Below are 52,411 nucleotides of genomic sequence, written 5' to 3'. Positions count from 1 at the left end.
GCCGAAGGCTGCGATCTTTTGATCTTGCTTTTTAAAAGATCAAAAGATCGCAGCCTTCGGCAGCTCCTACAGGGAAATGGTTTACGCGGCTTTACGGAATACAAACACCAGTCCGACGATAATCAGCACCATGCCGAGGATGCTCAACATCGCCAGTCGATTGCCGAAAATCAGGTAATCCATCACGGCCGTCACGGCGGGTACCAGATAGAACAGGCTGGTGACATTCACCAGATTGCCCCGGGCGATCAAGCGGTACAGCAACAAGGTCGCCAGCACCGACACCACCAGGCCCATCCACAACACGGGCACGATGAAACCGCTACCGTGTTCGAAATGAAAGGGCTGGAACGGCACGAAAATCCCGCAAAGCAACAGCCCCGCCAGGTACTGCACCGGCAGCGTGCCGAGCGGATTGTCGGTGATGCGTTTCTGCATGATCGAACCGAAGGTCATGCTCACCAGCGCCAGCAAGCCAAAGAGCATCCCGGCCAGCGACATGCCGGCCAGGCCGATGCCCTGATAGACCACCATGATCAAGCCGGTCAAGCCCAGCGACAGGCCGAACATTCGGCTGGCTGAGCGCTGACGCTCCATGAGCACCACCGTGAGAATCGGTTGCACGCCCATGATGGTCGCCATCACTCCGGGCGTGACCTTGAGGTCGAGCGCCAGCAGATAAAAAATCTGGTACGCCCCCAGCAACACCAAACCGGTGGCCATCGCATACCGCATCGCCTTGCCGCCCTTGGGCAACTTCAATTTGAGCAACGGCATCAACAACACCAGGCCGCACAAGGCGATGACGAAGCGAATCAACAGAAAGGCAAAGGGTGACGCATGGGCCAACCCCCACTTGGAGAAGATCGCCCCGCTGCTCCACAGCAGAACGAACAGGCTCGTGGAAGCCGCCGCGAGCGCGGACTTTTTTGAAAGGACAAACATGAAATACCACCTGTAGTCAGGCAAGAAGCCAACTCAGCCGAAGCTGAAATCCAGTAGTTTTTTTACGGGCGTATTTGCAGGCGGGCAGGGAAACAGCAGAAAACGCTGATCAGCCCGAAATGCCAACACCCGGCGGCGCTACGACTGCGCACACCGACGTGCTACTGACAGGTGGAGGGTAATGACTGATCTGCACAGGCTGCTGGTTCCCGCACGGCACGACGCCAGCGTTGACCGCTGAATCGACTACCGCGTTGATGAGGGATGCAGGCATTGGGCTGATCTTTTTCGAGGGATTAAGAAAGCAGGTCATGAGGACCTGCTTGTGTTGACTATACCCAGAGCTCGACACCCTTGGCAATGCATTGGAAGGCGTGACAGGCATCAACCCGCTTGCAAAAGACGGTTGAGGTACTGGCCGTAACCATTTTTCGCCAAGGGGGCCGCCAGTCTTTGCAACTGATCGGCATCGATCCATTTCTGCCGGAAAGCAATTTCTTCAGGGCACGCGACTTTCAGGCCCTGGCGACGTTCGAGCGTGGCAATGAACAGACTGGCATCGAGCAGTGAGTCGTGAGTCCCGGTATCCAGCCAGGCATAACCGCGCCCCATGATTTCTACCGACAGGTTGCCCTGGTCCAGGTAAAGACTGTTGATATCGGTGATTTCCAGCTCGCCACGCGCCGATGGCTTGATGCTCTTTGCCATCTCGACCACGTCCTGGTCATAGAAATACAAGCCGGTGACCGCAAAGTTCGACTTGGGCTTGAGTGGCTTTTCTTCCAGGCTGATCGCCTTGCCCTGGCCGTCGAACTCGACCACGCCGTAACGCTCCGGGTCATTGACGTGATAGGCAAAGACACTCGCCCCGGACTGGCGCGCCATGGCACTTTGCAGGATGTTGATGAAGTCGTGGCCGTGATAGATGTTGTCACCCAGGACCAGGGCGCTGGGGTCGTTGCCGATAAAGTCTTCGCCGATGATGAATGCCTGCGCCAGGCCATCGGGCGAAGGCTGCACGGCATAGGTAATGTTCAGGCCCCAACGGGCGCCATCCCCCAGCAGCTGCTCGAAACGCGGAGTGTCCTGGGGTGTGGAAATGATCAGGATATCGCGGATACCCGCCAGCATCAGGGTGCTCAGTGGGTAGTAGATCATCGGCTTGTCGTAAACCGGCAGCAGCTGCTTGGAGATGGACAGTGTCGCCGGATGCAGACGTGTACCGGAGCCGCCGGCAAGGATGATGCCTTTACGATTGAGCATATTCATTTCTCCAGTATTTCTGCGAGCATCCGTGTCACGCCGACTTTCCAGTCAGGCAAGCTCAGCGCAAAGGCCTTTTGCAATTTTCGCGTATCGAGTCGGGAGTTGCCTGGGCGTCGTGCCGGCGTCGGGTACGCCTCGGTGCCGATCGCCTCGACCATTGCCGGGGTTACCTTGAGATTCATGCCTGCGCGCTCGGCTTGTTCTAGTACAAATCGAGCATAGCGACACCAGGTGGTTTCGCCAGTGGCGGCAAGGTGATAGATCCCGCCCAATTGCGGGTCGGCCAGTACGCTGCGGATGACATGGGCGGTCACATCCGCCAGCAATTCGGCACCGGTTGGTGCGCCGAACTGGTCATCGATCACGGCCAGGCTTTCACGTTCACGGGCCAGGCGCAGCATGGTCGTGGCAAAGTTGTTGCCCCGCGCGGAATACACCCAGCTGGTTCGCAAGATCAGATGCGCACAGCCGCTGGCGGCAATCGCCTGTTCGCCGGCCAGCTTGCTGGCGCCATAGACACTCAATGGCGCTACCGGATCAGTTTCCTGCCAGGGTTGGTCGCCAAGCCCTGCGAACACATAATCGGTGGAGTAATGCACCAGCAGAGCCTTGAGCCGTAGCGCCTCTTGCGCCAGCACTGCCGGCGCATCGGCATTGATCCGATAGGCCAGCTGCGATTCGCTTTCGGCCTTGTCGACCGCAGTGTAGGCCGCGGCGTTAACGATAACGTCTGGCGCGAAGCGTTGCACGGTAGTGGCCAGCCCCGGCAAATCATTCAGGTCACCGCAGTACGCCTGGCTTGAGGAGTCCAGAGCCAACACTTCTCCAAGGGGCGCAAGGCTGCGTTGCAGCTCCCACCCCACCTGGCCGTTCTTGCCGAGCAAGAGCAGCTTCATGCGCGGCGCCCGGCATAATTTTTCTCGACCCATTCGCGGTAGGCACCGGACTGGATATTGCGCACCCAATCCTGGTTGTCCAGGTACCACTGGACGGTTTTGCGAATGCCGGTCTCAAAGGTTTCTGCCGGCTTCCAGCCCAGTTCACGTTCGAGTTTGCGGGCATCGATGGCATAACGACGGTCGTGCCCTGGCCGATCGGTCACGTAGCTGATTTGTGCATGGTAGGGTTGCCCGTCCGCGCGCGGACGTAGCTCATCAAGCAGCGCGCAGACGGTGTGCACGATTTCCAGGTTGGTTTTTTCGTTCCAGCCACCGACGTTGTAGACCTCACCCACGCTGCCGGCCTCCAACACGCGGCGGATGGCGCTGCAGTGGTCCTTGACGTACAACCAGTCGCGGATTTGCTGGCCATCGCCATAGACCGGCAATGCCTCACCGGCCAGCGCGTTGACGATCATCAACGGAATCAACTTTTCCGGGAAATGATATGGCCCATAGTTGTTCGAGCAGTTGGTGGTCAGTACGGGCAGGCCATAGGTGTGATGATAGGCGCGCACCAGGTGATCGCTGGCGGCTTTGCTCGCCGAGTAGGGACTGTTGGGTTCATACGCGTGACGTTCGGTGAACGCCGCCTCGTCCTTGGCCAGCGAACCATAGACTTCGTCGGTAGACACATGCAGGAAGCGAAAGGCCTGCAACGAATCGCTCGCCAGCCCTTTTACGTAGGCGCGTACGGCTTCCAGCAAACGAAATGTGCCAACGATGTTGGTGTCGATGAATGCCTGTGGCCCGTGGATGGAGCGGTCGACATGCGACTCGGCGGCAAAATTGAGAATGGCACGGGGCCGGTGCTCTTCGAGCAAGCCTTCGACCAAGGCGCTGTCGCCGATATCGCCTTGCACGAATACATGCTGCGTATTGCCCGTCAGGCTGCTGAGGTTATCCAGGTTGCCGGCATAGGTCAGCTTGTCCAGATTGACTACGGTTTCGTCGGAGTGAGCCAGCCAGTCCAATACGAAGTTTGCCCCAATGAAGCCTGCACCGCCAGTTACCAGGATGGTCATTGATTCAGACCTTTTTCAGTAAGGTTGCGAGGATCGGGCCCAGGTTCTCAAAGACGCATTGCCCCTTCAAAACCGGCAGGCTTGAAAACCGTGCAGCCCGGTTAAAACCCAATGGCGTTACGGCCAAGGCAATTCTGCTGTCGCAAGGGTTGAATTAGGTTTTGAACATTCAGCGCACGCCAGTTCTGCGACCGGCTCCATATACTCTCTGGGCGCCCTGACGGCATTTACGGGCGACATTTGTAATATAGCAAAGCTTCCAAAAATAAAAAAAGATCGCCTGGTGGCGATCTTTTTTCCTGTCGTTGTGGCCAGCAGTTGTTCAGCCCAGCAGCCAATGAGCCAGCAAAGCCAGCACGCCGATCGCCAATACCGGCCGCATTACCCGGTACGCCTTGGGATAACGACGTTTCCACTGCTTGATCGCCCCACTGAACCTGTCGCTGAATCGCTTGCTCCAGGCATAGGCCTGGTTAATCCCGCCTACGCGTTCGTCCGCAAGGTTCTGCGGCGCGGTGGCGCGCCCCAGCAGGCCACTGATCCAGCGGTTGATTCCTGTGATCAAACGATTGCTGAGCGGGCGCTCGATGTCGCAGAACAGGATGACTCGGGGCTTGTCGGTTTCGTTCTTGACCCAGTGTACATAGGTTTCGTCGAACATCACGTCTTCACCGTCACGCCAGGCGTAGGCCTGACCGTCGACGTAGATGCGGCAAGCGTCGCTATTGGGCGTCGCCAACCCCAGGTGATAGCGCAGGGAGCCGGCGAATGGATCGCGGTGCGGATTAAGATGACTGCCCCCCGGCAGCAGGGCGAACATGGCCCCCTTGACGTTGGGAATCGCACTGACCAGCGCCACGGTCTTCGGGCACAGCAGTTCGGCCGAAGGCAAGGGTTTGTCGTACCACTTCAGGTAAAAACGCTTCCAGCCCTTCTTGAAAAACGAACCGAACCCGGCGTCGTTGTTTTTTTCCGCGGCGCGAATGTAACCCTCATCAAACAGGTGCATCGCTTCGTCGCGGATAATTTCCCAGTTGTACTTAAGCACATCCAGCTCGGGAAACTTGCTGCGGTCCAGGTAGGGTTTTGAAGGCACGCCGGAGAACAGGTACATCATGGCGTTGTAGGGGGCAAACAGGGCCGAGTGGTTGACAAATTGACGCAAGACCGGCAACCGCGCCTTGCCGCGCACATGCACATAGTAGGTACTGCCCAGAAACAGCAGCAACAACGACGCTTTTGCGGCAATCGAAACGCTCATCAACAACTCCTTGATCGATAGACATCTGCGCAACGCCATTCCTCGACGCGGCCATAGGCATGATAACCACTACCAATCACGGGGAAAACCCGCGGAACCCGAGATACAGTGTCAAGCAATGCGTAACAAATCACTTCTTAACACAGCGTGCCTGAACGCTTGCTGATCGACGTCATTCACACTCGATGAAGAAGGGATGCCCCCTCTCCACCGTTTGAAGCTTCGCTGCCCGTTACTGCTGATTTTCCTGCTCGGTGAACAGATCGCTGAACAGCATGCTCGACAAGTAACGTTCACCGGAATCCGGAAGGATCACGACAATGGTCTTGCCCTGCATTTCCGGGGTCTCCGCCAGGCGCACCGCCACTGCCATCGCGGCGCCGCAGGAAATGCCGCACAGAATGCCTTCTTCCTGCATCAAGCGCAGGGCCATGGCCTTGGACTCCTCGTCGGTGACCAGTTCCACCCGGTCGACGATCGACAGGTCGAGGTTTTTCGGCACAAAACCGGCACCGATGCCCTGGATCTTGTGCGGGCTGGGTTTGATTTCTTCACCGGCCAACGCTTGTGAAATCACCGGTGATACAGCGGGCTCCACCGCCACCGAGACGATAGGTTTGCCCTGGGTATTCTTGATATACCGCGAAACGCCGGTAATGGTTCCGCCTGTTCCGACACCCGCCACCAATACATCCACCGCACCGTCGGTATCGTTCCAGATCTCGGGCCCGGTGGTCTTTTCGTGGATGGCGGGGTTGGCCGGGTTGTCGAACTGCGCCGGCATGAAGTATTGGGCCGGATCACTGGCGACTATTTCCCCGGCCTTTTCGATCGCACCTTTCATGCCCTTGGCCGGCTCGGTCAGCACCAGTTCCGCCCCCAGCGCCTTGAGTACCTTACGGCGCTCGATGCTCATGGAGGCCGGCATGGTCAGCATCAATTTATAGCCTCGCGCGGCGGCCACGAAGGCCAGGCCGATGCCGGTGTTGCCGGAAGTCGGCTCGACAATGGTCATGCCCGGCTTGAGCCTGCCTGTGCTTTCGGCATCCCAGATCATGTTGGCACCGATCCGGCACTTGACCGAGTAACCGGGGTTGCGTCCCTCTATCTTGGCCAGGATGGTGACGCCGCGCGGCGCGATACGGTTGATCTGCACCAACGGCGTATTACCGATGGAATGGGCATTGTCAGCGTAGATACGGCTCATGGCTGGGTCCTTAACGACAGCATTGAAATAGGGCACCAAGGTAAGCCTCTTGCCCGTAGGCGTCCAGTCAGGTCGAACGTCCGGAGGTGACTGTAGTCAATGCTTTAGAACGCCAGAGAATTACCACCATGAAACGTCGATACCGCTGGCCCTTGTGGAGCTTCACCGGCCTCGTTGTGCTGCTGGTTGCCCTGCACTTCGCCCTGCCCTACCTGGTGCGCGACTACCTCAATGACAGGTTGGCGAACATGGGCGCCTACCGCGGCGAGATCGCCGACGTGGACCTGGCCCTGTGGCGCGGAGCCTACAAGATCAACGGTTTGAAAATCGTCAAGGTCGAGGGCAAGGTGCCGGTGCCCTTCGTCAACGCGCCATTGATCGACCTTTCGGTCAGCTGGCATTCGCTGTGGTATGACCACGCGGTGGTCGCCGAAGTGAAGTTCGTCAAGCCTGAGGTCAACTTCGTCGATGGCGGGGCCAACAAGAAAAACTCGCAAACGGGTGAAGGCACCGACTGGCGCGCCCAACTGGGTAAATTGCTGCCAATAACCCTCAACGAAGTAAAAATCGACGATGGCAAGATCACCTTTCGCAACTTCAACTCCAAACCACCGGTGAACCTGAATGCCACCAAGGTCGACCTGAACATCTACAACCTCACCAACGTGGTCGACTCCAAAGGCAAGCGCGATGCCCGATTCGATGGCAAGGCGCTGCTGCTGGGGCATGCCCCCCTGGAAACCACCGCCACTTTCGATCCACTGAGTAACTTCGAAGACTTCGAGTTTCGCATGCGAGCCCGGGACATTCAGCTCAAACGCATGAACGACTTCGCTTCAGCCTATGGCAAGTTCGATTTCAATGCCGGCCATGGCGACGTCGTGATCGAAGCCCAAGCCAAAAAAGCCAAATTGACGGGCTATATCAAGCCGCTGCTCAGGGATGTCGACGTGTTCAACTGGCAACAGGACGTGGAAAACAAGGACAAGGGGATTTTTCGTTCCATCTGGGAGGCGCTCGTCGGCGGCACCGAAACCGTACTGAAAAACCAGGGCAAGAACCAGTTTGCGACCCGTGTCGAGCTAAGCGGAAACGTCCATCAAAAAGATATCAGCGCGTTCCAGGCGTTTTTGCAGATTTTACGCAATGGTTTCATCCAGGCATTCAATGCTCGCTATGAACAACCCAAGCCGGACGCCGGTTAACGTTGCCGCCAATACTGAGTCAAGATGTGACGCTCCATTCAGAGACTGAATAGGCCGTCTGCGTTCACAGTCGACCGGGCGTCGCGTTATAGTCGAGGCTGACCATTTATATTCCCGCCCTGCCTCGCTCAGGCCGGCGTTACCGTTCGAGGATTAGCAGATGAAGTTCGAAGGCACCCAGGCCTACGTCGCCACCGATGACCTTAAGCTGGCGGTCAACGCCGCCATCACCCTGGAGCGGCCACTGCTGGTCAAGGGTGAACCAGGCACCGGCAAGACCATGCTCGCCGAGCAACTGGCCGACTCCTTTGGCGCCAAGCTGATCACCTGGCACATCAAATCGACCACCAAGGCGCACCAGGGCCTGTACGAGTACGACGCGGTCAGCCGCCTGCGCGACTCGCAGCTGGGCACGGAAAAGGTCCACGACGTTCGCAACTACCTGAAGAAAGGCAAGCTCTGGGAAGCTTTCGAGTCCGAAGAGCGCGTGATCCTGCTGATCGACGAAATCGACAAGGCCGACATCGAGTTCCCCAACGACCTGTTGCAAGAACTCGACAAGATGGAGTTCTACGTCTACGAGATCGACGAGACCATCAAGGCCAAGAAGCGCCCGATCATCATCATCACCTCCAACAACGAGAAAGAGCTGCCGGACGCCTTCCTGCGCCGCTGCTTCTTCCACTACATCGCGTTCCCTGATCGCACCACGATGCAGCGGATCGTCGACGTGCACTACCCGGACATCAAGAAAGACCTGGTCAGCGAAGCACTGGACGTGTTCTTCGACGTGCGCAAGGTGCCGGGCCTGAAGAAGAAGCCTTCGACCTCCGAGCTGGTGGATTGGCTGAAGCTGCTGATGGCCGACAACATCGGCGAAGCGGTGCTGCGCGAACGCGATCCAACCAAGGCCATCCCGCCGCTGGCAGGTGCCCTGGTGAAGAACGAACAGGACGTGCAATTGCTTGAGCGCCTGGCGTTCATGAGTCGTCGCGGTAGTCGTTGATCATCTGGGGCAAATGCCATGCTGCTCAATCTGTTCAATGAAATGCGCGCAGCCAAGGTACCGGTCTCGGTGCGCGAGCTGCTGGACCTGATCAACGCGCTGAAGCAGCGCGTTACCTTCGCTGACATGGACGAGTTCTATTACCTGTCCCGGGCGATCCTGGTGAAGGACGAAAAGCATTTCGACAAGTTCGACCGGGCCTTCGGGGCCTACTTCAATGGTCTGGAAAAGCTCGATGATCATCTTCAGGCGTTGATCCCGGAAGACTGGCTACGCAAGGAATTCGAACGCTCCCTGACCGACGAGGAACGGGCGGCGATCCAGTCCCTCGGTGGCCTCGACAAGCTGATCGAAGAATTCAAGAAACGCCTGGAAGAACAGAAGGAACGCCATGCCGGTGGCAACAAGTGGATCGGCACCGGTGGTACCAGCCCGTTCGGTTCCGGCGGTTTCAACCCGGAAGGCATTCGGGTCGGCGATGCCGGCAAGCGCCAGGGCAAGGCCGTGAAAGTCTGGGATCAGCGCGAGTACAAGAACCTCGACGATTCAGTCGAGCTGGGCACGCGCAACATCAAGGTCGCCCTGCGTCGCTTGCGCAAGTTTGCCCGCCAGGGTGCAGCCGAAGAACTCGATATCGATGGCACCATCGACCACACCGCGAAAGATGCCGGGTTGCTGAACATCCAGATGCGTCCGGAACGGCGCAACACCGTCAAGCTCTTGCTGCTGTTCGATATCGGCGGTTCGATGGACGCCCACGTGAAGATCTGCGAAGAGCTGTTCTCGGCGTGCAAGACCGAGTTCAAGCACCTGGAGTACTTCTACTTCCACAACTTCATTTATGAATCGGTGTGGAAGAACAACATGCGTCGCACCTCCGAACGCACCTCCACCATGGACTTGCTGCATAAATACGGCGCCGATTACAAAGTGATCTTCATCGGTGACGCCGCCATGGCGCCCTACGAAATCACCCAGGCCGGTGGCAGCGTCGAGCACTGGAACGAAGAAGCCGGCTACGTGTGGATGCAGCGGTTCAAGGAGAAGTACAAGAAGCTCATCTGGATCAACCCTTACCCGAAAGATACCTGGGGCTATACCTCGTCGACCAATATCGTCAGGGACTTGATTGAGGACCAGATGTATCCGTTGACGTTGCGGGGGCTTGAGGAAGGGATGCGGTTTCTTTCCAAATAATCTCGGGTGTCTGGTTGGACGCCTTCGCGAGCAGGCTCGCTCCCACAGTTGATCTTTGTAGTACATGAGATCCCTGTGGGAGCGAGCTTGCTCCGGGCGGCGTTCCGACGAAGCTTTTTAATGGTTCAAAAACAGACGCAAATACTCGACCTGCTCATGGTGCGCCACCTCCTGCACCACCGGCCGCAACCGCACCTGCGCCCCCGGCAAACACTGCGCCAATCGCGCCAGCGCCAACGGCGTCAATGCCCCCAACCGCGGATAACCGCCAATGGTCTGCCGATCATTGAGCAGCACGATCGGCTGGCCGTCCGGCGGCACTTGCACAGCCCCCAATGGAATGCCCTCGGAAATCATCGGTTTGCCTTGGTATTGCAACGCCGGTCCCAACAGCCGAATACCCATCCGGTCGGCACGGCTGTCGACGTTCCACACGCTGTTGAATGCATCGAACAGGCTCTGCCCGCTGAACTCACCTATCTGCGCACCGAGCACCAGATCCAACGGCGTATCAAGCTTCAGGTCCGGCCGCTGATCGGCGGTCAATTCGCGCAGCAACATCACCGAATTGCCCGAATAGCTCAAGCTCGCGCCCTTGCTCAGCGCATGGCCCATGCCATCCAGTCCGCCAAGCTCCTCACGCACCACCGTCGAGCTGCTGCCCAACACCTTCGGCGCATCAAAACCACCTGGCGCGGCCAGATAGGCCCGGGCGCCGAGCAAGGGCTGGCTGAACTGCAAACGCTGACCTTTGTTCAGCCGGAAACTGCGCCAGGGTGCCAGCGGCTCGTCGTCCACCCGCGCGCCAAGATCCGCCCCGGCCAGCGCGAGCACGCAATCGTCCTCGGCTACTACGGTGAACCCGCCCAGGGTGATTTCGATCACCGGTGCATCCAGCCCGTTACCCAGCAACCAATTGGCCCACGACATCGAACGCCAATCAGCCGCGCCGCCCTGGGTCACGCCCAGATGGCGCACGCCGAAACGGCCTGCGTCCTGCAACAGGCACAGCGGTGTACTCGCTTCAATCGTCAGACGGCTCATGCCTGGGCCTCCAGTGGCGTGTCGTCACCGCCCAGGTTGATGAATTCGGCATGGTCGACCGCTTCGAAACGCACGGTGTCACCCGGCTGCATCAAGCTGTAGCCGTCACGGTTGCGATCGAACAATTTGGCCGGCGTGCGGCCGATCAGGTTCCAGCCGCCGGGCGATACCACTGGATAGGCGGCCGTCTGCCTTTCGGCGATACCAACACTGCCGGCGGCAACCTTCTTGCGTGGCGTGCTCAGGCGCGGTGCGGCGAGTGCCTCGTCCACCAGGCCCATGAACGCGAACCCCGGTGCGAATCCCAGCGCGAACACCTGATACTCACGTTCGCTATGACGACGGATCACCTCCTCCATCGCCAACCCACTGCGTTGCGACAACAAGCTCAGCTCTGGACCGACGCTCAAGTCGTACCACACCGGCAGCACGTGACATTTGCCACGAGTGCGCGCATTGGGCGACAGGTCGATAAGCGCTTCGGCAATCAATTCCCGGGCCTGGGTCGGGCTCAACGCGGTCAGGTCGTAATGCACCATCAAGGTCGTGTAGGACGGCACCAGGTCGATCAGATCCTTGCCGAACGCCGCCCGCAGGCTTTCACTGGCCGCCAGCATCCATGGCATGTTGGCTTCAGCGATTTCATCGAACAGACGCACCATCAGGCAATCGAGCGCGACCACTTCTACCCGCAGTTTCATGACGCGCCCTGCTGGTTCAAGGCTTCACGAATGCGCCGCACGGCCGCCACCGAACTGGCATTGTCGCCGTGCACGCACAGGGTGTTGGCCTGCAAGTGCAAGGCGCTGCCGTCGCTGGCGGTGAGGTGATCGCCACGGGCGATGATCAACGCCTGCTCGATGATTTTCTCCGGTTCGTGATGCACCGCTCCCGGCAGTTGCCGCGAAACCAGCCTGCCGGCGCTGTCGTAGGCGCGGTCGGCGAAAGCTTCGAACCACAGGGTCACGCCATATTCTTCGCCCAATTGCTGCGCGGCGCTGTTGTCGCGGGTGGCCATCAGCATCAACGGCAGGCTGCGATCGTAGGACGCCACCGCTTGCAGCACGGCGCGCAATTGCGCGGGGTTGGCCATCATGTCGTTGTACATCGCACCGTGGGGTTTGACGTAGCTGACCCGACCGCCCTGGGCGCGGCAGATGCCGTCGAGGGCGCCGATTTGGTAATGCAGGATGTCCTGCAGTTCCTGGGCACCATAGGCCATGGAACGACGGCCAAAACCGACCAGATCCTGGTAAGCCGGATGCGCGCCGATCTGTACACCGTGGCTGAGGGCCAGGCTGACGGTCTTGCGCATGATGCTCGGGTCGCCGGCATGGAAACCACAGGCGATGTTGGCGCAATCGATGAAGGGCATGACTTCCGCGTCCAGACCCATGGTCCAGTTACCGAAACTCTCGCCGATGTCGCAGTTCAATAGCAGGCGGCTCACGCTGAACACTCCTGTAGGCTTTATTCTTTTTAACTGTGGGACATATCCGTATGACACGCCCGCAGATTATCAGTTACTGGGCGTCGAGTTGCTTGCCACGGGTTTCCGGCAAGCTCAGGGCCGCCAGAATCACCACGCCGTAGGACACCGCCGCAAAGGCACCGATACCAACGCTCAATGGCACCGTCTGGCTGAGCAGGCCGATCAGCAGTGGGAACAATGCCGCCAGCGCGCGGCCGATGTTGTAGCAAAAGCCCTGGCCTGAGCCGCGAATGCGGGTCGGGAACAATTCGGTCAGGAACGCGCCCATGCCGCTGAAAATCCCCGAGGCAAAGAAGCCCAGCGGAAAGCCCAGCCACAGCATCACACCGTTGCTGACCGGCATTTGCGTGTACAGCAGCACAATGGTGAACGAGCCGACGGCGAACAGGATGAAGTTCTTTTTACGACCGAGGATGTCGGTCAAATAGGCGCTGATGACGTAACCGACGTACGAGCCGACGATCACCATCGCCAGGTATCCGCCGGTACCGAGTACGCTCAAACCACGCTCGTTTTTCAGGAACGTCGGCAGCCAGGAAGTAATCGCGTAGTAACCGCCCAGCGCACCGGTGGTCAGCAGCGAAGCGCGAATCGTGGTGAAGAGCATGCCGGGGGCGAAGATCTCGTAGAACTTCGACGGATTGCTCGGCGCCTCCTTGGCTTTGGCTTCGCGGTAGATTTCCGGGTCCTTGACCAGGCGGCGAACGAAGATCACGAAAATCGCCGGCACGATGCCTAGGATAAACAGCGCGCGCCAGGCGTCTTCCGGCGGCATGATCGAGAACAGCAGCGCATACAGGATCGCGGTCAGGCCCCAGCCCAGCGCCCACCCCGATTGCACCATGCCCACGGCCTTGCCGCGGTCCTGGGCGCGGATGACTTCGCCGATCAACACCGCGCCGGCGGTCCACTCGCCGCCAAAACCGAAGCCCATCAAGGTCCGCGCAATCAGCAGCTGTTCGTAACTCTGGGCGAAACCGCAAAGGAAGGTGAAGAAGGCAAACCACAGCACGGTCAGTTGCAGGGTGCGCACGCGACCGATGCGGTCGGAGAGAATGCCCGCCACCCAGCCACCAATGGCCGAAGCGATCAGCGTGCTGGTGTGGATCAGCCCGGCCTGGCCGGTGGTGATGCCCCACATGGCAATCAGGGTCGGCACCACGAAGCTGAGCATCTGGGTGTCCATGCCATCCAGGCCATAACCGATCTTGCAGCTCCAGAAGGTGCGGCGTTCCTGCTGATTGATGTTGCGATACCAGTCGAAAGGTCCCGGGCGAGCCGTGGCTTTCGAAATGACGGTGGTGTCGGGCGCACTCATGGCAAATCTCCGCGCTGGTTTTATTGGTATTGTTCTGAGCCCCGACGACGCCTATCGTGGGAACCGGATGTGTCGATTCTTGGACGCGCCAGCCCTCTGCGTCCAACTAATAAAAACCCGCCCTAGCCATAAGAAAAACTTGATCACATGAACCTGAAGTTTCTCGAAACCTTCGTCTGGGTCGCCCGGCTCAAGAGTTTCCGCCTCACCGCCGACAAGCTCTTCACCACCCAGGCGTCGATTTCCAGCCGCATCGCCGTGCTCGAAGGCGAGCTTGGGGTGAAGCTGTTCCTGCGCGACTCGCGCGGTGTGAGCCTGACACCGGAAGGCTTGAAAGTGCTCGAGTACGCCGAGCAGATGATGGACACCATGCAGGCGCTCAAGCATTCGATCGAGACCCGTTCAAGCAAGGCCGGCCGCGTGCGCATCGGTGTCATGGACACGGTGATCCACACCTGGCTAAGCCCGCTGGTGGCGCAGATGACCGATCACTACCCCCTGGTGGAAATCGAACTGGTGGCCGATACATCGCTCAACCTCTGCGATCAGCTGCAAAAAGGCTTTCTCGATGTGATCCTGCAAACCGACCTGCTGCGCCAGGAAAGCGTGCGCAGCCTGGAACTGGCCAGCCACCCCATGGGCTGGATCGTCGCCAGCAATTCGCTCTACAACCGCGACTACTCAGGCATCGCGGACCTGGCGAACGAGCGGATCATTACCTACTCGAAAAACTCCCACCCCCATCAGGAAGTGCTCGCACTGATGCAGGCCAACGGCGTCATGGCGCCACGGTTGAACTGCGTGAACTCGGTCTCGGCGATCACCCGGTTACTGCGCGACGGTTTTGGCATCGGTGCATTGCCGCCGGTGTTGGTGGCGGAGGAACTGGCACGGGGTGAGTTGACCTTGCTGGACATCGACCAGAGACCACCAGACCTGCAAGTGGTGGTGTCGTGGCGGGTGGGCGTGGAATGGGTTGAGGAGATTGTGACGTTGTGCCAGCAAGTACTTAAGGATTATGCGCGGCGGGTGGGTGAAAACTACATTACCCTGGCTGACTGATGATCGTTCCCACGCTCTGCGTGGGAACGATCATCACTTACAACCCGCGCAGATCCCGCTCTTCAATCGGCCGGCTCTGGCGCAGGCGCTTGCCGCCCAACACCACCCAATCGATCAGGCGGAACAGGCACTCGATCCCGAACGACAGCAGCAACGCGCCGCTCATGCCCCAGATCATCGCCTCCGGGGTCAGCAGGATCTGGTAGCTGTAGCCATTCCAGGTTTCCTTGCGAATGTCCGGATCCGCGGCCAACACTACTTGCAGGAAGCGGATATACCACGGCCCTTGCATCGCCTGGAATTGCTTGTCCAACGCCACCTGGCGAGTCAGCAGGTTGCCCAGGCTGTCGGCGTCGCTGCGAAAGATCGGATCTTCACTGGCGCGATAGTGAGCGACCAGGGCCTGCATGTCGCCCTTGAAGAATTGATTGGCGGTGTTCTGAAACCCGCTCAGCCCGGCCTGCGCTTCAATCAGGTGCGCTTCGACCCGCTTGGCGTAATCATTGATGAACCCCGGCACCTGGACACCGATCAACAGGCCCGCGGCAAACAACACCAGCCGCAAATAACTGAGCAACATGGGGGATGATCCTTATGCGGTCCGGCCCTGGCTGACGCATTCACCGCGTCGCCACAGGCTCCATTGGCCTGGCTCGTAGCGGGTCCAGGTTTCATTTTCGGTCAAGGGCTCGGTGGCGATCACGGTGACCACATCGTTGGGCGTGGTTTCGGCCTGGAAGTCGACGATCACATCGACATCCTTCAGGCGCGCCGGGCCGAACGGGGCGCGACGGGTGATCTGCGCCAGTTTGGTCGAGCAATAACAGAACAGCCAGTCGCCATCGCTGAGCAGGCAGTTGAACACGCCCTTGCTGCGGTATTCGGCGCAGGCGGCGACCAGGTCCGGCAGCAGTTCTTCGACCTCCACGGGCTCGGGAAACGCGGCCCGCACACGGTTGAGCAAGTCACAGAACGCCGCTTCGCTGTCGGTATCGCCAACCGGGCGGTAGAAGCTGGCCGTCGGTTGCAGGTCTGCCAACTGGCCATTATGCGCGAAGCACCAGTTACGCCCCCACAACTCGCGTACGAACGGATGGGTGTTGGAAAGGCAGACCTTGCCGACGTTGGCCTGGCGGATATGCCCGATCACCACTTCGCTCTTGATCGGGTAGCGTTGCACCAGGTTGGCGACTTCCGACTCGCAACTCGCCGCCGGGTCCTGGAACAAGCGCAAACCCCGACCTTCGTAGAAAGCGATGCCCCAACCGTCCCGATGTGGACCGGTACGCCCACCGCGCTGCATCAGCCCGGTGAAGCTGAACACGATATCGGTCGGGACATTGGCGCTCATGCCCAATAACTCACACATGCTCGAACTCTCGCTTTATGGCAGGGGCACGGTTACAGACGGGGTTCGACGCGCATCCGCTGGGGATTGCTCGGCACCGGCGGTCGACCGTAGCGATCATCGCCGGCACCGCCGAAGGGGTGATCCTCTTCCGGCTCGTCGGCACGGATCGCGGCCTGGACGGCGGCGGCCTGTTCCTTGCGGGCCCTGGCACCACGCTCGAGGACGAAACGAATCGCCACGAACACCAGGTAGATGCCGAAAGCGATCATGCCGTACATCAGCAGGTCGGAAATCGCCCGCCACGCGTTGTTGCCGACCTTGAACAACAGGTCGAGCGCCGTGATGGCAATGGCCGGGGCCACTTTTTCCTTCACCGGGTCAATGATGGTCGGGCTGAACAGCAGCACCGCCACCAGCAAGCGCAGGGGTTCGCGCAGCCAGCGCCACATCCAGCGGGTGATGCGCATCCACACCAGCAGGCAGCCCAAAGCGGCAAAGGCGTAGAGGCCCCAAGCGATCAGATAGTCGTTCTCGGTCATGGTGTCCATGGCAAGGCAGGCAAAGAGGCGCTTATGATAACGGCTTTTCGTCCATCAGGCTCCTACAGGTTGCCAGTCCCTATTCAGTACATTGTTCGAGAGCCCCTCATGCCCCTACCCGCCAACGTTTCCGATGCCCCGATTGCCCGCAAGGCCGAAGGATCCGACCCGTACGCCTGGCTGCAGGAGCGCGACAGCGCTGCGGTGCTCGACTACCTGCAGGCCGAAAACCGTTATCAGGAGGCGCAAACCGCTGATCAGGCCGGGTTGCGCGAAACCCTGTTCGAGGAGATCAAGAACCGGATTCTCGAAACCGACCTGTCCCTGCCCTCGCCATGGGGCCCCTACCTGTACTACACGCGCACCACGGCGGGTGACGAATACGCCCGTCACTACCGCTGCCCGCGCCCGGCCGACGACAGCCTGGTCCTCGACGAAAGCCAGGAACAACTGCTGCTGGACCCTAACGAGCTGGCCAAAGGCGGCTTCTTTTCCCTCGGTGCGTTCAGCATCAGCCCCGATCACCAGCGCCTGGCCTACAGCATCGATTCCACGGGCGACGAAATCTACACGCTGTTCGTCAAGGAGTTGTCCGATGGTCGCGTCAGTGAACTGGAGTTCCAGGACTGCGACGGCAGCATGACCTGGGCCAACGACAGCCTGACCCTGTTTTTCGGCGAGCTGGATGACACCCATCGTCCGCACAAGCTGTTGCGCTATCGCCTCGATGGCACGGCGGCCGAAGAAGTGTTCCATGAAACGGACGGCCGCTTCTTCATGCACTGCTACCGTTCGAGCTCCGAACAACAATTGCTGCTGTCGGTGGGCAGCAAGACCACCAGCGAAGTCTGGGTGCTCGACGCCAACCTCCCACAACTGCCCTTTACCTGCGTAGCGCCACGGGTGGAAAACCATGAGTACGACGTTGACCACGGCACGCTCGATGGCCAATGGACCTGGTTCATCCGCACCAACCGCGACGGCATCAACTTTGCCCTGTACACCGCCGTCGATAACGGCGTGGCGCCAGCCGAGGCCGACTGGCGGAACCTGATTCCCCACAGCGACACAGTAATGATCGATGGCATGAGCCTGAATGCCGGCGCCATGACCCTGAGCCTGCGGGTCGGCGGCTTGCCGGTGATCGAAGTTCACCCGCAGGGCCTGCCGAGCTATCGGGTTCAATTGCCAGACGCGGCCTATAGCCTGCACGTGCAGAACAGCCTGGAATTCGTCAGCGAGCGAATTCGCCTGCGTTACGAAGCGTTGAACCGCCCTGCGCAAATCCGCCAGCTGGAACTGGTCAGCGGCGAGCAGAAAGTGCTCAAGCAAACCCCGGTGCTTGGCACGTTCGACGCCGACGCCTATGTCAGTCAGCGCCTGTGGGCCACGGCGCCCGATGGCACACAAGTGCCGATCAGCCTGGTGGTCAAGCGCGAAGCGCTCGGCAAGCCGGTTCCGCTCTACCTGTACGGCTATGGCGCTTATGGCGAAAGCCTCGACCCGTGGTTCTCCCACGCCCGCCTGAGTTTGCTCGATCGCGGCATGGCGTTCGCCATCGCTCATGTGCGCGGCGGCGGTGAACTGGGTGAAGCCTGGTATCGCGCCGGCAAGCAGGAGCACAAGCAGAACACCTTCAGCGACTTCATCGCCTGCGCCGAACACCTGATCGCCAAAGGCCTGACCACCGCGCCACAACTGGCGATCAGCGGCGGCAGTGCCGGCGGCCTGCTGATCGGGGCGGTGCTCAACCAGCGCCCGGCGCTGTTTGGCGCGGCGATTGCCGAAGTGCCGTTCGTCGATGTGCTCAACACAATGCTCGACCCGGAGCTGCCATTGACCGTCACTGAATACGACGAGTGGGGCAACCCTCAAGAGCCTGACGTTTATGAGCGGATCAAGGCCTACGCGCCTTACGAAAACGTCACCGCGCAAGCCTATCCGCCGATGCTGGTGATCGCCGGCTACAACGACAGCCGCGTGCAGTATTGGGAAGCGGCCAAATGGGTGGCGAAATTGCGCGTCACCAAAACCGACAGTAATCCGCTGTTGCTCAAGACCGAACTGGGCGCCGGGCATGGGGGGATGAGCGGTCGATACCAGGGATTGCGTGACGTAGCGCTCGAATACGCATTTTTGTTCAAGGTGCTGGGTGTTGCCTGAGGAACTTGGGCCGATGAACCGGTCTTAATTGCAGGCGCCTCGGGCCGATACAATTCCGATCCCCCTGTAGGAGCTGCCGAAGGCTGCGATCTTTTGACTTTGTTTTTTTAAGATCAAAAGATCGCAGCCTGCGGCAGCTCCGACAGGAATTCGTGGTGACAGAACCAGACAACAATAAAGACCGCACGACATGTCAGAACCCACTTTACTGAACAACGAAATTCGCAACTGGCTGATGGACTGCGGCCTGTTCAACCAGCTGCTACCGGCGGAATTCGCCGCTGCCTCGGGCTATTTCAACCTCAGCACCATTGCCCAGGGAGAGGAAATTTTCCACGAGGGCGATGCCGGCAGCTTCATGTGCATCATCCATACCGGCCAGGTGGCCGTGCAGAAGACCGCCAGCGATGGCCAGCAGGTGACCATTGCGACGCTGCGCAGCGGCCGCTCGTTCGGTGAAATGGCCGTACTCGACGGCGAACGGCGCTCGGCCAGTTGCGTGGCCGCGAGTCACTGCCAGTTGCTCAACCTGGGCAAGGATTCGCTGGAAAAGATGCTCAATGACGCGCCGAAAGTCGCGGCAAAGATCATCCGCGCCCTCGCCGTCTCACTGTCCCGGCGCTTGCGCATGGTCGATGGACAGTTGCTCTCGCAGCAGGTTTAACCGCCGGGTGACTTGACCTTCGGTGGGTTCGGCTCGATCCCCGGCACCGGCTGGTCCTTGATCGGCGGGCTTGGCATCTCGATCGGCACCAACGGTGGGCCGCTACTGCCCGGCCCCACTTTTGGCAGCGGTGCCGGGCTGATCTGCGGGTACGGTGTGGGCGTTGCGGTGCCCGGCGAGCCAGGCATTGGCGCGGGACTGATCGGCGTCGTCTGTAGCTGCTGGCCCTGCACTGCAGTTATCGAGAGCGCGGCCAGGGCAATGGCCGTTAGAATAGTGCGCTTCATCAATGGCTCCGTTGGCCTTGTGGTCACTTGCAGGCTACTCCCAACTGCGTCCGTTTGCCTTCCCTGTGCCGCCATTTTTCCTCAAGTGAGCCCCATGAAACGTTTTGTTCTGCTCGATACCGCCCCTATTCCCGAGAACGGCGGTGCCCTGTGCCTGTTCGAGTACGGCGAAGATTTCGTCATCAAGATCCAGGGCGGCGACGGTGGACAATTGATGAATACGCGCATGCATGGCTCCGAGGATGCCCTGGCCGAAATCCCCTGCCGCAAGGTCGCGGGAAGACCCGACTCACGGGTTTTGATCGGGGGCCTGGGCATGGGTTTCACCCTCGCCTCGGCGCTCAAGCACCTGGGCAAGTCCGCTGAAGTGGTGGTCGCCGAACTGGTGCCAGGCGTGGTGGAGTGGAACCGCGGACCGCTGGGCGAAAAATCCGGAAACCCGCTGCAAGACCCGCGCACGGTGATCCGCCTGGAAGACGTGGCCAAGGTCCTGCAAGCAGAGCCGCAGGGTTTTGACGCAATCATGCTCGACGTCGACAACGGCCCCGAAGGCCTGACCCAGAGGGCCAACAGCTGGCTTTACTCCGCCGGGGGCCTGAGCGCCTGCGCCAAGGCCCTGCGCCCCAAGGGCGTGCTGGCGGTCTGGTCGGCCAGCGCAGACCGACAGTTTTCCGACAAACTGAAGAAAGCCGGTTTCAAGGCCGAGGAAGTACAGGTCTTCGCCCACGGCAACAAGGGCACCCGCCACACCATCTGGATTGCCGAGAAGCTCAAGGGCTGAGCTAAACTGCGTTTATACCGTCATTAGTCATTCAACAAAGGTGAACCCATGAGTTCGTCCACCCCGACCAACACCTCGAAGCTGGACCGCATCCTCGCCGACAACCAGCGCGACAAGGAAATGGGCTACCGCGACAAGGCCCTGAAGATGTACCCGCACGTGTGCGGCCGCTGCGCCCGTGAATTCTCCGGCAAGCGCCTGAGCGAACTGACCGTGCACCATCGCGACCACAACCACGACAACAACCCCCAGGACGGTTCGAACTGGGAACTGTTGTGCCTGTACTGCCACGACAACGAACACTCGCGTTATACCGACCAGCAATATTTCGGCGAGGGCTCGCTGAGCACGCCAAAAATCGCCAAGGCAACGCATAACCCGTTTGCGGCGTTGGCAGGGTTGATGAAGAAAGAAGACTGAAGATCTTCAGCGCCCGAGCCGGCCCCTTCGCGAGCAGGCTCGCTCCCACACTGGATCTCCGATGCAGCGAAAAAAACCTGTGGGAGCGAGCCTGCTCGCGAAGGCGATTGCTCAATCGCCAAACTGCCCGCTGCCGCCCAATCCCCGTATAATCGCGCTTTTTTCCCAAAGGCACCCCGCTCGTGGCAGACAAACGGTACAGCTGCATTGGTTTGTATAACCCCAAGTCACCGGAGAACGTCGGTTCGGTGATGCGCGCCGCAGGCTGTTATGGCGTGGCGTCGGTGTTCTACACCGGCAAGCGCTATGAGCGCGCCGCCGACTTCGTCACCGACACCAAGCGCGTTCATTACGATATCCCGCTGATCGGCATCGACGACCTGAAGAAAATCCTGCCCCTCAACTGCGTACCCGTTGCCGTGGAACTTGTCGAAGGCGCCCGCCCATTGCCGGAGTACACCCATCCGGACCGCGCGTTGTATATCTTCGGCCCGGAAGACGGCTCGCTGGACAAAGAGATCCGTGACTGGTGCGAAGACGTGGTCTATATCCCGACCACCGGCTGCATGAACCTAGCCGCCACGGTCAATGTCGTGCTCTACGACCGCATGGCCAAGGGCCTCAACACCCGTTCGGGGCCGAAATTCCGCTGAATCGCCGTACATCCGATGGAACAAGTGGCCAGTCGAGGCAGTCAGCTTATCTATCCACTACTCAAGCCTGGAGTCAGATCATGAGCGAACTCAAACGCGTAGAGCGCATCGAATCCACCCCGTTCCAGACCTCTTCCGAGCAGAATGTCCAAGGCTGGGAACGCATCGGCTCACTGGCTGGCGGTGTAGTGATGGTCGGCAAGGGCTTGCGTCGTGGCGGCCTGCTTGGCCTGATCCAGGTGGCCATCGGCGGTGTGGCCCTGGCCCGTGGCATCACCGGTCACAGCTCGGCCAAAAGCCTGCTGGAAAAAAGCCGTCAGGACATGAATAACGTGCGGGCGAAGATCGAGCGTGCGGGGGAAGAGTTGAGGACGCTGAAGGCCAATGCCGAAGCGGCGACCAAAACCGCCACCGTGACCGGCAATGATTCTTTGAAGTCGCCGAAACCTTAAAGCAAAAGATCGCAGCCTGTGGCAGCTCCTACAGGGTGTACGCCCCCCCACTGTAGGAGCTGCCGCAGGCTGCGATCTTTTGATCTTTATTGAAGCAACCCTGTATCAAGGACTTTGGACGGCTCTCCAATAACACTCTCACTGAGCTGCACGAACGCCTTGGTATCCACGCTCCCCAGACGCATCGCCCCGCGCATCACATCATCGAGCGAGCGCTTGTTGCGGGTTTTCAGGCGAATCTCGCCGTCTAGTTCCTGCAGCAACAGCACCGCTTTGGCCAACTGCGCAGCGTTGATCTGCTCGCCGCGCAGACTGGTGACTTTCTGGCTGTCCTTGACCAGCTTCCTGTGCAGCCCCTCATACCGCTCATCACTCATACCGCCGGCCCGGCGCACCAGTTCGATGGCGTAGTACTCGGCAAACCCCTCGCTGATCCAATCGCTACGCTGCTGATCGTTGATCCGTCCGAACACTTGGGCCAACTCGCGCACCAACGCACTCGTACCGTTTTCACTGACCAGCGGCAGGCGGGCGTTCAGGTAAATTGACTCATGCGCCGAGAGACTGCCACGCCACATCGGGTCATTGGCGCCGACAATCAACAACTTGGTCGGGTGACGAGGAAACACGGCTTGCACCTGTGGCCAGACAAACGTCAGCAGCGTCAGCACGTCCATGCGCCGCATGCCCTGGCCTCGCGGTGAGGTGACGGTGACTTCGGTTTCACCCAATCGGGTACGCCGGCTACCGAGGTGACCCGCCAGCATCCAGCCCGTGGGCCGATCGAACAATCGGGAAACATTTTCGATGCGAAACTTGTTCTTGCCGATGCGCGGCCAGGCGGTCTCGACGCTTTGCCAGCCATTGGGCAGCTCGAATTCCAGGCGTGACACCAACTCGATACCGTCCTGCTGATCGATTTTGGCGGGTGGCACCAGATCGTCACCGCGCATCAGCGCCCAGGCCGGGGTGATGCGAGTGTCGAAGCTGCCACTCTTGCGGCCATGGCTGATACGAACTCGGTAAGTCAGGCTGGCCTTGTCCCCGGCAGGGAGCCATACACCACGGGTGAGTTTGCCCGGTGTCTGCTGCCATTGGCCATCAGCCTTGAAATCACTGTAGTGGCTGCCGTCGCCGAGGTTGAAATCCAGGCTGCGTACCGCCGAGCCCTGGGCCAGGGTGAGGCGCACTTCAGCCTGGTCGCTTTGCGGCAACAGGCGCACGTGGTAATCCAGATCGACCTTCTTCGTCGCCGCCCACGCGGGAGCGCTCAGGGACAATAACCCAACGGCCAGCGCCCGCTGCCATCCCACAGCCATACACACTCCTTTGTAAAACCTTAACCTGCGCGGAAGATCAGATGGTCTTCCCAATCCTCTTCGGCCACGCTGCCTTCGGCAAGCATGCGCCCGGACTGGGAAATACGTTCGTGGTGCACCGCGTCGCGATCACCGCACACCAGGTGATGCCACAACGGCAGATCCTTGCCCTCGCTGACTAGGCGATAGCCGCAGGTCGGTGGCAGCCATTTGAACTCGTCGGCCTTGCCCGGTGTGAGCTGGATGCAGTCTGGCACCGAGGCGCGACGGTTGGGGTAATCGCTGCACTGGCAGGTTTTCAAGTCCAGCAGTTTGCAGGCGATACGCGTGTAATAGACGCTGTTGTCGTCTTCATCTTCGAGCTTTTGCAGGCAGCACAGGCCACAGCCATCGCACAGCGATTCCCATTCCTGCTGATCGAGTTGATCGAGGGTTTTGCGTATCCAGAACGGTTCTACTTTGGCGGCCATGGTTCGAGCATCGACATCAGGAGGTGAAAAGGCCGCCAGTCTAGTGCCCGCAGCCCCGCGGGCCAAGCATTGGCGACTGTCGGTAGAACACGCTTGTCAGTTATTGCGCCGCCAAGTAGGGTTTTGCGTCGCTCCCACTTTCAAACGTAGCAAGGAATCTCTTGATGAGTGCAAATCCACGCATTGCCGATTACGCCATCCATCCGCAGTTTACCGATCGCTGGTCGCCCCGGGCCTTCACGGGCGAAACCATTCCTGAGGAAACCCTGCTGAGCTTCTTTGAAGCGGCACGCTGGGCACCGTCGGCGTACAACTCGCAGCCTTGGCGGTTTCTTTATGCGCGTCGCGATACGCCGAACTGGGAGCGTTACCTGGGCCTGCTGAACGAATTCAACCGCAGCTGGGCGCAACACGCCTCGGCTTTGGTGATCGTGATCTCGAAAACCACCTTCACCGCGCCTGGCGCCACCGAAGAAACCCCGGCGCTGTGGCACACGTTCGACACCGGTTCCGCCTGGGGCCACCTGGCGCTGCAAGCCAGCATCAGTGGCTGGCATACCCACGGCATGGCGGGTTTCGACCAGGAATTGACCCGCAAGGAGCTGAACATTCCTGAAGGCTACGCCCTGCATGCCGCCGTGGCAGTCGGGAAGCTGGGGGATAAAGCGACACTGGCGGAGTACCTGCAAGCACGCGAAGAGCCAAGCCCGCGGCGGCCGTTGAACGAACTCGCTGCTGAAGGCGACTTCACCCTCTAAGCCGATCGTTCCCACGCTCTGCGTGGGAATGCAGCCCGGCACGCTCCGCGTCCCAACGGCGTGACGCAGAGCGTCACAAGAGGCATTCCCACGCAGAGCGTGGGAACGATCAGGGTCGGCAGCTCAGTACCCGCGATTGAAATCCACTTCCCCGCGCAACGCTTCACCCGCCTGATACGCCCGCAGGTTCTCGACAAATAGATTCACCATCAGCGACGGCGAAGTCGGTGCCGAGCTATGGCCCGTCAGTAGCAGGCCGAAGGCCGTCCAGAACGGATGGCGTTGCGGCAGCGGCTCCTGGCGACAGACGTCAATCACGGCGCCCACCAGATGCCCTTCTTTCAAGGCCTCGACCAGATCCGCATCCACCACCGCTACACCGCGCCCGACATTGATGAACAAACCACTTGGCTTGAACTGCTTGAACAGCGCTGCATCGTATATATCGTGGGTGTTCGGGGTATTTGGCAGCAGATTGACCACATAATCCACTTCACCGACCAACCGAGGCAGGTCCGCCAGCGAACCGACTTCGATAAAGGGTGCCTGCTCACGGGCTTCGCTGGCGATGCCATACAGCTGTACACCAAAGGGTACGAGAAATTGCGCCACGGTCTGCCCGATATCACCAGTACCGACGATCAACACCTTGCGCCCCGCCAGGCTCTGGCCGTGACGGCTGTCCCATTTGCGCTCGACCTGGCTGACCAACCGTGCCAGCACTTCACGTTCGTGGCCGAGCATGTAGGTGAGCACGTATTCGGCCATGACCTGACCGAAAATTCCCACCGCGCGAGTCAGGCGATAGTGCCGAGGCAAGCCATCGGCCAGCAGCGGCGTGATCCCGGCCCAGGTCGATTGCAACCATTGAGGCTGATGCCCCTGGCGCAACAGGGTCGCCAGCAAGTCGGGTTGGCCGAGCCAGACCGGGCAATCGGCAGCCAGACGCGCCAATTCAGCGGAATCGCCGCTAGTCAGTACTTCCACCTCGGGCACCGCCTCTTGCAACAATCGGGCGTAGACCGGGTGATCGTGTTCAGCAATCAGGACGCGCATGCTTCAAACCTTTCGAAAAACAGTGCATACGGCCGCCGACAGAGTCCTGCTCCGTCCATGCGGCCCTTGCCAAAATCATTCCAGTGTCGATCACATGGGGTCGTTGCGTCGCAGCAATTCTTCCGGCAAGTGCTCGATGTATTCGTCTTCCGCTGGCGGCATTTGCAGGTGATAGCCCTGCTTTTCGAGGTTTTCCAGCACGACGGTGATGTCCTCGCGCGACAGTTTGCGCTCGGGGCTCAATACCAGGTCAAACGCGTGGATAGCTTTGCCGAAGGCAGCCATCAAGGGCTCTGGCACACGCTCCAGAGCATCGCTCTTGAGCACATAGAGGTACATCTCGTTTCTTTTCGAACTGCGGTAGATGGAGCAAATACGTTTCAAGGCTGTTCTCCGGGGGTGGCCAGGCTGTCGAGCAGCGCCTGGCCCATCAACTCGCGGCGCCAGCCACGCAGCGAATCAGGCAATTGATAGGGACCATTGGGGAAGCCACTCTTGAGCAAGGCTTCCAGGGTTTTCTTGCGCAACATCAGCTCAGGCGCGATGTTCAAGCGTTCGGCTTCGGCCTGGCCGATGGCTTTGAGTCGCTTGAGCAGCGCGGCGGCGTCCACCGGCAACGGCTCAGGCACGGCGGGTGGCCATTGCTCGGGCGACACACTGGCAGAGCGCTTTATCAGATCAAGCAAAAATTCGCCGTCCTGACGCACGGTACGCGGGTGCATGTCTTCGATTTTCGCCAATGCGCCGAGGTTGTCCGGTTGCGTGCGCGCCAGCGGCCACAGCGAATGCTCGCGGATGATGCGGTTGCGCGGCAGGTCACGGGCACGCGCCTCCTGCTCGCGCCAGGCGCAGAGCTCACGCAACACAGCGAGCTGCGCGCGGGACAATTTCCAGGCCAGCTTGGCGTCGCGATAGACCTCGAACGGATCGATTTCACGACGCAGGTTAGCCACCAGCTCCGCACCGTCCTCCAGGACCCAGGCGTATTTGTCATCGGAGAGTTGCGGGCGCAATTTCACGAAAACTTCCGCCAGGTGCACGGCATCTTCGGCGGCGTAGCTGATCTGGGTCTCGGAAAGCGGGCGTTGCAGCCAGTCGGAACGGGTTTCGCCCTTGGGCAGGTCGATCCCCAATACTTCCTGTACCAGCCGCGAATAACCCATGGAAAAACCCAGGTTCAGGTAAGCGGCGGCCAGCTGCGTATCGAACAGCGGTGCCGGCAGGCTGCCGGTCAGGCGCAGCAGGACTTCGAGGTCTTCGCTACACGCATGGACAACCTTGACCACCGCTGGATTTTCCAGCAAGGCGGCCAGGGGCTGCCAGTTATCGATGGTCAACGGATCGATCAGGTAGGCACGTTCGCCATCGCCGACCTGCAGCAGGCCTGCGATCGGGTAGAAGGTGTCGACCCGCATGAATTCGGTGTCGAGGGCAACGAACGGCAGCTGCTGCCACTCGGTGCAAAACCGACCGAGGCTATCGTTGTCGCGAATCCAGTGAATATCGATGGCCACACGGCTCTCCCTTGAAGAATGGCGCGCAGTATATATCGCCCCCGACGATTTCCGCGCATCCACTGAACAAGAGCTTTAGCGAAAATGCCTGCCTGACTGCAAGAATAGCCTGACAAACCTGGCCTAACCGACCTTACCCAGCACGTAAACCCGCCTCGTTGCGAGGCCGGGCAGAAAATCCTGATGGCTGAGCACGCGCAAACCTGCCAGCTTGAATTGCGTCTCAAGCTCGGTCTTACTGACCAGTGACCCTGCTGCGGCCCCCTGCCCGTCGGTGTGCCATCCCTTGAAACGGCCAGCCACACGCGCCGCCACAATCACCGTATCGCGGCTGACCCGGTAAAATTCGCCCAACATCGCCAAACGGAGTTCGGGGCAGGCAATGTGCTGAAACAGCTGCATGCAAAAAATGCTGTCAACGGCATTTTCCGACAAGCCAATGTTGAAGGCGGAGCTTTGAAAAGTCCGGACTCGCTTCATCAGGCTCTGCGGATGGTGGGTACGGGCATGCTCGAGAATAGCCTGGGACTGATCCGTCGCGAGAATCACCCGGTTCGCATGCTCACCCAGCACTGGCCAGAAGCGCCCGACACCGCAAGCCACATCAAGAATCAGGCCCGGTTCGCCGGCGACCTTGAGCGCCCGGCGCACCATTTGCTCGTCACGCCAGAACGCCAGGCGCTCGCCCAGGCCTTGCGCTCGCGGCTGCAGGCAGACGCGGGCGTGCTCCTGGTCATAATGCCGGGCGAACTCGAGCTCGATGGCGGAAGGTGACTGAGCAGGCATTTGCAGGGGTCTCGAGCGTAGATGTGCCGGCCGCAGGCCGTCGTATGAAATAGAGAACGCAGCACTCAATCTTTGGCCAGTACGCCATCGATCGCCGCCCTGCGGCACCCGGAAAACATATCCAGGTCCTGGTTATAAACCTTGCTGTTGACCTCCAGCAGCCCCAGCATCGAATGGAACAGGTTGTCCTGGCTCAAGGGCTTTTCACGGCTCATTTGCAGGCAATGGGTGTCCACCGAGAACGACTTCTGATAGCTGTCGGAGAACCAGGCCAGCATCGCCACATGTTTCTGTTGTTCCGGTGCCAGCATGTAAGGCGTGCCATGGAGGAACAAGTTGTATTCGCCCAGGGATTCGCCGTGGTCCGACAGATACAGCATCGCGGTATCAACTTTGTCCTGGTTGCTGCGCAACAGATCGATCAGGGTCGACAGCACATGGTCGGTGTACACCAGCGTATTGTCATAACCATTGATGATGCTTTCGCGACTGCAGTTGTTCAGTGCATTACTTTGACAGACCGGGGTAAAGTGCTCGAATTCCTTCGGATAGCGTTTGTAATACTCCGGACCGTGACTGCCCATCTGGTGCAATACCAGTACTGTGTCTTTGTTCAGGGTATCGATGAAATGTTGCAAACCCTGCAGCAGGATTTCATCGCGGCATTCACTGTTGGCGCACAGCACCGGGTCCTTCAAATTGCTGACGTCGTCGAGGGTGACGCGATCGCAGGTGCCTTTGCAGCCAGACTGGTTGTCACGCCAGATCACATCGAGGCCCGCATGCTTGAGTACATCCAGCAGGCCTTCTTCGTTCTTGGCCTTGCTCGCGTTGTAACCCTTGCGCCCCATATTGGAGAACATGCAAGGCACCGACACCGCCGTTTCAGTACCGCAAGACTTCACGTCGGTAAACGCGATCAACCCGGCTTCCTTATCCAGTTTCGGCGTGGTGTCGCGGTTATAGCCGAGGATGCCGAAGTTCTCGGCGCGGGCACTCTCACCGACCACCAGAACCGTCAGGGACTTGCGATCATGGTTTTGCAGGGCAGGATTGCGTTGCGCGTCTTCACCGATCTTGACGAAGGGCTGGCGCGCTGATGCGACCTGCTCGCGCAAGTAACCGGAAAAGGCACCAATGTAGTTGCTGGGTACCACCATCAGGCGAAGCTCATGGTGATTGCGAAACAGTGAAGAAAGCCCCTGATAGTTAATCAGCGCGACACCACCAATGACCGCCGCCGAGGCAAAAGTCACGAGTATCTTGCTCAATAACTCGCGATGCCAGCGGCGATAACTAACCGGCGTCTTCCACAACAACCAGGAGGGCAACACACCGAGAAAAACGATATACGCAAGCAATTTGAATGATAGTAAGTCGCGGACTTCCGTTGCATTGGTTTGAGCGAAGTTGCGCAACATGCCGATGTCGATCAAGACGCCGTATTGGCCCATGAAATATGCGACGCCCGCACTGATCATGAACAGCAGGGTCAGCACGGGCTTGAGCACCGGCCGGAACGCCAGCAGGGTCAGGATAATGTTGAAAGCCGCAAGGATCATCGCACCGAACGCCACACGCATGACGATGCCTTTACCGTCCGCGATGGTGATTTCGAAAAGGTGCTGCCACAATACAAAATTGAAGGCAGTCAATAAAAAGGCGCTGGCAATCAGTGTCACCCACTCCGGGCGCACGGCTTTAATCTTCAACATGGTGATCGACTGTTCCTGAAAAGAAGTGCCTTCGATAAATGTGAAAATTTCATTTATCGCGGCGACACTAACTTTAGGCATCCGACCATCAATTTTTCGTGAAAAAGAAGCCAACAATTGGTTGCCAACCTGATGCAGGATGAAACTTTCTACTTATTTGAGAATCGTTCAGGTCTTGTTCAGCAAGCTCGAAGTTCTGAGCATCTGAAGGCTGCAAGTCATGCTGATGACAGCCATATTTAATTTCCCGATACTGCACAAGACTTTCTGATTTGCCGCCTGCCAACCACTCGCGCCTAATCGGCTCCTGATTCATCAAGGTCCGATTATGGAAAACATTCGCGAAACCTCCCGCCCAGCCCTGTGGATAATGTTCAGCATCATTTTGGTCGCCCTCAACCTGCGCCCCTCCATGGCCGCCGTCGGGCCTTTACTGTCGGCGATTCGCGGCGATATCCCGCTGAGTTTCAGTCTCGCGTCGCTGCTGACCCTGCTGCCGGTCATGACCATGGGGCTGGCGATGTTCTTTGGACTGGCAGTCAGCCAACGCCTCGGTGAGCACCGCACGGTCGTACTGTCGCTGGTGGTCATCGGCCTGGCCACGGCTGCGCGATTGTTCCTCGATACTGCGTTGGAACTGATCCTCAGCGCCGTGCTCGCCGGCATCGGCATCGCCCTGATCCAGGCACTGATGCCGACGCTGATCAAATCCCGATTCAGCGACAACGTGGCCCTGTGCATGGGGCTCTACGTCACGTCGATCATGGGCGGTGCCGCCATTGCGGCCGCCTTCGCCCCGCTGGTGATGGTCCGTACAGGCAGTTGGCGCATCGGCCTGGCGATCTGGGCGGTGCTGGCCGTGATCGCACTGCTGTTCTGGTGCAGCCATCGAGCGGGGGCGCCGATGCCGGCTTCCACGAGCAACCGCTCGTTCTTCAGCCATCCACGCGCCTGGTTGCTCGCGGCTTTTTTCGGGCTGGGCACCGCGTCCTACACCTGCGTACTGGCTTGGCTGGCACCGCATTACGTAGAAAAAGGCTGGAGTGAAGAAAACGCCGGGTTGCTGTTGGGCTTCCTGACCGCCATGGAGGTGTTGTCCGGCCTGCTGACTCCGGCCATCGCCAACCGTAGCCGTGATCGACGCCTGGTGCTGGTGGTGCTGTTGGCGCTGATCATGGCTGGCTTTTGCGGGTTGATCCTGAGCCCCGAACATCTCGGCCTTCTGTGGCCATGCCTGCTGGGGCTGGGAATAGGCGGACTGTTCCCGATGAGCCTGATTGTCTCGCTGGATCATCTGGACGATCCCCGGCGCGCGGGTGGGCTCACGGCGTTCGTGCAAGGCATCGGCTATCTGATCGCCGGCCTCTCGCCGCTGGTTGCCGGGATGATCCGCGATCAGTTCGGCACTTTCGAATGGGCCTGGTGGTCACTCACCGGGGCCATGGCACTGATGATCATGATGGCGTTGCGCTTCGATCCACGGCACTACGCCAGGCACATGCACTGACTCGCAGCGCGCTTCGCATGCCTGCGAAAGATTCTCCTGCTGCCCTCATTGCTTTAGGATCGTTCGCACAAGTTTGCGCATGAGCCGGAAAGGATGCTGAACAGTAACGTGCTACGAAAGCTCGACATGCAGGATTTGATGGTATTCGTCGCCGTGTATGAGCAAAACAGCGTCTCCGGCGTTTCCGAAGCGCTGTGTGTCAGCCAGTCCACCGTGAGTTACTGCCTGAAAAAACTGCGCGCCGGGTTTGAAGACGAATTGTTCATCAATACCCGCACCGGGATGCGCCCCACCTATAAGGCCGACAGCATGTACCCCCACGTGCTGAAGATCCTCGACAGCATCAACCTGTGCCATGCCAGTGCGTCAGCGTTCGATCCGTCCATGCAGCCGACGGTTTTCAATCTCTGTGCACCGGAATACTTCGAGCAACTGGTTCTACCCCACCTGTTGAAACGCTTCGCGCGCTTCGAGCATGCAGTGACGGTCAATGTCCACAGGCTCGAAACCGACATCCCGGCCCAGGCACTGCGCGATGGTAGCCTCGATCTGGCAATCGGTTTCGGCCCGGACTTCCATCGAAGGCACGCTGACTTCAATGTGCACACGTTGCTGCAAGATGACTTCGTCTGCGTCTTCGACCGTCGTGCGGCCCCGTCGCAACCACGCCTGGGCCTGCAAACCTTCATCGAGCGCCGGCATGTGTTTCCGACACCCTGGACATCCACCAGCAACATGGTTGACGGCTGGTTGGCCCAGCAAGCCCTGCAACGCCAGATAGTCGCGCGAGCCAACAGCTACGGCGCGGCCCTGAAGATGATCAGCGGCACCGACTTTCTCCTCACCCTGCCCCGACGCATCCAGCAATTGCTGGCCGATGAGAACGCCTTCGAACGCTGTGAAGCGCCCGATGGCTTGCCCGGATTCACCCTCGACATGCAGTGGCGCCAAGGCACCGATCAGGACAGCGCCAACACCTGGTTACGTGAGCAAGTGATCGCGGCCTGTGCGCAAGCGTAAAAGCACCGGCGCACCCAGCAACGCTCAATTACTGGAGCGTTCTCTCTATAAACGGCGACACAGATAAGCTTGGGTTTGATACGGAAACTCAATAGTTTCATGCCCGCAAAGGGACGGGTGAGTCTGGATCAGCTTCTGCAACTGTGCGGATACTTTCGCCTTTTCGGCAGGTGGAAGAGCGGCGATAAAACTCACCGACAGAATTCGGTCCATGATGACTTCGTTGACGCCACCTGAATGTGTGTACGGGAAACAGGTAAGTTCGGGTTCAGAAAAGTAACGCCCCGTGAATGGCAACTTCCAGTCACCGGTATGAAAGCGTGGAGTATCGCCTTCGTACGGCGTAATGATCTCGGTAATGGCTGCAACCCAGTCCACCGACTCATCACGCACGTTCCAGATCAAGCCCAGCCGACCGTTTGGCTTAAGCACTCGGTGTATCTCGGCAAGGGCCGTTTCATCTGCAAACCAGTGGAAGGCTTGGGCGCATACCAGTGCTTGCGCTGCTCCGGAGTTGAGCGGAATAGATTCGGCTGTTCCTTCCAGGATCGTGATGTGCGGTAGATTCCTGGCAAACTCGGATCGCATCGCTTCTATGGGCTCGACCGCTACGACATCGATGTCCATTGATCCCAACAACTGGGTGAATTTACCGGTGCCGGCGCCTAAATCAACAACCGTCGATCCCGGATGAATCTCAAGTGCCTCTCTAAGCCAGCTAACCAGCTCACCTGGATAGCTCGGGCGCCCCCTGGCATAGGTTCCAGCTTGCGATGAGTAGCCCAGCTGAGCAACTTTCCGAATACCGGCCATGAGTCGTGATCCGCTTTTGGTTTAGAGACACCTGGTCAACCTGACCAATGACGCGATACGGCTCAGTGACCAACAGATGTCTTCGAATATGATTCCCGATCGATATCGAGAATCTCCACGCACAGTTGCACCTCTACCCCTGCCGGCCATTCACACAGATCCCTGACCACTGCCAGCAGACTTTCAGACAGCTGCTTCTTGATCTGCTCCGAGCGACCGCTCAGTATCGCAAGCTTCACATGCACGAACGCCCGCTCGGCCAATGCCGTGCCGACCCTGAACGTCTCGAGCTTCACCGCGCGACTCTTGATGTCGAATTCGGCACCGAACTGCCCGGACCCCACCAGCGTATTGTTCAGGCGCATCAACGCAACATCGGCGTTCAGCTCAGGCAGGTTGGCGGTGTATTCAAGGTGCAGGTGAGGCATGACATCACTCCTATGGGTTGGGGCAAATTCTTACATATAGCACAGCGCCACCTTGTTCACTGGGGCAGCGACAACAGATTGCGCTCGCCCATGAAGGCTTCAAGTCGTGAGCGCAACCAGCGCTCGGCAGGGTCGCTGTCGACGTGGCTGAGCCAGACCATGGACAACTCCAGGGTCGGCGTCTTGAACGGAAACGGCTCCTTGAACAACTGACCGGACGCCGCCATGGCCTCTGCCGTGTAATCCGGCAGGCTGGCCAGCAGATCGGTACCGGCGAGCAAGGCCGGCAATGAACTGTATTGCGGCACCGAGAGCACCACCTGGCGCGAGCGACCGATCGCAGATAACCACTCGTCAGCGAAGCCACTGACGTTGGCAATATGGGACACCAGCACATGAGGGCGCGAACAGTATTCATCGAGCGTCAGCGGTGTATCGCTGGCATCGGCTCGTAACACGCTGGGCTGGATATGCCGCAACAATTTGCGCTTGGCGTTGGCTGGAAGACCGCGGGTCTGGCTGACGCCGACCGTTATATCACCAGACGCCAGCAAGTCGGGAATACGCCAGTAATCGACATTCTGCACCACGAACACCACCTTCGGCGCTTCCTGGCGCAATGCCCGCAGCAACGGCGGCAACAGGCCGTACTCGACATCGTCGGACATCCCGATACGAAAAGTCATGGTGCTGCTGCTCGGGTCGAAATCATGGGTCAGGCTCAACGCCACCGACAACGAATCCAGCGCCGGCGACAAATGCCGAAAGATCTCCTCAGCCCGCGCCGTGGGCTCCATGCGATGGCCGACACGTATGAACAACGGATCGTTGAACATGGTACGCAAGCGGTTGAGCGCCGAACTGATGGTCGGCTGACCGAGGAACAACTTCTTAGCCACCTTGGTGACGTTGCGTTCCAGCATCAGCGCTTCAAACACCACCATCAGGTTGATGTCAGCCTTGCGTAGCTCGTTGCGATTCATCCATTGACCCCGCTCAAAAACAATCGACAGTTTAGGGAGGTGTAACAAGCGGTGTCTACGCGACTGAACGAATGCCTCAAGCGATTTGCGTTTAATGCCAACAGGCTCACGCGCCGGGTCCTACAGCCCCTTCCTGATTTCATCGCGCCTCTGGCGGGACAGCTACATCCCCCTAAGCTCAGGAGGCTTCGGGCAAAAACGGTCCGGACGACAACCTTCAAACACAAAAGGAGCATTTCAATGGCTAGAGACAAAGCGAAAGACGACAGGTACTTCAACTGCACCGAAACGCATGAAGCCGATTACGTCGTCGGTCTTTATCCTCACGCCAAGGACGAAGTGAGAAATTTCCTGGCATCGGCCTGCAAAGAAAAATCCCTGCACAATTCCACACACAAGGACGTATATGACCTGATCAAAAAGGAACTGGGCTACGCGCAACCGTAAGGCGGGCCGGTTAGAACGGAGCTGCTCTGCTGAGCAGCTTCCTGATAGGAAGGCAGGCTGTGAACCCAATTCAGGACGAGACAACAAAAACAAAAAAGCCCCGCAGCTTTTCAGCTACGGGGCTTTTTCTAAGTAATGGCGGAGAGATAGGGATTCGAACCCTAGGTACCGGTGAAGGTACAACGGATTTCGAATCCGTCCCATTCGGCCACTCTGGCATCTCTCCAACGGCGCGCATCATAACAACACTTTTGCCGAAAGCAAACCCTCTTTCGTAATTTTTTCTGTTCTATCAGATGCTTGCGTCGATTAAAGCGGTACGCCCAGACGGTTGGCGACTTCTTCGTAGGCTTCGATGACGTCACCGAGGCCCTGGCGGAAGCGGTCCTTGTCCATCTTCTTCATGGTGGCCTTATCCCACAGGCGGCAGCCGTCCGGGCTGAATTCGTCGCCCAGGACGATGGAGCCGTCGTGGAACACGCCGAATTCCAGTTTAAAGTCGACCAACAGCAGGCCGGCGTCGTCAAACAGTTTGGTCAGCACTTCGTTGACCTTGAGCGACAGCTCCTTCATGCGCGCCAGTTGCTCGGCAGTGCCCCAACCGAACGCCACGACGTGGGATTCGTTGATGAACGGGTCGCCCTTGGCGTCGTCCTTCAGGAACAGTTCGAAGGTGTAAGGGTTGAGCTTCATGCCCTCTTCAACACCCAGGCGCTTGACCAGGCTACCGGCGGCGTAGTTACGCACGACGCACTCAACCGGGATCATGTCGAGTTTCTTCACCAGGCATTCGTTGTCGCCCAGCAGCTTGTCGAATTGAGTCGGCACGCCGGCGGCTTCGAGTTTCTGCATGATGAAGGCATTGAACTTGTTGTTCACCATGCCTTTGCGGTCGAGCTGTTCGATGCGCTTGCCGTCGAACGCCGAAGTGTCGTTGCGAAACAGCAGAATCAAGCGGTTAGCGTCGTCGGTCTTGTAAACCGATTTGGCTTTGCCGCGGTACAGTTCTTCACGTTTTTCCATGATGGGCTCCGCTTGCTAAGTAGGTGGGCTAGGCGATGTGTCGCCAGTCGAGCCCTGAATCTTGATCGGCCAGTTGCAGCCAGTCCGGGTCGCACCCGAGGGTGTCGACAAAACATTGCCGGGCCAGCCGCGGCAGGTTGTTCTTGCTGCTCAGATGGGCCAGGACCAGGTGTTGCAGGTCTTTCCAGCCCAACTCGGACACCAGGAATGCCGCCTGATGGTTGTTCAAATGTCCCAGCTCACCGCCCACCCGCTGCTTGAGAAAGTACGGATAATGACCGCGAGCCAGCATGTCCCGGCAATGGTTGGCCTCGATCATCAATGCATCGAGGTCGCGATAGCCGTATAGCACCTTGTCGCAATACGAGCCCAGGTCGGTCAGCAGGCCGAAGCGCCGCTCACCGTCACTGAAAACGTATTGTGTCGGCTCCTGCGCATCGTGGGCCACGGCAATGACCTCGATGCTCAAGTCGCCGATCTGCAGTTGTTCGCCCCCGGCCAGCAAGCCCGCGGGCTCGACCGGCTTGCGCATCCCGCGCAGGGTCCCGCGACTGAGGTAGACAGGCAGATTGTAACGCCGAGACAGCAAACCCACGCCATGCACGTGGTCGGCATGTTCGTGGGTCACGAGTATCGCGCTTAGCTGCGCAGGATCTACACCCAGGCGCAGCAAGCGTTTTTCGGTTTCCCGCAGGGAGAAACCACAATCCACCAGCACATACGTATCAGCGCTGGCTATCAGCGTGCCATTCCCTTGGCTACCGCTGCCGAGAACGGCAAAACGCATGTGATCAGCCCAGGTTGTCCTGAATGACGCTCAACACTTTGCGCGCCACGTCAGCCGGCGCCACGGTATTGATGTTTTTCTCGACGGTGACCTGGACGCTGTCGCCCACCTTGCTCAGGCGAACCTGGTAGCGCTCGGCACGGGACTCGACTTCTTCCTTGCTCGGCGCACTGCCGAACAGGCCGCTGAAGAACCCGGGCTTGTCGTCCTTCTTCTCGGCTTTTTCAGCGAGGTTGATGTAGTACAGGCCCAGGCTGCGGTTGATGTCTTCAACGCGCCACTCACCCTGCTCCAGCGCACGACCGACGCTCGACCAGGCACGATCCAGGTCGGTACCGACGTTCAGCACCGGGTTGCCGCTGCCGTCTTCGCTGAGGCTGACGCGACTTGGCGCGTCGGAATCGCGAGAGGCCAGCATGGAGACCGAACCACCCTTCTCGGAAATGCGGCTCATGCTTGCCAGCATGTCGTCGACCAGTGCCGCGTCAAGGCCGGTGTTGATCGAACGGTTGGTGAAGGCGACATCGGCAGTGCTGCCGGCAGGACGCTCGGCGCTGACCACGTAGATTTCACTGGTATTGCGCTGTACGCCCGGCTCGATGCGCACCCGCACGCGGGTTTCGCTGTCGGTGCCGACACCGGCCGCGCTCAGGCGCTTGGCCATGGCAGCCGACAGTTCGTCGGAACGCTGCCAGGTCGTGGTGAATTCACCGGTTTGCGGGCGCTGTTCGTCCAGGCGGAAACCGTTGTCCTGGAAGAACTGTACGGCCACGGGCCAGGCTTCCGCCGGCGGGTTCTGCGCCAGGATTGAGCGCGAATCGCCGCTCTTTTGCAGGGAGTAGGCACTGGCGTCGGCCGCGGCCGACAACGGCTGCGGACGAGGCACGATGTATTCGCCCTTGGCGGTGTCATCGGCGACGTTGCGCGGAATCGGCAGCAGCGGATCCAGACGCTTGGCGGTGGTGACATCCGGCGGCAATTGCATGGGTGCAGTCTGTTGCGCTTCCAGGTAATCGCTACCACGGTCACGGAAATAACCTTCCGGGCCCCAGACCCATCCACAGCCACTGGTGCTGGAAATGATCAGGGCAAGTGCGGAAAGTCCGGCCATTCGCTTCATGCGTTGTACTTCCTCAATTAAACCAGGACGCCGGACTGGCGCATGGCCTGCCGCAGCGGTTCGTGACATTCAGCGCTGAGCCAGGTGAGCGGCAGACGGATTCCGTCCGGCATCAGGCCCATCTCATGCAGCGCCCATTTCACGGGAATTGGATTGGACTCGATAAACAGGGTTTTATTGAGTGGCATCAGCTTTTGGTGAATGGCGCGCGCCTTCTCGGCTTCGCCGTTCAGCGCGGCGATGCACATGTCGGCCATGTCACGCGGGGCGACGTTGGCCGTCACCGAAATGTTGCCCTTGCCGCCCAGCAGGATCAGCTCGACCGCGGTGGCATCGTCACCGGAGAGCACCAGGAAGTTGCTGTCGACGCCATCGATGATGGCCTTGGCGCGCTGCAGGTCGCCGGTGGCTTCCTTGATACCGATGATGTTCTTGACGCTCGACAGGCGAATCACGGTCTCGGCCAGCATGTCGCAGGCGGTGCGGCCTGGCACGTTATAGAGGATCTGCGGGATGTCGACGGCTTCGGCGATCGCCTTGAAGTGCTGGTACAGGCCTTCCTGGGTCGGCTTGTTGTAGTAAGGCGTGACCAGCAGGCAGGCATCGGCGCCCGCGGTCTTTGCATTGGTGGTCAACTCGATCGCCTCGCGGGTCGAGTTGGCGCCGGTGCCGGCGATGACCGGAATGCGACCGTTGACCTGCTTGACTACGCGACGGATCACTTCGATGTGTTCGCTCACATCAAGGGTGGCCGATTCACCTGTGGTGCCGACCGCCACGATGGCGTGGGTGCCGTTTTGCAGGTGAAAGTCCACCAGTTTGCTCAAGCTGTCCCAGTCGAGACGACCTTGTGCATCCATGGGTGTGACCAGTGCCACCATACTGCCCGCAATCATGCAACCGCTCCTGCCGGAAAAAGAGAGCCGTAATGGTACTGGCGCCAAGATGCTTGCACAAGCGAAGTACTGCGCTGCCGCCATTCCCCTTGGCGCTGCTTTTCGCTACCCTTCAGACTTTGATCGATACTGCTAAGCTCGTATTTCGGGTTCGCGCCTCCATTTTCGACATCTCAAGCCCCCGATCCAGCGTTGCCACCCCCGCTCCTGCCACTCTGGAGCCACGTTGTGACCTTGTGCCCGGGGCTTTGATGATTCGCATGCGCAGGCTCGCTCCCGGCAAAACCAGCCGATAGAAGTACCGACCGCTCATCGCTTTAGGAATGCTGCATGTCCACCCCCACAGTTCGCGAACAATTCCTTGTCATCAGTGCCCTCGGCGCCAACCCCATGGAGCTGACTAACGTCCTGTGCCGCGCCAGCCATGAAAATCGCTGCGCCGTGGTCACCTCCCGCCTGACGCGTCATGGCGAGTGCAGTGCGCTGGTCCTCGAAATCTCCGGCACCTGGGACGCCCTGGCTCGCCTGGAGGGCAGCCTGCCGACCTTGGCAAAACGGCACGCCTTTACCGTCAACGTGGTGCGCAGCGCTGCCCTGGAGAACCGTCCCCAGGCCCTGCCCTACGTGGCGTATGTCAGCTCTGCCTACCGCTCGGACATCATCAACGAGCTGTGCCAGTTCTTCATGGACCACAACGTCGAACTGGAAAACCTGACCTGTGACACCTACCAGGCACCCCAGACCGGCGGCACCATGCTCAATGCCACGTTTACCGTGACCTTGCCGGCCGGCGTGCAAATCAGCTGGTTGCGCGACCAGTTCCTGGACTTTGCCGACGCGCTGAACCTCGATGCCCTGATCGAACCGTGGCGCCCACAGAACCCAATGTAAGGAAACATCATGGCCGTTGCACTCGACCAACCGGTTGCCGATTTCGAAGCACCCGCCACCAGCGGGCAAACCGTGCGTCTCGCAGATCTAAAGGGCAAGCAGGTAGTGATCTACTTCTACCCCAAGGACAGCACGCCGGGCTGCACCACCCAAGGCCAGGGCTTTCGCGACCAACTGGACGCCTTCAAGGCCGCCAACACCGAGGTGTTCGGCGTGTCCCGCGATAGCCTCAAGTCCCACGAGAACTTCAAGGCCAAGCAGGCATTCACTTTCGAACTGATCAGCGACAAGGAAGAAGCGCTGTGCCAGCTGTTTGATGTGATCAAGCTGAAAAAGCTTTATGGCAAGGAATACATGGGCGTGGATCGCAGCACGTTCCTGATCGACAAAGATGGTGTGTTGCGCCAGGAATGGCGTGGCGTGAAGGTACCGGGGCATGTGGATGCGGTTCTCGCGGCGGCGCAGGCATTGAACAAGGCCTGATTTCTTCGATGCCTGTCTTGACGCTTTCGCGAGCAGGCTCGCTCCCACAGTTAAGCGGATCAACTGTGGGACCGAGCCTGCTCGGGAAGAGGCCATCAGCCCCACGAAATGATCGGGGATGATCGTTAAAGTAGCGGCGCCACGATCGGCTCCTTGCGCGGCCACGCATCCAATACGGCCTTGAACAGCGTCGCCAGGGGAATCGCGAAGAACACGCCCCAGAACCCCCACAGCCCGCCAAACAACAACACCGCGCAGATGATCGCCACTGGATGCAGGTTTACCGCTTCCGAGAACAACAGTGGCACCAGCACGTTGCCGTCCAGCGTCTGGATAATCCCGTAGACCGCCATCAAATAGATGAACTGATCGCTCCAGCCCCACTGGAACAGCGCAATCAGGAACACCGGCACGGTCACCACCACCGCCCCGACGTAGGGCACGACCACCGAGATGCCCACTAACAAGGCCAGCAGGGCCGCGTAGTTGAGTTCGAGGACGACAAAGGCGATGTAGGTCACCCCGCCGCAAATGAAAATCTCGATGACCTTGCCACGAATGTAGTTGGCGATCTGCCGGTTCATCTCGCGGCCGACGCGGGTGATCAGCGCGCGCTCACGGGGCAGGTAGCCGCGCACCCACTGGCCGATCATTTGCCGGTCCTTGAGAAAGAAGAACACCAGGATCGGCACCAGCACCAGGTAGATCATGATGTTGACCAGCAACGGCAGGCTCGACAGCGAAAACGTCAGCGCCCATTGGCCAAACTTGCCGATCTCGCCCCGCGCCGCTTCAATGGCCCGTAGCACCTGCTCATCGGACACCAGATGCGGATAGCGCTCAGGTAGTAGCAGCAACAGGGTTTGCCACTTGGCGAGCATGCCGGGCAATTCGTTGAACAACGTGATCAGTTGATGCCAGAGCAACGGCACCACGACCACGAGGAACACCAGCAGCAATCCCATGAACAGGGCGAAGACCAGCCCCACCGCGACCCCGCCCGGCACGCGCACTCGTTCCAGGCTCACCACCAGGCCCTGCATCAGGTAAGCCAGCACCATCCCCGCCAGCACTGGCGCCAGCATGCCGCCCAGGGTCAGCACGGCGGTAAATGCCAGGAACAACAGGACTGCCAGAACCACGGCTTCTTCGTCTGAGAAATAGCGCTGAATCCAGTCGCGCAACACTTTGAACATCAATAATCCTTAAGATCGAACGCAGCAGGTTTCAGGCTTTTTTCAACCAGTAACGGTAAATGCCCGCTTCATCTTCTTCACGAAGCAGCGTATGACCTGCCAATCGGGCAAAGGTGCGGAAATCACGCTGCGAGCCTGCATCGGTGGCAATGACCTTGAGCACCGCGCCACTGGCCATCCGGTTGAGCTCCATCTTGGCCTTGAGCAACGGCAGCGGGCAATTGAGGCCACTGGCGTCGAGTTCAACGTCATGGGCTACAGCGTCGATCATTGCATCACTCCGGTTCAGGTGGTTGAGCTGCCTAGAATATCTGGTCGCAAGGCTGGTGTCCGGCTACAGTAAGCTCTTTGTCGACTAAGGCCTTGTGCATGACTTTTTTGCGCCCCACCCTGCTGACGCTCGCTTGCCTGCTCGCCTCACCGAGCTTCGCCGACGACCTGCCGTCACTCGGTGACGCCAGTTCTGCCATCGTCTCGCCGCAACAGGAGTATCAGTTGGGCCGCGCCTGGCTTGCCCTGTTGCGCAGCCAGGTAGCACAGCTCAACGACCCGCAGCTCAAGGATTACGTTGAATCCAGCGTCTACCGCCTGGTGGAGACCAGCCAGGTCAATGACCGGCGCCTGGAGTTCATCCTGATCAACAGCCCACAGCTCAACGCGTTCGCGGCCCCAGGCGGGATCGTCGGGGTCAACGGCGGCCTGTTCCTCAATGCGCAGACCGAAGGCGAATATGCCTCGGTACTGGCTCACGAATTGGCTCACTTGTCGCAGCGCCACTTTGCCCGCGGTGTCGAGGCCCAGCAGCGCATGCAGGTACCGATGATGGCCGCGTTGCTGGCCGGCATCGTGATTGCCGCGGCCGGCGCCGGCGATGCCGGTATTGCGGCGATTGCAGGCACGCAGGCGGCGGCCATCCAGGAACAGCGGCGATTCTCTCGCCAAAACGAACAGGAAGCCGACCGCATCGGCATCCTCAACCTGGAAAAGGCCGGCTACGACCCCCGTTCCATGCCAACCATGTTCGAACGCCTGGGGCGTCAGTACCGCTTCGACGCCAAGCCACCGGAATTTTTGCTGACTCACCCGGTGACCGAATCGCGAATCGCCGACACCCGTAACCGTGCCGAGCAGGCCCCGCAGGGCGGCATCGAAGACACCCTGCGTTATCAGTTGATTCGTACGCGGGTTCAGTTGATCTACGAAGAAACCCCAGGCCTGGGCGCCAAGCGTTTCCGCGCCCTGCTGGAGGAAAATCCGAAAAACGATGCGGCGCGCTACGGTCTTGCGATTGCGCAGATCAAAGGCGGTCAACTGAACGAAGCACGGGAAAACCTCAAGCCGCTGCTGGCCAAGGCGCCGAACGAGATTATCTACAACCTCGCCCAGGTCGATTTGGACATCACCAACAATCGCCTGCCGGATGCACAGTCCAGGGTTGACCGGATGCTGACGCAATACCCCGGCAATTATCCACTGAACCAGGTACGCGTTGACCTGCTGCTGAAACAGAACCGCGCCGCCGATGCCGAGAAAGCACTCGAAGGCCTGCTCAAGTCGCGCCCGGACGATCCGGACGTGTGGTATCAGGTTGCCGAAACCCGAGGACTGTCAGGCAACATCATCGGCCTGCACCAGGCGCGTGCCGAGTATTTCGCGCTGGTGGGCGACTATCGCCAGGCCATCCAGCAACTCGATTTTGCCAAGCGCAAGGCCGGCAACAATTTCCCGCTGGCCTCGCGAATCGATGCCCGCCAGCGAGAGCTGATGGAGCAGGAACGCATGATCAAGGACATGATGGGCTGACGCTTCAACAAAACCCGGATAACACACAACCTGTAGGAGCTGCCGCAGGCTGCGATCTTTTGATTTTAATAAAGCAAGATCAAGAGATCGCAGCCTGCGGCAGCTCCTACAGGGAATGGCGTGAGACAGGTGAAAGCCCCCCCCAAAAAAAACCGCCTCTTTCGAGGCGGTTTTTCATTTAGCGAACCAGCTGTTTATTCAGCCAGCTTGAAGGTGATGAAGCTCGCACGGTTCTGGCGCAGCACGCGCATTGACACCGAGCGGTTCTTCGGCAACGCCTTGGCGATGTCCGTGAACTCCTTGGCCGAACCGATCGCCTGATTGTTCAGGTGAGTGATGATATCGCCTGGCTGCAGGCCGATCATCGATGCCGGGCCGTCCTGGACTTCCTTGATCACCACACCGCCCTTGAGGTCGTAGGTTTTCTTCTGTTCGTCCGTCAGCTCCGCCACGGAGACGCCCAGGCGGTTGCTGCTGCGCTCGATGCTCGACAGCGGCAGGTCGTCCAGCTCCTTACCTTCTTCCGGGATAGCGCCAACCGTCAGCTCGACATTCTTGCGCTTGCCTTCGCGGATCACTTCCAGATTAGCCTTGGAGCCCGCCTTCAAGGCGCCCACCAGGTGTGGCAGATCGGCGGACATGATGATCGGCTGGCCATTCATGCTCAGGATCACATCGCCGACTTGCAGTCCACCCTTGGCAGCCGGGCCGTCATCCTGGATCTGCGCAACGAGCGCACCGGCCGGCTTGTCCAGGCCAAACGATTCGGCCAGGTCCTTGCTCACTTCCTGGATCACCACACCCAACCATCCACGACTGACCTTGCCACCGCTTTTGAGCTGGTTGGAAACGTCCATCGCCACGTCGATAGGGATCGCGAACGATACGCCCATGAAGCCGCCGGAACGGGTATAGATCTGAGAGTTGATGCCGACCACCTCACCGTTGAGGTTGAACAACGGCCCACCCGAGTTACCCGGGTTGATCGCCACGTCGGTCTGGATGAACGGCACATAGTTTTCATTCGGCAGACTGCGGCCGACGGCACTGACGATGCCCTGGGTCACGGTGTGGTCGAAACCGAATGGCGAGCCGATGGCTACAACCCATTGCCCGGCTTTCAGATCCTGGGATTTGCCCAGCTTCAGGACCGGAAGATCCTTGCCTTCGACTTTTAGCAACGCCACATCGGATCGAGGATCGGTGCCGATGAGCTTGGCCTTCATTTCACTGCGGTCGGACAGACGCACGAGGATTTCGTCGGCATCGGCGATCACATGGTTATTGGTCAAGATGTAGCCGTCAGGCGAAATGATGAAACCTGAACCCAACGATTGCGCTTCGCGCTGACGATCGCCACGGGGGTACCGAGGCTGCGGCGGCATGCCACGCTCGAAAAACTCGCGCAGCATCGGCGGCAAGCCTTCGAGGTCAGGCATCTGCTGGTTCACTTTGCGGTCAGGCAGCTTTTGCGTGGTACTGATATTCACCACCGCAGGCGAAGCCTGTTCGACCAGTTGCGTGAAGTCAGGCAATTCGACCGCTTGAACGGCGACCGCCTGACCGAGCACCAGCACGGTGGCAAAAATGGAGAGGTAAGACTTCAAGCGTGGTATCGACATACGGCTCCCGTTACGACGAGCATGGTTAAGCGATATGGAGCAAGGAACACCGAGAAAGATACGCCGGTATTTTTGTTCCGGGAACAACAAACAAGGCCAGAGCCGAGGGGCTCTGACCTATAAAAAATATTGGAGGGATTTGCAAATTGAAATGCTCACGAAACATTTCGATTTCACGTCACTGCTGGGTTGCAGTAGCGTCGGTGCGCATGGATAACGCAATCCGTTCTGCAGTGCCTATGGGGATCTCGCCCACCACTGTCACAACCATCTCGCCTTGAGGCGTACTCAAACGCCGGGAAACGGCAACGGTTGGCCCCAGTTGAGTGCGTGTATCGGCAGCCCCGGACCCACTCAAAGGCTCAAGGAACACTGAAAACCGCGCCAGACCATCGTCATACATCAAGCTGCTGACCTGAGCCTTGGTCTCGGGATCCTTGCGGACCGTACTGCTGGTCAGCTCAAAACCAGGCGGCAACCAGTCCGAATGCCAGACCCGTGCATCCTTGACCGCCGAAGCCTTGTCGCTAACGAGCTTCACCGCCTTGCAATCCGCGCCTGGCTGCAGGTCACTGTCGGTCGGGACCGCGACGGGATCGAGTCGAGTAAACTGGAAGCGCTCCAGCAGCCGTCCCTTGTCATCGAGCAACAATGACTTGAGAGGCAGGCCGGTTTGTTGATCAAGATGCAGTTCAAAACCGTAGCGGTGCTGGTCACGCGGCGTCAGCGAAACAATCACTGCCGGGCGACCGGCCACGCGCGACTTGCCGATGACAGCAAGGTCATACCAATTCTTGAGCTTCTGTGGATCGAGTGCACGAGCAGCGGAGCTGGAAGTATCTCCCAGCCCTGCCATCAGGTTGCCGCTGACGCATTGAGTCTTTCCATCAACGCGCACGACTTCCTGGGCGGACCCGTCGAGCTGGACCAAACGCTCGCGGACCTGGCCATCCTGGACACGGTGCCAGATATTGTGGGTAGAGAAACTACCGTTACGCTCGTAGACGAAAGTACCTTGAAAGCTTTGCTGCTGCTCGGCTTGGCCCAGACGGGTCAACCAGTCTTGAGCCTGATCGGCGTGGGCTGGAACAACGAACCAGCCACTGAGCAATAGCGTAAGTAGAGGTATGGCGCGCATGATCCTCCTTATCGGTTTTCCAGGCTTGCTGCACGAGCGTAAGGCAGAGCGCTCTCAGTACCTTTCAGTGCAGCCTGTTGAGCATGTTGGCGCAAGTAGCCTGGCAGACGCTGATCGTTCAAGCCTGGTTGACCTTGCAATACGCCATTGGCCATGGGGCCAGTGGCTTCCGAATTCTCATTGTAGCCTGCCAGAACAGCCGGGCCCTTGACTTGTGGAACAGCCAGGCCAGGTTGAGTGGATTGCTGCGCCAGTTCAACGCCAGCGATCTCGTCCTGATTGTACAGACGAACACCTGCCAGTACCGCCAGTGTCACCGAAGCGGCAACGGCCAGGCGACCCAGGCTGCGCCATGGACCACGAGTGGCTTTTGCCGGTACGGCTTCATCAGCCAATGCAGCAGAAACAGCCGCGGCAATATCCAGGCGTGGCAGCAGGAGATCCTTGTGCATCACCGCCCGAGCGATCTGATAACGAGCCCAGGTTTCACGGGTTTCAACATCGTCGCAGGCATTCAATACCCGACGCAATTCCAATTCGTCCGCTTCGTTATCCATCACTGCGGACAGCGATTCCTGCAGGGCTTCACGACTCATGGCGTTCCTCTCTTGGCTGTCGCCGCTGTCTTTAGTTTTCCTGCAACAACGGCTGCAGGGCTTTATCGATGGCCTCCCGGGCGCGGAAAATCCGGGAGCGCACGGTACCCACCGGACACTGCATGACACTCGCAATGTCCTCGTAACTCAGACCATCGAATTCGCGTAAAGTTAACGCCGTACGCAAATCTTCTGGCAGTTGCTGAATGGTTCGATGGACAGTGCCTTCGATCTCATCCCGCAGCAAAGCCCGTTCTGGCGACTCGAGATCCTTCAGGCCATGATCGCCATCGTAGAACTCTGCATCCTCGGAACTGACATCGCTATCCGGCGGCCGACGGCCGCGTGAAACCAGATAGTTCTTCGCCGTGTTGATGGCGATGCGGTAAAGCCACGTATAAAACGCGCTGTCTCCGCGAAAATTACCAAGTGCGCGATAGGCCTTGATAAAGGCTTCCTGCGCTACATCCTGGGCTTCATGGGTGTCGTGCACGAAACGCACGATCAACCCGAGAATTTTGTGCTGGTATTTCAGCACTAGCAGATCGAATGCGCGCTTGTCGCCGCGTTGAACGCGTTCGACCAGCTGCTGATCCTCTTCCTGGGTTAGCATGAACACTCCTCGATAAGCTCGGAGGAGGCTTGCATTACTAAACGACCGGGCTTGCAAACATAGACTCGGGCTTTTCGCAAAAGTTCTCCCCCTCCAGGCAAGTTTCCTGCGGGCTCTGATTCGGCACGCACGAAAAGCGCAGCGCGAGATTCCCCGGCTGCGCGAATAATCTTGTCATCGGCTTGACCGGCAAGGACCCAACCGCGATCCAGCGATGAAACCGACACTGTCCCTTGATTCAGGCAACCGACTATTGATCTTGGGCCTTTGGCAAAAGTTCAAATATTTATAGCTTGGCAGAACCGACATTGTGCAACCCTGGAGCGAAAAAGAGTGTTAAATCCACGATACAGTTCGCTTGTAGCCGAACCGGTGGAAAAAACATCCGACGAAGCGTCACCAGTTTACCGTCACAGTAGTTTCACAATGCCATATCGGCTCGGCTATTGTGCCGCTCCCCCCCTCTATATACTAGTGGGCTGTGCGGCTGCCGGGCATGCCTGTCAAGATGTCTGGCGCCTACCCCGACCCGGGTCGCTTTGAGCGGAATCCTGAAATGAGCCAACAGTTTCAACACGATGTCCTGGTAATTGGCAGCGGTGCTGCCGGCTTGAGCCTTGCGCTGACCTTGCCGGGTCATTTGCGCATCGCCGTATTGAGCAAAGGCGACCTCGCCAATGGCTCGACGTTCTGGGCCCAGGGAGGGGTCGCCGCCGTCCTGGATGACACCGACACCGTCGAATCCCACGTCGATGACACCCTTAACGCCGGCGGCGGGTTGTGTCATGAAGACGCCGTGCGCTTCACCGTCGAGCACAGCAGAGAGGCCATTCAATGGCTGATCGACCAGGGCGTACCGTTCACCCGCGACGAACAGTCCGGCACTGAAGACGGTGGATTCGAGTTCCACCTGACCCGTGAAGGCGGTCATAGCCATCGCCGCATCATCCATGCAGCCGACGCCACCGGCGCAGCGATTTTTCGAACGCTGCTCACCCAAGCCCAACAACGGCCCAACATCGAGTTGCTGGAGCAACGAGTCGCGGTCGACCTGATTACCGAAAAGCGCCTGGGCCTGGAAGGTGATCGTTGCCTGGGAGCCTACGTGCTCAATCGCGGCACGGGGGAAGTCGACACCTACGGCGCCCGCTTCGTGATCCTTGCCACCGGCGGCGCAGCCAAGGTCTACCTTTATACCAGCAACCCCGATGGTGCCTGCGGTGATGGCATCGCCATGGCCTGGCGTTCGGGCTGCCGGGTGGCGAACCTGGAATTCAACCAGTTCCACCCTACCTGCCTGTATCACCCGCAAGCCAAGAGTTTCCTGATCACCGAAGCCTTGCGCGGAGAAGGTGCACACCTGAAGCTGCCCAATGGCGAACGCTTCATGCAGCGCTTCGACCCCCGGGCCGAACTGGCGCCGCGGGACATCGTCGCCCGGGCCATCGACCATGAGATGAAGCGACTGGGTATCGACTGCGTGTACCTGGACATCAGCCACAAGTCCGAAGCGTTCATCAAGTCGCACTTCCCGACGATGTACGAACGCTGCCTCGAATTTTCCATCGACATCACCAAACAGCCGATTCCGGTGGTTCCGGCGGCGCACTACACCTGTGGTGGCGTCATGGTCGATCAACACGGCCGCACCGATGTGCCAGGGCTGTACGCGATTGGCGAAACCAGCTTCACCGGCCTGCACGGTGCCAACCGCATGGCCAGCAACTCCTTGCTGGAGTGCTTCGTCTACGCTCGCTCGGCAGCGACTGACATCCTGGAACAGTTGCCGCAGGTGTCGGCCCCCGTTGCCCTGCCTGTCTGGGACGCGAGCCAGGTGACCGATTCCGATGAAGACGTGATCATTGCGCACAACTGGGATGAGTTGCGGCGATTCATGTGGGACTACGTCGGCATCGTGCGCACCAACAAGCGCCTGCAACGGGCCCAGCACCGCGTGCGCTTGCTGCTTGACGAAATCGATGAGTTCTACAGCAACTACAAGGTCAGCCGGGACTTGATCGAGTTGCGCAACCTGGCCCAGGTGGCCGAGTTGATGATTCGCTCAGCGATGGAGCGCAAGGAGAGTCGCGGCCTGCATTACACCCTCGATTATCCGAAGATGCTGCCGGTTGCCCTGGACACTATCCTGGTGCCGTCCACCTACGCCGAGTGAACTTGAGCCGCACCCGCAGGCGTCGGTGCACATCCGCCGCCTGCGAATCCCGGGGCACGCAAACAGTCCTGGTGCGCCGCTCACCCCGCAGGCGAAAACGCAGCACCACCGCCAATGGCAATGCCAGGCTGTCCGGGCGCAATTGCACCGACTGCCATCCCCGCGCCTGATTCCATAACTGCCAGCCATCGCCATCGCGTCGCAAACCGCAAAATGCTTGCGGGTGCGTCAACAGGATCTGACGAGGCAATACCCAAAAACCATGCAGCAGGCAGCAAAAAACGCCGGGCAGAGTGGCCCAGAGTGGCATGGCGAGAAGAAACAGCGAACCCAACGCGAACAGCTGGGCCACAAGATACGCCGCCAGCAACTGCCGCGAGGCATGCCAGCGGCATTCGAACCCGTTACTTGGGCTGGACACGGTCCAGGATCATGCGAACCATGCGCTGAAGCTCCGGATCTTCCGATTCGGCGCGTTCCATGAACCAGCCAAACATGTCCTGATCTTCGCATTCGAGCAGCCTGACGTAGCAGGCGCGATCAACATCGTTGAGGTGCGGATAAACCTCTTTCACAAATGGCACCAGCAGCACGTCAAGCTCAAGCATGCCGCGGCGGCTGTGCCAGTAGAGGCGATTCAGTTCAACATCTTCGACCATGGAGCGCTCCTCAAATAGGCCGCAAGTATACAGCGCCGCGCCTCATCGAACAGTCGGCTTTGGTCGGGCACGGACGATCCTTTGTGAACTACCCATTTCAAGGGCAGCCCCTTATCATGTCCGCCAGACTCTTTACCCTGCGATGACCCATGGCCGATTCTGCTTTTTTCTGCACGCTGTCTCATGAAGGTGTCCTGGCGGTCCGCGGCGCGGACGCCGGCAAGTTCCTGCAAGGCCAACTGACCTGCAACCTCAATTACCTGAGCGACACCCGGGCCAGCCTTGGCGCGCGTTGCACGCAAAAGGGCCGGATGCAGTCAAGCTTCCGCATCCTGCTTGAAGGTGACGGCGTACTCCTGGCGATGGCCAGCGGATTACTCGAACCGCAATTGGCGGACCTCAAGAAATACGCGGTGTTTTCCAAGTCCAAGTTGACCGATGAAAGCGCGGCCTGGGTTCGCTTCGGCGTCGAGCAAGGCGATGAGGCCTTGAAAAGCCTCGGCCTTGAACTGCCAGAAGACACCGACAGCGTCGTGCGTAATGACCGCTTGATCGCCATTCGCGTCTCGCCCGAACGCGCCGAGCTGTGGGTGGCGGCCGATCAAGCCGATGACATCAAGGGCAAACTGTCCGCCCAACTGAGCGAAGGGGAGCTCAATCAATGGCTTCTGGGCCAGGTTCGGGCCGGGATAGGCCAAGTGATGCCAAGCACCCGTGAGCTGTTCATTCCGCAGATGCTCAATCTGCAAGCCGTCGGCGGCGTGAGTTTCAAGAAAGGCTGCTATACCGGCCAGGAAATCGTCGCGCGCATGCAATACCTGGGCAAACTCAAGCGCCGCCTGTATCGCCTGCAACTGGTTGCCGACGAACTACCGGAGCCCGGCACCCAACTGTTTGCCCCCAGTCACGGCAGCTCGATCGGTGAAGTGGTGCTGGCCGCCAATGCTGCCGGTCACATCGAACTGCTGGCCGTGTTGCAAGCGGAAGCAGCCGAAGGCGGCGACATTCATCTGGGCGCCCTCGACGGCCCGGCCCTGCACTTGCTCGACCTGCCGTACGAACTGGACCGCGATCGCGAAATCCAGCGTTAAGCGCAGTACTTTTTTGCAACACCTAGAGAAGCGTAATGAGTGAGCTGGCGGAAAAGGTCCAACAGGATTTGGTTGAGGCCATCGATAACGATGACCTGGTTCTGCCAACGTTACCGGAAGTGGCTTTGCAGATTCGAAAGGCCGCCGAAGATCCGGAAATCAGTATCAGTAGCCTGAGCAAAGTGATTGGCCGCGATGCCGCGCTGTCGGCGCGGCTGATAAAGGTGGTCAATAGCCCACTGCTGCGCGCGGCGCAGGAAGTCACCGATTTGCACACGGCGATTACGCGCCTGGGCATCAACTACAGCAGCAACCTGGCCATCGGCCTGGTCATGGAACAGATTTTCCATGCCCGCTCCGAGGTAGTGGAACAGAAAATGCGCGATGTCTGGCGCAAAAGCCTGGAAATCGCCGGCGTCAGCTACGCGCTGTGCCGCCACTACACCCAGCTCAAGCCCGATAAGGCGGCCCTTGGCGGGCTGGTGCACCAGATCGGTATATTGCCGATCCTGACCTACGCCGAGGATCACTATGAACTGTTGTCCGATCCGGTCAGCCTCAATCATGTGATTGACCGCATACACCCATTGCTCGGCGACAAGCTGCTGCGCGTTTGGGAGTTTCCGGAACCACTGGTGCAGGTGCCGCAGCTTTACCTGGACTTCAAGCGACAGTCCGCGCAGATCGATTATGTCGACCTGGTTCAGGTGGCCAGCCTGTACTGCTTCAAAGACACCGAGCATCCGATCTCGCGAATCGACCCCTTCAGCGTACCGGCCTTCGTCAAGCTGGGGATCGATCCGGACGACAAGGCGATGTGCGCCGATCTGGAAGAAACGCGGTTGATGTTTTATTGATCGAACACCGCCCGCTCCTACAGGGTTCTCAAATAACCTTGTAGGAGCAAGCATGCTCCGGGCGGCGTTCCGACGATGGTCGTCAACGATAACGCTGGAAACCTGACACGCCCCCGCCCCCACAAACTATCGCCTACTCTGCAGAATCACAGCTGGGCCTTTTCACCCTTGCCCAAAAAAATCTGCGTCGGCAACTTAAAGCCACGCAACTTCAGCAACGCCAACGGCCCCGCCCCCAGTTCGGTGCGTAAATACCAGGTCAGGCCAATCCCATCCGGCGCCTTGAGCACCACGCGAAAACGGCTGTCGCCGTCGTCCAGCGGCGTGACCTGGGCTTGTTCCAGCAGGCGGATCAGGCCCCAGGTGCCTGC

Annotated in this window: 57 protein-coding genes, 1 tRNA gene and 1 pseudogene; 20 read left to right on the top strand and 39 right to left on the bottom strand. The window is 59.3% G+C overall.

What is annotated here, in order from left to right; translation table 11 throughout:
• Positions 1 to 81: 81 nt before the first annotated feature.
• The 6 genes from AC3WWR_RS22580 to cysK all read right to left on the bottom strand — a co-directional run bounded on the left by AC3WWR_RS22580 (position 82) and on the right by cysK (position 6,642).
• Positions 82 to 945 (bottom strand): DMT family transporter, encoded by an 864-nt coding sequence (locus AC3WWR_RS22580; RefSeq protein WP_020797843.1) that lies wholly within the window; start codon positions 943 to 945, stop codon positions 82 to 84.
• A gap of 384 nt (positions 946 to 1,329) precedes the next feature.
• Positions 1,330 to 2,208, bottom strand: a complete 879-nt coding sequence (rfbA, locus tag AC3WWR_RS22575; protein ID WP_020797842.1) for a glucose-1-phosphate thymidylyltransferase RfbA — start codon at positions 2,206 to 2,208, stop codon at positions 1,330 to 1,332.
• 2 nt (positions 2,209 to 2,210) lie between these two features.
• On the bottom strand, positions 2,211 to 3,107 hold the full coding sequence (rfbD, locus tag AC3WWR_RS22570; protein WP_020797841.1) for a dTDP-4-dehydrorhamnose reductase: 897 nt from the start codon (positions 3,105 to 3,107) through the stop codon (positions 2,211 to 2,213).
• Complete coding sequence (rfbB, locus tag AC3WWR_RS22565; RefSeq protein WP_168757399.1) at positions 3,104 to 4,174, bottom strand: dTDP-glucose 4,6-dehydratase; 1,071 nt, start codon at positions 4,172 to 4,174, stop codon at positions 3,104 to 3,106. Before rfbB ends, rfbD begins: the two co-directional genes overlap by 4 nt.
• 322 nt (positions 4,175 to 4,496) lie before the next feature.
• Positions 4,497 to 5,435, bottom strand: a complete 939-nt coding sequence (locus AC3WWR_RS22560; protein WP_492599067.1) for an aspartyl/asparaginyl beta-hydroxylase domain-containing protein — start codon at positions 5,433 to 5,435, stop codon at positions 4,497 to 4,499.
• Between the two features lie 232 nt (positions 5,436 to 5,667).
• Positions 5,668 to 6,642, bottom strand: a complete 975-nt coding sequence (cysK, locus tag AC3WWR_RS22555) for a cysteine synthase A (RefSeq protein ID WP_020797838.1) — start codon at positions 6,640 to 6,642, stop codon at positions 5,668 to 5,670.
• A gap of 128 nt (positions 6,643 to 6,770) precedes the next feature.
• Between cysK and AC3WWR_RS22550 the strand changes: the two genes are divergently transcribed.
• From AC3WWR_RS22550 to AC3WWR_RS22540, 3 genes are all read left to right on the top strand, one after another.
• Entirely contained in the window at positions 6,771 to 7,847 is a 1,077-nt protein-coding gene (locus AC3WWR_RS22550) for a DUF748 domain-containing protein (RefSeq protein ID WP_492599066.1), read from the top strand.
• 160 nt (positions 7,848 to 8,007) lie between these two features.
• Positions 8,008 to 8,853 (top strand): AAA family ATPase, encoded by an 846-nt coding sequence (locus AC3WWR_RS22545; protein ID WP_008055443.1) that lies wholly within the window; start codon positions 8,008 to 8,010, stop codon positions 8,851 to 8,853.
• Positions 8,854 to 8,871: 18 nt separating this feature from the next.
• Positions 8,872 to 10,050: a vWA domain-containing protein gene (locus AC3WWR_RS22540; protein WP_008055445.1), complete on the top strand. Its 1,179-nt coding sequence runs from the start codon at positions 8,872 to 8,874 to the stop codon at positions 10,048 to 10,050.
• A 117-nt stretch (positions 10,051 to 10,167) separates the two neighbouring features.
• Here AC3WWR_RS22540 and AC3WWR_RS22535 read toward each other — a convergent pair whose 3' ends face one another.
• The 4 genes from AC3WWR_RS22535 to AC3WWR_RS22520 all read right to left on the bottom strand — a co-directional run bounded on the left by AC3WWR_RS22535 (position 10,168) and on the right by AC3WWR_RS22520 (position 13,904).
• Entirely contained in the window at positions 10,168 to 11,094 is a 927-nt protein-coding gene (locus AC3WWR_RS22535; RefSeq protein WP_492599065.1) for a 5-oxoprolinase subunit C family protein, read from the bottom strand.
• Complete coding sequence (gene pxpB / locus AC3WWR_RS22530) at positions 11,091 to 11,795, bottom strand: 5-oxoprolinase subunit PxpB (protein WP_020797835.1); 705 nt, start codon at positions 11,793 to 11,795, stop codon at positions 11,091 to 11,093. Before pxpB ends, AC3WWR_RS22535 begins: the two co-directional genes overlap by 4 nt.
• A complete protein-coding gene (locus AC3WWR_RS22525; RefSeq protein WP_432669155.1) occupies positions 11,792 to 12,544 on the bottom strand; it encodes a 5-oxoprolinase subunit PxpA in 753 nt (250 codons plus the stop codon). Before AC3WWR_RS22525 ends, pxpB begins: the two co-directional genes overlap by 4 nt.
• A 73-nt stretch (positions 12,545 to 12,617) precedes the next feature.
• Positions 12,618 to 13,904, bottom strand: coding sequence for an MFS transporter (locus AC3WWR_RS22520; protein ID WP_020797833.1), 1,287 nt, complete (start codon positions 13,902 to 13,904; stop codon positions 12,618 to 12,620).
• Positions 13,905 to 14,051: 147 nt separating this feature from the next.
• On the opposite strand from AC3WWR_RS22520, the gene AC3WWR_RS22515 reads away from it, so the two are divergent.
• A complete protein-coding gene (locus tag AC3WWR_RS22515; protein ID WP_020797832.1) occupies positions 14,052 to 14,966 on the top strand; it encodes a LysR family transcriptional regulator in 915 nt (304 codons plus the stop codon).
• 37 nt (positions 14,967 to 15,003) lie between these two features.
• On the opposite strand, the gene AC3WWR_RS22510 is transcribed toward AC3WWR_RS22515, so the two are convergent.
• The 3 genes from AC3WWR_RS22510 to AC3WWR_RS22500 are packed head-to-tail and all read right to left on the bottom strand — an operon-like array spanning position 15,004 to position 16,865.
• Positions 15,004 to 15,546: a DUF2937 family protein gene (locus AC3WWR_RS22510; protein WP_020797831.1), complete on the bottom strand. Its 543-nt coding sequence runs from the start codon at positions 15,544 to 15,546 to the stop codon at positions 15,004 to 15,006.
• 12 nt (positions 15,547 to 15,558) lie between these two features.
• Positions 15,559 to 16,335, bottom strand: coding sequence for a class II glutamine amidotransferase (locus AC3WWR_RS22505; RefSeq protein ID WP_492599064.1), 777 nt, complete (start codon positions 16,333 to 16,335; stop codon positions 15,559 to 15,561).
• 32 nt (positions 16,336 to 16,367) lie between these two features.
• Positions 16,368 to 16,865, bottom strand: coding sequence for a hypothetical protein (locus AC3WWR_RS22500; protein ID WP_020797830.1), 498 nt, complete (start codon positions 16,863 to 16,865; stop codon positions 16,368 to 16,370).
• Positions 16,866 to 16,964: 99 nt separating this feature from the next.
• Here AC3WWR_RS22500 and AC3WWR_RS22495 point away from each other — a divergent pair, with 99 nt between their 5' ends.
• Entirely contained in the window at positions 16,965 to 19,019 is a 2,055-nt protein-coding gene (locus tag AC3WWR_RS22495; protein ID WP_492599063.1) for a S9 family peptidase, read from the top strand.
• 190 nt (positions 19,020 to 19,209) lie between these two features.
• Positions 19,210 to 19,683, top strand: a complete 474-nt coding sequence (locus AC3WWR_RS22490) for a cyclic nucleotide-binding domain-containing protein (RefSeq protein ID WP_020797828.1) — start codon at positions 19,210 to 19,212, stop codon at positions 19,681 to 19,683.
• Here the strand turns inward: AC3WWR_RS22490 and AC3WWR_RS22485 are convergent.
• The gene (locus tag AC3WWR_RS22485; protein ID WP_020797827.1) at positions 19,680 to 19,970 is read right to left on the bottom strand and encodes a hypothetical protein; all 291 of its coding nucleotides are present in this window, start codon (positions 19,968 to 19,970) and stop codon (positions 19,680 to 19,682) included. The two genes, AC3WWR_RS22490 and AC3WWR_RS22485, sit on opposite strands and share 4 nt — an antisense overlap.
• A 94-nt stretch (positions 19,971 to 20,064) precedes the next feature.
• Between AC3WWR_RS22485 and AC3WWR_RS22480 the strand changes: the two genes are divergently transcribed.
• The 4 genes from AC3WWR_RS22480 to AC3WWR_RS22465 all read left to right on the top strand — a co-directional run bounded on the left by AC3WWR_RS22480 (position 20,065) and on the right by AC3WWR_RS22465 (position 22,276).
• Positions 20,065 to 20,751 (top strand): spermidine synthase, encoded by a 687-nt coding sequence (locus AC3WWR_RS22480; RefSeq protein ID WP_020797826.1) that lies wholly within the window; start codon positions 20,065 to 20,067, stop codon positions 20,749 to 20,751.
• A 48-nt stretch (positions 20,752 to 20,799) separates the two neighbouring features.
• Positions 20,800 to 21,171: a YajD family HNH nuclease gene (locus AC3WWR_RS22475; protein WP_007944009.1), complete on the top strand. Its 372-nt coding sequence runs from the start codon at positions 20,800 to 20,802 to the stop codon at positions 21,169 to 21,171.
• 182 nt (positions 21,172 to 21,353) lie between these two features.
• Positions 21,354 to 21,824: an RNA methyltransferase gene (locus tag AC3WWR_RS22470; protein WP_007911337.1), complete on the top strand. Its 471-nt coding sequence runs from the start codon at positions 21,354 to 21,356 to the stop codon at positions 21,822 to 21,824.
• Between the two features lie 80 nt (positions 21,825 to 21,904).
• Entirely contained in the window at positions 21,905 to 22,276 is a 372-nt protein-coding gene (locus tag AC3WWR_RS22465; protein ID WP_020797825.1) for a YgaP family membrane protein, read from the top strand.
• Positions 22,277 to 22,362: 86 nt separating this feature from the next.
• Here the strand turns inward: AC3WWR_RS22465 and AC3WWR_RS22460 are convergent, their stop codons facing one another.
• Together AC3WWR_RS22460 and AC3WWR_RS22455 are read right to left on the bottom strand one after the other, a co-directional pair.
• The gene (locus AC3WWR_RS22460; protein ID WP_020797824.1) at positions 22,363 to 23,595 is read right to left on the bottom strand and encodes a hypothetical protein; all 1,233 of its coding nucleotides are present in this window, start codon (positions 23,593 to 23,595) and stop codon (positions 22,363 to 22,365) included.
• 20 nt (positions 23,596 to 23,615) lie between these two features.
• A complete protein-coding gene (locus tag AC3WWR_RS22455; RefSeq protein WP_020797823.1) occupies positions 23,616 to 24,065 on the bottom strand; it encodes a YcgN family cysteine cluster protein in 450 nt (149 codons plus the stop codon).
• Positions 24,066 to 24,229: 164 nt separating this feature from the next.
• On the opposite strand from AC3WWR_RS22455, the gene AC3WWR_RS22450 reads away from it, so the two are divergent.
• Positions 24,230 to 24,823 (top strand): nitroreductase family protein, encoded by a 594-nt coding sequence (locus tag AC3WWR_RS22450; RefSeq protein ID WP_020797822.1) that lies wholly within the window; start codon positions 24,230 to 24,232, stop codon positions 24,821 to 24,823.
• Positions 24,824 to 24,946: 123 nt separating this feature from the next.
• On the opposite strand, the gene AC3WWR_RS22445 is transcribed toward AC3WWR_RS22450, so the two are convergent.
• The 6 genes from AC3WWR_RS22445 to AC3WWR_RS22420 form a co-directional block, all read right to left on the bottom strand.
• The gene (locus AC3WWR_RS22445; RefSeq protein WP_033041872.1) at positions 24,947 to 25,879 is read right to left on the bottom strand and encodes a D-2-hydroxyacid dehydrogenase; all 933 of its coding nucleotides are present in this window, start codon (positions 25,877 to 25,879) and stop codon (positions 24,947 to 24,949) included.
• 90 nt (positions 25,880 to 25,969) lie between these two features.
• The gene (locus AC3WWR_RS22440; protein WP_033041871.1) at positions 25,970 to 26,263 is read right to left on the bottom strand and encodes a YcgL domain-containing protein; all 294 of its coding nucleotides are present in this window, start codon (positions 26,261 to 26,263) and stop codon (positions 25,970 to 25,972) included.
• A complete protein-coding gene (gene rnd / locus AC3WWR_RS22435; RefSeq protein ID WP_020797819.1) occupies positions 26,260 to 27,393 on the bottom strand; it encodes a ribonuclease D in 1,134 nt (377 codons plus the stop codon). The genes AC3WWR_RS22440 and rnd overlap by 4 nt, the downstream gene beginning before the upstream one ends.
• 123 nt (positions 27,394 to 27,516) lie before the next feature.
• On the bottom strand, positions 27,517 to 28,179 hold the full coding sequence (locus tag AC3WWR_RS22430) for a class I SAM-dependent methyltransferase (RefSeq protein WP_020797818.1): 663 nt from the start codon (positions 28,177 to 28,179) through the stop codon (positions 27,517 to 27,519).
• Positions 28,180 to 28,244: 65 nt separating this feature from the next.
• A complete protein-coding gene (locus tag AC3WWR_RS22425; RefSeq protein ID WP_151140901.1) occupies positions 28,245 to 29,894 on the bottom strand; it encodes a phosphoethanolamine transferase in 1,650 nt (549 codons plus the stop codon).
• An 88-nt stretch (positions 29,895 to 29,982) separates the two neighbouring features.
• Positions 29,983 to 30,210, bottom strand: coding sequence for a hypothetical protein (locus AC3WWR_RS22420; RefSeq protein ID WP_131658017.1), 228 nt, complete (start codon positions 30,208 to 30,210; stop codon positions 29,983 to 29,985).
• Between the two features lie 12 nt (positions 30,211 to 30,222).
• On the opposite strand from AC3WWR_RS22420, the gene AC3WWR_RS22415 reads away from it, so the two are divergent.
• Complete coding sequence (locus AC3WWR_RS22415; protein WP_492599062.1) at positions 30,223 to 31,401, top strand: cyanate transporter; 1,179 nt, start codon at positions 30,223 to 30,225, stop codon at positions 31,399 to 31,401.
• Between the two features lie 93 nt (positions 31,402 to 31,494).
• Positions 31,495 to 32,421: a LysR family transcriptional regulator gene (locus AC3WWR_RS22410; RefSeq protein WP_020797814.1), complete on the top strand. Its 927-nt coding sequence runs from the start codon at positions 31,495 to 31,497 to the stop codon at positions 32,419 to 32,421.
• Positions 32,422 to 32,466: 45 nt separating this feature from the next.
• Here the strand turns inward: AC3WWR_RS22410 and AC3WWR_RS22405 are convergent, their stop codons facing one another.
• From AC3WWR_RS22405 to AC3WWR_RS22395, 3 genes are all read right to left on the bottom strand, one after another.
• Positions 32,467 to 33,234 carry a class I SAM-dependent methyltransferase gene (locus AC3WWR_RS22405; RefSeq protein ID WP_033041866.1) on the bottom strand — a complete coding sequence of 256 codons (768 nt, stop codon included), beginning with the start codon at positions 33,232 to 33,234 and terminating at the stop codon, positions 32,467 to 32,469.
• A gap of 62 nt (positions 33,235 to 33,296) precedes the next feature.
• The gene (locus tag AC3WWR_RS22400) at positions 33,297 to 33,662 is read right to left on the bottom strand and encodes a 5-carboxymethyl-2-hydroxymuconate Delta-isomerase (protein WP_020797812.1); all 366 of its coding nucleotides are present in this window, start codon (positions 33,660 to 33,662) and stop codon (positions 33,297 to 33,299) included.
• Positions 33,663 to 33,718: 56 nt separating this feature from the next.
• Positions 33,719 to 34,645: a LysR family transcriptional regulator gene (locus AC3WWR_RS22395; RefSeq protein WP_033041862.1), complete on the bottom strand. Its 927-nt coding sequence runs from the start codon at positions 34,643 to 34,645 to the stop codon at positions 33,719 to 33,721.
• Between the two features lie 240 nt (positions 34,646 to 34,885).
• On the opposite strand from AC3WWR_RS22395, the gene AC3WWR_RS22390 reads away from it, so the two are divergent.
• Complete coding sequence (locus AC3WWR_RS22390) at positions 34,886 to 35,092, top strand: hypothetical protein (protein ID WP_033041861.1); 207 nt, start codon at positions 34,886 to 34,888, stop codon at positions 35,090 to 35,092.
• Positions 35,093 to 35,228: 136 nt separating this feature from the next.
• On the opposite strand, the gene AC3WWR_RS22385 is transcribed toward AC3WWR_RS22390, so the two are convergent.
• The 5 genes from AC3WWR_RS22385 to dapA form a co-directional block, all read right to left on the bottom strand.
• A tRNA-Ser gene (locus AC3WWR_RS22385) sits at positions 35,229 to 35,318 on the bottom strand.
• Positions 35,319 to 35,401: 83 nt separating this feature from the next.
• Entirely contained in the window at positions 35,402 to 36,115 is a 714-nt protein-coding gene (gene purC / locus AC3WWR_RS22380) for a phosphoribosylaminoimidazolesuccinocarboxamide synthase (RefSeq protein ID WP_020797809.1), read from the bottom strand.
• Between the two features lie 28 nt (positions 36,116 to 36,143).
• Positions 36,144 to 36,902, bottom strand: coding sequence for an MBL fold metallo-hydrolase (locus AC3WWR_RS22375; RefSeq protein WP_020797808.1), 759 nt, complete (start codon positions 36,900 to 36,902; stop codon positions 36,144 to 36,146).
• A gap of 4 nt (positions 36,903 to 36,906) precedes the next feature.
• Positions 36,907 to 38,022, bottom strand: a complete 1,116-nt coding sequence (gene bamC / locus AC3WWR_RS22370) for an NlpB/DapX family lipoprotein (RefSeq protein ID WP_492599061.1) — start codon at positions 38,020 to 38,022, stop codon at positions 36,907 to 36,909.
• Between the two features lie 17 nt (positions 38,023 to 38,039).
• Positions 38,040 to 38,918: a 4-hydroxy-tetrahydrodipicolinate synthase gene (gene dapA / locus AC3WWR_RS22365; protein ID WP_020797806.1), complete on the bottom strand. Its 879-nt coding sequence runs from the start codon at positions 38,916 to 38,918 to the stop codon at positions 38,040 to 38,042.
• A 330-nt stretch (positions 38,919 to 39,248) separates the two neighbouring features.
• Between dapA and AC3WWR_RS22360 the strand changes: the two genes are divergently transcribed.
• A complete protein-coding gene (locus AC3WWR_RS22360) occupies positions 39,249 to 39,809 on the top strand; it encodes a glycine cleavage system transcriptional repressor (protein ID WP_020797805.1) in 561 nt (186 codons plus the stop codon).
• A 9-nt stretch (positions 39,810 to 39,818) separates the two neighbouring features.
• Positions 39,819 to 40,292, top strand: coding sequence for a peroxiredoxin (locus AC3WWR_RS22355; RefSeq protein ID WP_008055978.1), 474 nt, complete (start codon positions 39,819 to 39,821; stop codon positions 40,290 to 40,292).
• 125 nt (positions 40,293 to 40,417) lie between these two features.
• On the opposite strand, the gene AC3WWR_RS22350 is transcribed toward AC3WWR_RS22355, so the two are convergent.
• Both AC3WWR_RS22350 and AC3WWR_RS22345 read right to left on the bottom strand, forming a co-directional pair.
• Positions 40,418 to 41,488 (bottom strand): AI-2E family transporter, encoded by a 1,071-nt coding sequence (locus tag AC3WWR_RS22350; RefSeq protein WP_020797804.1) that lies wholly within the window; start codon positions 41,486 to 41,488, stop codon positions 40,418 to 40,420.
• Positions 41,489 to 41,519: 31 nt separating this feature from the next.
• Positions 41,520 to 41,759 (bottom strand): sulfurtransferase TusA family protein, encoded by a 240-nt coding sequence (locus AC3WWR_RS22345; protein WP_020797803.1) that lies wholly within the window; start codon positions 41,757 to 41,759, stop codon positions 41,520 to 41,522.
• A gap of 98 nt (positions 41,760 to 41,857) precedes the next feature.
• On the opposite strand from AC3WWR_RS22345, the gene AC3WWR_RS22340 reads away from it, so the two are divergent.
• A complete protein-coding gene (locus tag AC3WWR_RS22340) occupies positions 41,858 to 43,291 on the top strand; it encodes a M48 family metalloprotease (protein ID WP_492599060.1) in 1,434 nt (477 codons plus the stop codon).
• 194 nt (positions 43,292 to 43,485) lie between these two features.
• On the opposite strand, the gene AC3WWR_RS22335 is transcribed toward AC3WWR_RS22340, so the two are convergent.
• From AC3WWR_RS22335 to rpoE, 4 genes are all read right to left on the bottom strand, one after another.
• The gene (locus AC3WWR_RS22335; RefSeq protein WP_020797801.1) at positions 43,486 to 44,913 is read right to left on the bottom strand and encodes a DegQ family serine endoprotease; all 1,428 of its coding nucleotides are present in this window, start codon (positions 44,911 to 44,913) and stop codon (positions 43,486 to 43,488) included.
• A gap of 178 nt (positions 44,914 to 45,091) precedes the next feature.
• Complete coding sequence (locus tag AC3WWR_RS22330) at positions 45,092 to 46,051, bottom strand: MucB/RseB C-terminal domain-containing protein (RefSeq protein WP_083348388.1); 960 nt, start codon at positions 46,049 to 46,051, stop codon at positions 45,092 to 45,094.
• Positions 46,052 to 46,059: 8 nt separating this feature from the next.
• Positions 46,060 to 46,647, bottom strand: coding sequence for a sigma-E factor negative regulatory protein (locus tag AC3WWR_RS22325; RefSeq protein WP_033044142.1), 588 nt, complete (start codon positions 46,645 to 46,647; stop codon positions 46,060 to 46,062).
• A 31-nt stretch (positions 46,648 to 46,678) separates the two neighbouring features.
• On the bottom strand, positions 46,679 to 47,260 hold the full coding sequence (rpoE, locus tag AC3WWR_RS22320) for an RNA polymerase sigma factor RpoE/AlgU (RefSeq protein WP_003172477.1): 582 nt from the start codon (positions 47,258 to 47,260) through the stop codon (positions 46,679 to 46,681).
• Positions 47,261 to 47,816: 556 nt separating this feature from the next.
• Here rpoE and nadB point away from each other — a divergent pair.
• Positions 47,817 to 49,433, top strand: a complete 1,617-nt coding sequence (gene nadB / locus AC3WWR_RS22315) for an L-aspartate oxidase (protein WP_492599059.1) — start codon at positions 47,817 to 47,819, stop codon at positions 49,431 to 49,433.
• On the opposite strand, the gene AC3WWR_RS22310 is transcribed toward nadB, so the two are convergent.
• Both AC3WWR_RS22310 and AC3WWR_RS22305 read right to left on the bottom strand, forming a co-directional pair.
• Entirely contained in the window at positions 49,402 to 49,854 is a 453-nt protein-coding gene (locus AC3WWR_RS22310; RefSeq protein ID WP_432669147.1) for a protein YgfX, read from the bottom strand. The genes nadB and AC3WWR_RS22310 overlap by 32 nt on opposite strands.
• Positions 49,838 to 50,092 carry an FAD assembly factor SdhE gene (locus AC3WWR_RS22305; protein ID WP_020797795.1) on the bottom strand — a complete coding sequence of 85 codons (255 nt, stop codon included), beginning with the start codon at positions 50,090 to 50,092 and terminating at the stop codon, positions 49,838 to 49,840. The genes AC3WWR_RS22310 and AC3WWR_RS22305 overlap by 17 nt, the downstream gene beginning before the upstream one ends.
• A 149-nt stretch (positions 50,093 to 50,241) precedes the next feature.
• On the opposite strand from AC3WWR_RS22305, the gene ygfZ reads away from it, so the two are divergent.
• Together ygfZ and AC3WWR_RS22295 are read left to right on the top strand one after the other, a co-directional pair.
• Entirely contained in the window at positions 50,242 to 51,183 is a 942-nt protein-coding gene (gene ygfZ, locus AC3WWR_RS22300) for a CAF17-like 4Fe-4S cluster assembly/insertion protein YgfZ (RefSeq protein WP_033044144.1), read from the top strand.
• Positions 51,184 to 51,218: 35 nt separating this feature from the next.
• On the top strand, positions 51,219 to 52,040 hold the full coding sequence (locus AC3WWR_RS22295; RefSeq protein WP_083348387.1) for an HDOD domain-containing protein: 822 nt from the start codon (positions 51,219 to 51,221) through the stop codon (positions 52,038 to 52,040).
• A 146-nt stretch (positions 52,041 to 52,186) separates the two neighbouring features.
• Here AC3WWR_RS22295 and AC3WWR_RS22290 read toward each other — a convergent pair.
• Positions 52,187 to 52,411: pseudogene (locus tag AC3WWR_RS22290) on the bottom strand (type VI secretion IcmF C-terminal domain-containing protein); the annotation flags it as partial.

This window comes from Pseudomonas sp. EB271-G4-1, assembly GCF_058791355.1.
This window is presented reverse-complemented; position numbering and strand designations above follow the sequence as displayed.

Coding starts and splice junctions, on each gene's coding strand:
- AC3WWR_RS22580 (WP_020797843.1), bottom strand. CDS start 945: ATGTTTGTCCTTTCAAAAAAGTCCGCGCTCGCGGCGGCTTCCACGAGC.
- rfbA (WP_020797842.1), bottom strand. CDS start 2,208: ATGCTCAATCGTAAAGGCATCATCCTTGCCGGCGGCTCCGGTACACGT.
- rfbD (WP_020797841.1), bottom strand. CDS start 3,107: ATGAAGCTGCTCTTGCTCGGCAAGAACGGCCAGGTGGGGTGGGAGCTG.
- rfbB (WP_168757399.1), bottom strand. CDS start 4,174: ATGACCATCCTGGTAACTGGCGGTGCAGGCTTCATTGGGGCAAACTTC.
- AC3WWR_RS22560 (WP_492599067.1), bottom strand. CDS start 5,435: ATGAGCGTTTCGATTGCCGCAAAAGCGTCGTTGTTGCTGCTGTTTCTG.
- cysK (WP_020797838.1), bottom strand. CDS start 6,642: ATGAGCCGTATCTACGCTGACAATGCCCATTCCATCGGTAATACGCCG.
- AC3WWR_RS22550 (WP_492599066.1), top strand. CDS start 6,771: ATGAAACGTCGATACCGCTGGCCCTTGTGGAGCTTCACCGGCCTCGTT.
- AC3WWR_RS22545 (WP_008055443.1), top strand. CDS start 8,008: ATGAAGTTCGAAGGCACCCAGGCCTACGTCGCCACCGATGACCTTAAG.
- AC3WWR_RS22540 (WP_008055445.1), top strand. CDS start 8,872: ATGCTGCTCAATCTGTTCAATGAAATGCGCGCAGCCAAGGTACCGGTC.
- AC3WWR_RS22535 (WP_492599065.1), bottom strand. CDS start 11,094: ATGAGCCGTCTGACGATTGAAGCGAGTACACCGCTGTGCCTGTTGCAG.
- pxpB (WP_020797835.1), bottom strand. CDS start 11,795: ATGAAACTGCGGGTAGAAGTGGTCGCGCTCGATTGCCTGATGGTGCGT.
- AC3WWR_RS22520 (WP_020797833.1), bottom strand. CDS start 13,904: ATGAGTGCGCCCGACACCACCGTCATTTCGAAAGCCACGGCTCGCCCG.
- AC3WWR_RS22515 (WP_020797832.1), top strand. CDS start 14,052: ATGAACCTGAAGTTTCTCGAAACCTTCGTCTGGGTCGCCCGGCTCAAG.
- AC3WWR_RS22510 (WP_020797831.1), bottom strand. CDS start 15,546: ATGTTGCTCAGTTATTTGCGGCTGGTGTTGTTTGCCGCGGGCCTGTTG.
- AC3WWR_RS22505 (WP_492599064.1), bottom strand. CDS start 16,335: ATGTGTGAGTTATTGGGCATGAGCGCCAATGTCCCGACCGATATCGTG.
- AC3WWR_RS22500 (WP_020797830.1), bottom strand. CDS start 16,865: ATGGACACCATGACCGAGAACGACTATCTGATCGCTTGGGGCCTCTAC.
- AC3WWR_RS22495 (WP_492599063.1), top strand. CDS start 16,965: ATGCCCCTACCCGCCAACGTTTCCGATGCCCCGATTGCCCGCAAGGCC.
- AC3WWR_RS22490 (WP_020797828.1), top strand. CDS start 19,210: ATGTCAGAACCCACTTTACTGAACAACGAAATTCGCAACTGGCTGATG.
- AC3WWR_RS22485 (WP_020797827.1), bottom strand. CDS start 19,970: ATGAAGCGCACTATTCTAACGGCCATTGCCCTGGCCGCGCTCTCGATA.
- AC3WWR_RS22480 (WP_020797826.1), top strand. CDS start 20,065: ATGAAACGTTTTGTTCTGCTCGATACCGCCCCTATTCCCGAGAACGGC.
- AC3WWR_RS22475 (WP_007944009.1), top strand. CDS start 20,800: ATGAGTTCGTCCACCCCGACCAACACCTCGAAGCTGGACCGCATCCTC.
- AC3WWR_RS22465 (WP_020797825.1), top strand. CDS start 21,905: ATGAGCGAACTCAAACGCGTAGAGCGCATCGAATCCACCCCGTTCCAG.
- AC3WWR_RS22460 (WP_020797824.1), bottom strand. CDS start 23,595: ATGGCTGTGGGATGGCAGCGGGCGCTGGCCGTTGGGTTATTGTCCCTG.
- AC3WWR_RS22455 (WP_020797823.1), bottom strand. CDS start 24,065: ATGGCCGCCAAAGTAGAACCGTTCTGGATACGCAAAACCCTCGATCAA.
- AC3WWR_RS22450 (WP_020797822.1), top strand. CDS start 24,230: ATGAGTGCAAATCCACGCATTGCCGATTACGCCATCCATCCGCAGTTT.
- AC3WWR_RS22445 (WP_033041872.1), bottom strand. CDS start 25,879: ATGCGCGTCCTGATTGCTGAACACGATCACCCGGTCTACGCCCGATTG.
- AC3WWR_RS22430 (WP_020797818.1), bottom strand. CDS start 28,179: ATGCCTGCTCAGTCACCTTCCGCCATCGAGCTCGAGTTCGCCCGGCAT.
- AC3WWR_RS22425 (WP_151140901.1), bottom strand. CDS start 29,894: ATGTTGAAGATTAAAGCCGTGCGCCCGGAGTGGGTGACACTGATTGCC.
- AC3WWR_RS22420 (WP_131658017.1), bottom strand. CDS start 30,210: ATGAATCAGGAGCCGATTAGGCGCGAGTGGTTGGCAGGCGGCAAATCA.
- AC3WWR_RS22415 (WP_492599062.1), top strand. CDS start 30,223: ATGGAAAACATTCGCGAAACCTCCCGCCCAGCCCTGTGGATAATGTTC.
- AC3WWR_RS22410 (WP_020797814.1), top strand. CDS start 31,495: ATGCTGAACAGTAACGTGCTACGAAAGCTCGACATGCAGGATTTGATG.
- AC3WWR_RS22405 (WP_033041866.1), bottom strand. CDS start 33,234: ATGGCCGGTATTCGGAAAGTTGCTCAGCTGGGCTACTCATCGCAAGCT.
- AC3WWR_RS22400 (WP_020797812.1), bottom strand. CDS start 33,662: ATGCCTCACCTGCACCTTGAATACACCGCCAACCTGCCTGAGCTGAAC.
- AC3WWR_RS22395 (WP_033041862.1), bottom strand. CDS start 34,645: ATGAATCGCAACGAGCTACGCAAGGCTGACATCAACCTGATGGTGGTG.
- AC3WWR_RS22390 (WP_033041861.1), top strand. CDS start 34,886: ATGGCTAGAGACAAAGCGAAAGACGACAGGTACTTCAACTGCACCGAA.
- purC (WP_020797809.1), bottom strand. CDS start 36,115: ATGGAAAAACGTGAAGAACTGTACCGCGGCAAAGCCAAATCGGTTTAC.
- AC3WWR_RS22375 (WP_020797808.1), bottom strand. CDS start 36,902: ATGCGTTTTGCCGTTCTCGGCAGCGGTAGCCAAGGGAATGGCACGCTG.
- bamC (WP_492599061.1), bottom strand. CDS start 38,022: ATGAAGCGAATGGCCGGACTTTCCGCACTTGCCCTGATCATTTCCAGC.
- dapA (WP_020797806.1), bottom strand. CDS start 38,918: ATGATTGCGGGCAGTATGGTGGCACTGGTCACACCCATGGATGCACAA.
- AC3WWR_RS22360 (WP_020797805.1), top strand. CDS start 39,249: ATGTCCACCCCCACAGTTCGCGAACAATTCCTTGTCATCAGTGCCCTC.
- AC3WWR_RS22355 (WP_008055978.1), top strand. CDS start 39,819: ATGGCCGTTGCACTCGACCAACCGGTTGCCGATTTCGAAGCACCCGCC.
- AC3WWR_RS22350 (WP_020797804.1), bottom strand. CDS start 41,488: ATGTTCAAAGTGTTGCGCGACTGGATTCAGCGCTATTTCTCAGACGAA.
- AC3WWR_RS22345 (WP_020797803.1), bottom strand. CDS start 41,759: ATGATCGACGCTGTAGCCCATGACGTTGAACTCGACGCCAGTGGCCTC.
- AC3WWR_RS22340 (WP_492599060.1), top strand. CDS start 41,858: ATGACTTTTTTGCGCCCCACCCTGCTGACGCTCGCTTGCCTGCTCGCC.
- AC3WWR_RS22335 (WP_020797801.1), bottom strand. CDS start 44,913: ATGTCGATACCACGCTTGAAGTCTTACCTCTCCATTTTTGCCACCGTG.
- AC3WWR_RS22330 (WP_083348388.1), bottom strand. CDS start 46,051: ATGCGCGCCATACCTCTACTTACGCTATTGCTCAGTGGCTGGTTCGTT.
- AC3WWR_RS22325 (WP_033044142.1), bottom strand. CDS start 46,647: ATGAGTCGTGAAGCCCTGCAGGAATCGCTGTCCGCAGTGATGGATAAC.
- rpoE (WP_003172477.1), bottom strand. CDS start 47,260: ATGCTAACCCAGGAAGAGGATCAGCAGCTGGTCGAACGCGTTCAACGC.
- nadB (WP_492599059.1), top strand. CDS start 47,817: ATGAGCCAACAGTTTCAACACGATGTCCTGGTAATTGGCAGCGGTGCT.
- AC3WWR_RS22305 (WP_020797795.1), bottom strand. CDS start 50,092: ATGGTCGAAGATGTTGAACTGAATCGCCTCTACTGGCACAGCCGCCGC.
- ygfZ (WP_033044144.1), top strand. CDS start 50,242: ATGGCCGATTCTGCTTTTTTCTGCACGCTGTCTCATGAAGGTGTCCTG.
- AC3WWR_RS22295 (WP_083348387.1), top strand. CDS start 51,219: ATGAGTGAGCTGGCGGAAAAGGTCCAACAGGATTTGGTTGAGGCCATC.